The sequence below is a fragment of the Microvirga terrestris genome (assembly GCF_015694425.1).
Lineage (GTDB): Bacteria > Pseudomonadota > Alphaproteobacteria > Rhizobiales > Beijerinckiaceae > Microvirga > Microvirga terrestris.
Window position 1 is genome coordinate 1 of the sequence record NZ_JADQDN010000009.1, and the last position, 57671, is coordinate 57671.

Genomic DNA, 57671 nt, shown 5'->3' on the forward strand with positions numbered 1-57671 from the left:
AGCAGCCCGGTAGCTCGTCAGGCTCATAACCTGAAGGTCACAGGTTCAAATCCTGTCCCCGCAACCAAACCTCATCACCGCAAGACGACGAAGCCCCCGCACGTGATCAACTTCGTTCAAGTGCGTGAGAACAGTTATGCAGGCTCAGGCCACCTGCCCGACCGGGTCGAGGTCAGCATTGAGTGAGAACCGCTCCAGCTGGACCGCATAGGCAGCCTGATACTCAGATGATGAAGAAGTCCTTGTAGGTAAGAGACAGGTCCTTCTTCAACTGGGAGAATTCGACCGCAGCCTTTGAGCCTGATCCGTCAACATCATAGCTAAGAACCCCTGTTTTCTTATCATAAATCAGGTAGTCATTCCGATCTTTGGCCTCGTCGCTGACAGTGAAGAATTTTTTGCTCATCTGTTTAGGATCTGCGAGGGATCCGCTGCCAAGTTTCTTGAACACAGCGTTGTCAAGCCAAAGGCTGTCATATTTGACATTGAAGTCTGTAATCGTATCGAAGCTCATCTTGCGGTCGGTCCGCGAGTTGCCGAGTTTCGAGTCAAATATGAACGTGTCTCTGCCCGTGCCACCAGAAAGTCTGTCGACGCCAGATCCGCCGTTGATCGTGTCGTGGCCGGAATCGCCACGGATATTGTCACTGTTGATACCCCCATGAAGCCAATCGTCGCCTGAGCGGCCCCAAAGCAAGTCCTTCCCTGCCTCTCCATAAAGCGTATCGTTGCCAAAGGCGCCAATGATCCTGTCGTTTCCACCCCGGCCATACACGGTGTTATTGGTGAACTGCAGGTGTGTGTTAGCCCCCGTGCCGAGCCTGATGGTGTCATGGCCAGGCGTTCCATACAGAATGAAATCCTTCGACTCAGCAGGTGTGTTGGTAGATTGCACATCCGAAACCAGGACATAGTTGGTGAGGTCTGAAACGCTTGCTTCGCCAAAGTAAAAATAACGTCCACTTGTCGGAACGGGAGTTTTCAGCAGGAATGTCACCTGCCCACCCTCACCGAGGGAAAGCCAGCTGTCGTCAAGATTATTAAGCGGAGCTTTCTCAGGGTCATAGATGTTTGCGCCGGAGGTTCCCTGAAGGTTAGTATTCCATTTGGCAGGGTCGTTTGCTCCAAGCGGTGTCTGGAAGCCGGGCTGAAACACGATTCCTCTAGAGCTGAAGTCGAAGACGTTTTCGCTTGAATGGCCAGGCATATCCGCTCCATAAGCAACGCACGTGTCCAGGAGCTTTACAAAATCCAAGTCCATGCCGGAGTATGTGCCGGGACTACCGGAAATGACATTGTCATCATTAATTGTGATTGCAGTAATGGTGCTGAGACCGCTCTGGCTGAGATCAACTCGATATATGTCAGTATCTTTGACTCGCCCAATGAAAACAGGCTCAAGACGAACAACGGTCATTTGATCCCCTCACCTATAGAGCATAACGGACTAGCTGCATCCTCGCTCAGTGAATACTTAATAATAATAGAAATGAGAGAACTATAAGTAAGCAAAAAAGGATTATAGATATGATTGGATGCCTGCAGCCCAATTGAGGTATGTACTTTTCCTTGACGAAAGCACTATATGATTAGAAGGCCGGTAAAGAAGGTTCTGGACAAGTCCGTTGCTGAGGGCAGGTCGATGAAAAGCGGGCTCTTGCCTTGATCAGCTGCATGAGGGCACCGCCAGCGACCTCGATGCGTGCCACCCATTCCATGGAAGCTAGACGGGGAGCCGACCTATCCTTTGCGCTTGAGCGTTCATCGCAGTGCAGGCGCGGTAATCCCCTTTTGAAGGACGAGGTAACCAGATATCAGGTCGTGACCGGTCCCGGAAACTCGTGCCCTCACTACAGCAGCACGTCATGGCTGGTGAGTAAGGATGTCTCCAAGATACTTGAATTGGTTTAGACGAAGCTCAAGCTTGTCGAAACGGCACGACTGAAGGAGTCTTGCCGCCAGTGAGGGGGGCAAATGCTCGTCTCCGCAGTCTGTCGGGGAGGCATGGCGGCTGTTCCCAAAGCTCCCGTGATCTTCATTGGAATCTTGCACGGCTCCATAGAATCCAAGCAGAGTCGTAAGAGCCTCCTTGGAGGTACTGCAAATACATCAGAACATACCTGCGCGCCAGATATCGAGCAGACGTAGGAGGTATAGACACAGGATCGCGGTTCACTCACTCTTAGCTAAACCAACCTAAATACGGTGAGGCTACTATATGAGCCAGGTCGCCACGGTTCGCACGCTCTGGATTGGCCTCAAGTCTGAGAGGCCCCTGAAGCGTGTCAGTTCTTATGTCGGTTCCTCTTCCAAACGTATGCTTGATCTGACCCTCGCGTTAAGCCTGCTTATCATCTTTAGCCCTCTTATCCTGATCATAGCCTTAGCTATCAAGTCTACGAGCCCCGGTCCGATATTCTTTCGGCAGAAGAGGTATGGCGCCCGTCAGCTGCCGTTCATGATCCTGAAGTTTCGCTCTATGCATCATACCAAGTTGGTCGAACATGATGTGAAGCAGGCCACACAGGGCGATCCTCGTGTAACTCCCATTGGCCACTTCTTGCGCAAGACCAGCCTGGATGAGCTTCCGCAATTGTTCAACGTGGTCCTTGGTGAAATGTCGATCATCGGCCCTCGTCCTCATGCTGTATGTCATGATGACCATTACATACGTCGGATTCCACAATATGCGCGGCGTTTCTGCGTTAGGCCCGGCATTACGGGCCTTGCCCAGGTATGTGGCGCTCGTGGAGAGACAAGAACGGAGGGCGACATGCAGCGGCGTATCGACCTCGATATCCAGTATATCGAGAATGGATCTCTGCTGCTCGACATGAAGATTCTAGTCGCTACGGCGCATGAGGTTTGCTTCTCCGCTAATGCATATTGATAAGGCCAGAGAAGCGGCTACGGCTGCATGATCGGGTCTAAATCCTCCAGGAGTGGAAGGCATTTTGCATCACCCCAAGGTGGACTTCACTGTCTCAGATTGCATGAGACAGCCCTCGAACCGGAAGACGGATAGACCCGATGACAGAGGTCGAGAAACAAGACAGAATCAACTTTCTCAGGCTGCTGCTGATCATTGGTTTGGTGTTCTTGCACTATGGAACATTTCCAGGCTTCAGCACCTCGCCCTATATTGATACCCTCGGCCCGGGTGATGCTACGCATCCCGTAGCATCCTTTACCAACCGCTATTTCGTTTTCATTTTCTATAGCGCCGTACCTCTGCTCGGAGCTATATCCGGCTACCTATTCTTTAAGAACGCATCAGGTGATTTAGGATTCTTCCTGAAACGCATTCGCAGCAGGGCCTTCTCGATCCTTTTTCCGATGATCTCGTGGTGCGCAATCATCCTGACAATTTTCATGATGATCAGGATCGTCTCCCCAAGTTCTTCTCACCTAGCGATGATCGAGTATGATCTTGACAGGTTTGGTCCTAGTCAGCTCCTGAACAGTCTTGTCGGCGTTACACGACGGCCCATCAATTTCCAGTTCTGGTTTTTGCACGACCTATTTCTGACGGTGTTGATCTCACCTGTGCTCTATATCCTGCTGCGCAGGCTCCCTTTTGTCGGCCTTTTTGGGATCATGGCTATCTGGCTGACTGGCATCGACCTTCCATTATATTTCAGAACGGATGTGCTGTTCTTCTTTTACCTCGGCGGCTTAATCCGCATGCGCAGTTGGAATTTGGACTTCATCCGCCCACAGACGGCGCTGATCGCAATGACGTTCTATCTACTGCTCATCGGCTTTCGCGCGATTGCACCGCATTTCATCCTTGAAGATAGTCAGATCGGAGGTTTTTTGTATGGGCCAGGAACACGCGGATTGCGTCTTCTCGGGATCGTCGCCTTCTGGGGTTGTGCTCCATACCTAATGAACAACGCCCTCGGCCGCCGCATCACCGCTTTTGGTGCACTTGCCTTCTTCCTGCACTCGATTCACTGGCCACTCAATCAGTTTATCAAAGCTGGTCTCTCGGCTGCCATTCCTATCGATGGAGAGATCGGCCTTCTTACCAACTACTTTGCTACTGCAGTTCTCACTCTTGCCATGGCCTTCGGCATTGCATCGGCGATCAACTCGCTGTCCCCGACACTCTTCTCGCATCTGAGCGGCGGGCGTTCGTTCACTAAACTTGCGCAGAAGCCTATCTCTGATACCGCATCCATAGTAGATCCCAAACCAATCAACCCGCAACACACCTCTTAATACTGCAGTTTCAGCTTGCGCATTTGGGCTCATAGCCTCCTGATAAGGCTCAGGAGTTTACCACTAGGAATGTGGCAATCGAGCAGAAGCTAAAACTCTAGCTGTGTAGTTGCGCAAGGTCAGAGATCACCTCAAATTCCCTGTTTGCTCGTCAGAGTATCGCGCACTAGATTGCCGCTTGTGTGCCTGACTACTTCTGCTGTGTTGGGAAGGGCTAGGCAGAAATGCACGACATGATGTCCCAGCCAAAGCGGACTTTTGGGTAGCCAGGGCGTGAATAACTATTCCGGAACTGTGAGGCACTAGGTTCTATTTGTTGTTGTCCTTATTTTAGAAACCGAACCCGTCTGACGAAACGTCCTAGGATGGGTGCATGGTAGCCAGTCTCCGACCTGTAAGATCCCTGGCCCCAGCGCCGTATGTTCATCCCCGCCGCTGGGCTGAAGGTAAGGTGGACCTACCTGTCAATGTACAAACGCTCAGTACCGCGGTATGCGATGGCGAATCGGACCGTTCAACCCAGAGTCGTGCAAGGACATAGGTGATTGCAAAACAACTATATTTTCGAATGCCATAATGTAGACATATTTAGACTTACTTAAACGGCTCAGTTCAGTATAGCTCTGGACTATAGTCTTAATTAACTAAACAAATAATCTTATTGTTCTCATTTTTATTTGAGAAACAAAAAATATAGGGGCACTACAATGGCAACCAATATCATTTGGGTCGCAAAGACCGGTCGTTCAGGGGCATTAGGAACAGAATCCTCTCCCCTCGCTAGTATTCAAGAAGCTATCAATAAAGCGACGCCAGGAACGACTATTATGGTCAAGTCTGGCGTCTATACGGAAAACCTGAAGTTCAGCAAGGGCGGCACGGCGTCTGCACCAATTGTACTCGTGTCTGCTGATGGTCCCAGCAAAGCTGAGATCAAGCCGGCAAGCGGAACTGCCGATACTATCCGCGTCCAAGCGCCAGCGAATTACATCACTGTCGACGGCTTCAAGGTCTATGGCCCATCGTCGAAAGACTCGGTCCACATTACTTCGTCTGACAACATGACAAAGATTTCCACTGGCATTACGATCCAGAACATGGAGATCCTGGCTACTCGAGGCGATGGCATTAAGGTCAGCCAGGGCGATCATATCAAAATCCTCAACAACAAGGTCTCCGGATCGACTAGCGAACAGGGCATCGACCTTGTCGGCGCCACCCATTCTGTGATCTCGGGCAATGACGTATCGGGCATCGCCACGATGGCCGGCATCCAGGTCAAGGGTGGGTCATACGACATCGAAATCTCCTACAACACTGTCCACGACACTGGAAAATGGGGATTCCTGGTGGGCGGCGTTACCAGTCCATCGAGCTTGCTGCCGGGAACGACCGATTACGAGGTCAAGGATGTCCGGATGTTTGGCAACGAAGTAGATGGCTCTGCCGCGCAGGCGGTCCGAGTCATGGGCGGTACGAACGTCAAGATTTCTGGCAATTGGTTCCACAACGTGGCGTCCAGCAGGTTCATCGACGTGCTTGCAGCGGCCGATCAGCATGCTGCCTGGGCTAGCAAGAACGTGACGTTCGAGAACAACAGCTTCGACCGGGCCAGCTGGCTCACCGTCGAAAGCGGCAACCCCCAACCAACTCTGACGGGCAACATCACGAGCGGCCAGACGCCGGCGGGTTGGGTTGATTCCGGCGGAGCGGTTAATACTGCACCGACTCCAGCGCCGACGCCAACGGTGCCGGCTCCCACTGCTCCGAGCACACCGCTGCCGACGAAGTTGCCGTCAGCCTATGACGATAAGGCCTCAACCATGGTCAGCACAGCGGTAAAGATCGACGTCCTGGCAAATGACGATGCCATCGCCTGGGTTAACGCAAAGATCACTAACCCTCTCAATGGAACGCTGAAGTCTGGTGGGAATGATACGATTGTCTACACCCCGAAGACTGGATTCACGGGTGTTGATACGTTCAAGTACACTCTGACGGACGCCGATGGACATCAATCCACTGCGACTGTCACTGTCGAGGTGGGCGGAACGACGACCACCCAGAAGTTGATGGCCGACTACTTCCTGCTCTGATAAGACCAGCTGCGGCTGAAGATTACAAGGATAAGTGTCTCATAAATCCCTTGGTTTTTCAGCCGCAGCGCATCTGATAGGGTTCTCTCATCCGAAAGAGAGGATATCAGGTGCCGGCTTGACCTACAGCGGTGACATATACACTCTGCTCTTGCGATGGAGAGCTCCGTGAGGAGCGGAGGCGGCCCTAGCTACCGTTCTGTATCGCTGGCAGCCGAACCGCAGGCTTTTACCCGCGATCAGGCCAAACATGTCGTGCGCCAAGCGGCTTGGTTCTTTCAGCGGCAGAAGACGTTCATCATCATTACGGTTCTCGCGATTACGCTGACTACAGGCGCGATAAGCTTTCTCCTCGATCCTGTCTATACGGCCACTGCCGCTATAGTCGTGGAACGCAATCGCAACCCTCTGCTGCGCGATGAGAACGAGCGCCCAGTTTCGGCAATTGAACTTGCGAACGACTTGCGTGATATCATCCGATCCCGCCCTGTCATCGAAGCCGTGGTCGATAAGCTGCGGCCCCATGAGAGACCACGACGCCAGTCCACTGTGATGACGGTGGTATTCCAAGCTTTGGACGATCTCGGTCTCTTCAACCTGCCACCCCTGAGGGAAAGGTACATCAGGCGCTGGACCAAGTCTCTCGTGGTCGAGGCGGATGGAGACTACGTGACTTTTGCATTGACGGATGAGGACCCGGAGATTGCTTCTGCAGTGCTCTCCTCCATTGTCGACGCCCAGCAGCGTCGATACGTCGAGGTTCTGCGCGCCTCTCACGGTTCGCATCTACGCAGGGAGATGCTGAGCAGGATTCAAGCCGATATGGCAGCTCTGCGTGAAACTCTAGCTGGTCTGAGCGCTCCAACGGCCAATTCGAGCGGTTATGCAGTGGCTCTGTCTCAACTAAGCGCAATCCGTAGTATGATTTCGGCTTCTGACGATCAGTCGTCGTCTTTGCGCACCAGGCTTGGTCCGAACCACCCTGAGACAGTCGCGGCAGAGGAAACCAGTGATGCATTGAAGCAAAGGCTGTCGGCCCTCGCCCATGATGTGGATGCGCTAGGACGAACGGCAGTCCGATCAGAGGAGATGCAACTTCTCATCCGCTCCTACACCGAGGCTTTAGATGCAGTCCGCAAGGACCTTAAAAAGTCAGAACTGCACGAAAACTCGGACATACGCGCGGTCAATCTTCGAATTGCTGAACAAGCCCTACCTCCCATCGTTCCTGATGTGAGTCGTATACTGCAACTGGCAGTCGGCCTCGGTGCCGGTATCGTCTTTGCCATCGGAGCTGCCATGATCCGCGACAGGCTAAGTTCGTCCCTAATATCGATCAATCATGTTGAGACCATCTTGCGAAGCCCAGTGCGCGGCGATCTCGCCAATAGCCGTAGATTGGCTGAAAGCATCCGCTCAACCTATTGATCCGTCCAAGCTTTTCAACGGAGAAATCGATATGAGGTTGATGGTCAAGAGCGGTTCCGCTTCGAGAGCGCCGAAAAAGCGCTGGTTTGCGCTCTTGGCTGTCAGTATGGCCGTCGTGTTTGCCGGCCATGTCGCGTACAGCTCCGTATACTATATGAGCAATCTCGAACTGGGCTCCAAGGAATTCGCTGATGGCTTTGAGAAAGGTGATCTTTCTGCCTGGCGGGTGGGAGAGACGGAATTCTGTTGCGACCGTTCGGCCATGATCGTTTCCTCAGGAGCCAGGGAGGGTAATCGGGCCCTAAAGGTCGGCCTTTCTCCTGAGGATCCCCGCGTTGCTGGCAGCAAGCGTGCGGAGGTAAGGCTCAAGGCAGTCGAACTCGGGGAGGAGCGCTGGTACGCTTTCAGCCTCTTCATACCGGAGGATTGGCATTCGATCCCCGAAGTGGCGACGATTGCACAATGGCATGCCGTCGACGATAAGATTCTCGGCGAGGTTGGGCGCGCTCCTCCGTTGCGTCTTGTAGTCAAGGGCGACCAGTGGTCCATCGCAAGCCACTGGGACAGTCGGCGAATATCAGGCATCCCATTTCTGCATGCGGCGCCGGAAGGAGGAGATGTACTCTGGTCGGCACCGCTGACGCGCGGTACGTGGACGGATTGGGTCTTCCACGTCCAGTGGTCCTATAACGATGATGGTATTATTGAGATTTGGAAAGACGGTACTGCTATTGCCAGGAGGAAAGGCCCCAACGCTTACAATGATTGGTTAGGCCCCTTTTTCAAGCTTGGAATCTATGTTCCGCATTGGAACAAGCCGGGAGCTAGTTCGCCCATCGAGCGGCATGAAGTTCTCATTGATCGGGTAAGGCAGAGCACTCATCCGCTCGTGCCTGCCATACGCGGCATGGCGGCAAATACCCGGTCAGCGGATGAATAGAGGACAGCGTCCAAGATGCATCCTAACTCCACGGAACAGTATCTAGGCCATCTTCTAGTGAGCGCGCTTGGCGCGAGACATCGTCGTCAACTCGGCCGGACAACGCCGCGGAGAGGCGTTTCGGCCTTGTCGCCGCCGCTTTTCAAGTGGTTGGGGCGCACTACCGATGCCACGCCAACCATGAAATATGTCATGGCAGCAAAGTAGTTATAGGCCATGAAGTCTACGAAGAGTCCATTGACGAGAAGACTCACGAGCACTGCGAGAACGTAGATGGCAAGCGTGCGCGCAAACATGGACGCTGCGGGAGAACGATAGATCTTCCATAGAGTGCAAATGCAAGCTCGGATGGCCAGGACATAAAACAAGATGCCGACGATGCCGGTGAGCACGGCAATGTGCAGGAACTCGAGATGGGGAATGCCGATGCTTGCAGCCCATTCTGCGCCGATTTCGCCCATTCCTGATAGATAGTCAGTCTTATAGTCACTGAAGGCATAGCGGCCGAACCCAACTCCGATAATAGGATAGGCAATGATCATGTTGCCAGCCGTCGCGAAGAGCGCGATGCGGTTATAGATCGGCTCCATTTCCTCCATGCGGGCCATGAGAGCATCCGTATCCATGATGAGCGGGACTAGAATCGCGCCAAGGGAGATCCCCAGAATGGCCATGAGCCCAAAGAAAGGCCTAATCCTTCTATCTCCGAGAAAGATGACAATCAAACCTACGGCCACTCCAACCAAAGGAGAGCGGGTTAGGGCAAGAAGGCTTCCTCCAAGCATCGCTCCGAAGCAGCCTAGTAAAAACAAACGCAGTGTTGAGTTCTGGGCGATTGAGAACTGTGCAAGGGTTAAGATGGCCATTCCCCCCAGCACAGATCCATATTCGGCGGCATTGCCGAAGGTCCCGGTGGTGCGCCCCTCGTGAATGACCTCGAAGTATTTCGGCGTGAACCACTGGATACGCAGGAAGTACTGAAGGACGCCGATGGCGACGAGAAGAACGCCAGTCAAGGTCATCAGCCGTAAAAGGCGCAACACATCAAGCTCAGTCCAGTCGATTCTCCGTGCTATGAGGATGGACAACCATGGCATCAGATAGCACTGGAAGATGAGAGCCACGTCGCTGCGGACGATCTTCATCTCCTTCGAGGGTAGAGTCGTCAGAAATGACGCAAGAAGCACCCCAATAAAGCTGAGAACGACCCATTCCAGACGGTTAAGCGGACGGGATAGCGGCGAGCGGGTGAGGGCATGGAGGACCATAAGGCCAAGCAGGAGTAGGAAAAGGCCTCGCTCGACGGTGAAGAATGGCACCCCCGCTGCTAGGTTGTTGGGAAACACGAATAGGACCGGCTGGCCCAACAACCAGATCATGGCCAAGATCTTGGTCTCGATAAGCAAAAGACAACCGACCGCGATGAGACCGAGAATCGCGACGGTTATAACCCAGTCGGCTGACCCTATGGCCAAAGCTAGCGCGAGGGCGAAGAAGCCCCAAAACGTAGTCTCCGCAAGCCTGCTGAGCAGCCGTGGCGATGGAAGACGGAATCGAGCTAGGCTGGCAGCTCTCATTGCGGCTTGCGGCATGCGTAGAATTGATCCCACCGGTGGAAATTGGCTGTCAGACTTGGCTTCGTCTGACCACGTCCCAGACGAACCTCAGAGTTGAAGTAAAGCAACTCGAACCCCGTCTTCCGCAGCAGAGCCTTCATAGAAAATGGGTTCGTAGTGTGCCAGCGCATCTTCTGACTGCCTTGCATTACCTCGACCTCAAGAGGCGTACCACCATCGTGTTGTCCAAGCCCCATCCGGGCCAGAAGGCGGGGAACATAGAAATGGCGGGCATAGGTGCTATTGAAGCAAGACTTTGTCGTGAAAACGAAGACTCCGCCCGGACGCAGCACCCGGAAGACTTCTGACAAGACCTTGATCTGGCTCTGCTTGTCCAGAATCCCCTCGATGCCATTATAGGCAAAGAGGACTGCATCATATTGATCTGAAGCAACGGAGAGTTGCGTGGCATCACCCACGAAGAAATGGATTCCGGTCCCGAGTTCGGAATTCCTTTTCCGTGCCACCTCGATCATCTCAGGTACGATGTCGAAGGCATCGATCTCTTGGAAGCGACCTGCTAGTAGAAAACAAGTACGTCCCGTGCCGCAGCCTACGTCAAGGAGCCGTCCGCCCGAGGGCAAGAACTTGTCGAAGACGTACGCCTCGCCCGTACGAAGTTCCCAGGCCTTGCTGTATTGCTCGAGAACCTCACCACGGCCGTAGAAGAGCTGCTTCTCGATGACATTGCGGAAATTGGCGACCTCCGTTTCAGGCTGCTGGGATGCCGTCATGTTGCACCTCCCTCTGGGTTTCGAGCAGCTGTAGCCAGGATTCGATGTTCAGTGCATACCAAAGCACGTAGGCTTCCTGCCCTGAACCCCGTCCCGAGACGAAGTCGTCATAAGCGCGGCGCAACCAATCGATATCGATGTACTCGCCGATGCGGAAGCTTCTTTGCTTGAAGAACTTCTCAAGTGTCCTCGCGAAGTGCGCATTCTGCTGCCGCCAGAGAACAGGGTTAAGATTCTTTTTGAGATGCTCCTGAGTGACGACTGGCGGCAGAATGCCCTCCATGGCCCGACGTTGTAGCATGCGGGTTTGACCGCCACGGATTTTGTACTCGCGCGGAGCTGCGAAGAGATATTCGACGAGTTCGCGGTCGAGGAGAGGAAATCGTGTATCCACATTGAAGGTCGCGCCGAGAGCCTCATGGATCGGCACGGTCATGTTGATCATGATCGATTCGAAAACTTCCAAGCAATCTTGCCGGTAATAGTCATTGAAGACCTGAGGCGGTCCTGCGGCGATCCTCGCGGCAAGGTTTGTGCGTTGAGCCAAACCAGGCGTGATCCAAGCCGGGTAATCTCCCCTCCCCTGCCTCCTGCGCAACCACGCCCGAACGCCTCGCGACATGAGGGGCGAAGCGATATAGGCCGCAGCAAGCTTTTTCAGCGAGGTCTTCTTGCCTGTGCTCCGATCGTAAGGAAACAGGCTTGCCACCTCGCGGGAGAGTTCGATGAAGCGCCCCTTTTTCAAGAGGTCGGCCAAGAATTGGTAGCGTCCGAAGAAAAGCTCGTCGCCGCCGAGACCGCTCATGGTCACGTGTACGCCGTGACGTGCCGTTTCCTCCTTGCAGCGCCAGAGATAGAGAAGGCCCATATCAAATTGTGGCTGCCCTCCCGCCTGTAACATATGGGGTAGAAGCTCAAATACATTGTCCTTGTCGACATAGATGTGGTGATGGTTGGCTCCGACATCCTTTGCTACCGCGTCAATGAGTTCGGGCTCATCGGCTGCATTATCACGAAGCTCAAAGGAGAATGTTTCCATAGGGTCGTCAATGCCGCGCCGCTTCAGGTCGCGCCTCAACAATCCCGCAACGGTTGAAGAATCGAAGCCACCACTGAGTTCGCAGCCATAGGGGCCCTTCTCAGGCGCTCGGCGACGTACGGACTGGATCAGCATTTCGCGAACACGAGCCGCCATGTCAGCTTCAGTCTTCTCCTCATTCACCCGGTGAGGATCGATGCGCCAGTAGCGTATCTCGCGTGGAGCGCCTGACCCTTCCTGAACTATCAGATGCCCTGGCTTGAGCCGGCGGATCTCCTTATGGAATGAGAGACCTGCGTCGAGGAGAGATCGCTCCAGAGCGATGTAGGAAACGATGGATTCCTCACAGGGTGTCGACGGAACGCCAGCAGCCAGGATCTGGCGGGGCTCGGATGCGATCCAGAGGGCTCCATTCCAATGCGAGTAGCAGAGAGGCTTTACGCCGAAGGCGTCGCGCGCGCCCAGGAGACGGTTATTCAATGAATCATAAAGAGTGAAAGCGAAGTCGCCATCGAGTTCTCGTACGCAGTCGTCGCCCCAGGCGTCATACGCTGCGGCGATGGTGCCGCAATGGCTCCTGTCACGCACCGGGTGGCCCGCCTGCTCTACCTTACGTGCCACCTCCTCGCGATTGTAAAGGCGACCACTCAGCACGACGGCGAGACGGCCGCTATCGACGACGTAAGGCTGCGGCTCTTCGAGTGCAGCTGCATTGGCCTGATGGGCCATCGCAATGCGCCCGGTGATGTAGGTTGTGGGGTTCCTGCCTCGATGGGGAGCGGCGGCTGCCATTTTCAACAACGATGCCGCAGATGGTGTCGCGCCATCAACACGAAGGATTACGTCAATTGCGCCCATCATCGTCACTCCCGTTATTGTCATGCCTCTCAGCCCAACGGCGTGAGATTGTCGTCGCTAAGGCTTTACTTGCCCATAACATCCGTCCCCTGATCTGCGGGCTGAAGATGTACAAGCGTTGATAGTTTGTAGCACTCGTTGCCCATTTTCGTGCGTAGGCGGTCACGCCATGGATATCGAGTTCAGTGATCTGCCGTTCCACCGCGTCCCTTATGAGAGAATCCCATAAGGGAGCAGCATTCAGAACGGTGCGCATGTCGTCTCGCAAATAGACCACAAGCGAGAGCATCACATTCCGCCTAGAAAGACCGAAGAGAGCTCCGGCAGGACGTCCATCCAGACTCATCACATGGATGACAGCATCGTCTTCGGCAGCATAGGCGTGAGCGACCTCCGAGAAGAATCGTTTGAGCTGTACATCGAGCGGCATCCTGACTTCTGAATAAAACTCAGTCTTCGCTTTCCAAGTATCGCGCTCAATCTCGAACATAATATCGAGACCCTGGCCGATATCTCTCCCTCGATACATCGACATTTCGAAGCGGCCCGCACGCTCGCATGCTCTGATCTGCGCCTTATGCCGCTTACGGAAATGAGATCCACGTCGACCCAAATACTCGTTCATTCCGCCTGTCAGGTCAGCGGAATACATTTCACGTACGCGCCCGTGGGGCAAAGTCATCAACCCTCTAGAGGCTGCGGCAGCTTGCAGAAGATCGCGCTGTCCGGATCCTTCCGGCAACCCGTCCAACGCCATGACATCCCAAGTGTGACTTCTATCCCGCCAGTAGTCGATAATTTCCCCACATACTTGCGCGGCATCATCTGCAACAAGCATGTGCGCGCGTGAGTTATGCGAGGGGATGTTGAGAGGGAATGTCACGCGCCTTATGGGAACTATGCGCTTCCATGCAGGGATTGAAAGGTTATTGCTGTCATCGGCAATCTGCAACTTACCATCTCTACTCGGCCAAGCTTCCCAGCCTTGCGAGTAGATCATCGGAGCAATGCCTACCGGCTGCCCTCTGTGGTGAATAATTAAGCCATGCAGTTCTTTGTGCGCTCCGAAGACGTTCCACCATGCCTTGACCCATCGATGATCCATCAGGACATGATGATATTGGCAACGATCCTGTACCAAGTTCCAATCTGAACAAACTCGTTCAAACGCTGATAGCGTGTCGAAGCGGCTAGTGTGGAATGAGTTTTTCTCGACTCGACCCGATGCCTGCAAATCAAGCATCATCTCTGCCGATGTACCTGAAATCATCACGGTGACGCCTCTGCTGAACCGGGGCTAATGCTAGAATGCCTAGTTAGGATGTGCCGCCTTACTGCTACCAAGCCTTCGTCGACGAAGTGCAAGATCCGGGAGTAAGGCCTCGTGTTGAAGATCATAGGGGCAACGTAGTCGTGATGATCCTTTGCCCATTTTAGATAGTGTCGGGTGTAACCGTTGATGTCGAGCCGTTTGAGGCCGGAAGAAATACTGCGCTGAACAAGCTCCTGTAGGACAGGCGCAATGCCGACTGGAGCTCCGAGTTGTTCATTGCGGTAAGTCAAGATGCATGACGAAGTACCACCACGCTCCAGAGTGAACCAGCCTGCCGCATCAGTGTCACCAAAGCGCATGATGATAATCTGCGCATTATCGTGCTGAGAAAACCGTCTAGCGACTTCCTTGAAGAAGCTTTTGGCGGTATCGTTGAGCGAGAGATGCAAACGCCTCTCTTTTTGATCCATAACCTTCCAGCTTAGAGCTTCAAGTGATAGAAGCCGTTGCATTCCAGCTTCGATGTCACGCCCCCTAAACGAGTCAAGGGTCATCTTTCCGAGATGGGAGAACGTCCGCTCAACCTTGTTGCATTCCTGCCGCATATGCCTGCGGAAATGAGCCGAGCGGGTCTGGAGGTATTCGTCGTAGGTCTCAGGTAGATCGATATATAGCATTCTCCGAGTCGTTTCACGAGCTCCTGGAAGTAAACCCACTCTCTTTGCGGCGTCGATAAGAAGACTTTGCTCTTGCTCCCATCCTCTCATGCCCGGAAAGATTGCAACGTCCCATTCGGCAGAGATAGAAGATATATAATCTGCTAGCACTGCGTAGGAGTAAGACCCCCCACCGGGAAATAGAGTTTGCCCACGGATATTGCCTGCAACTAAATTCACGGGAAATGTCAAACGACGCAGCGGTGCAATTCTGTTCCAGCTCAAGCCTGGCAAAAATTTGTAGTCATCAGGTCCCATGATGTATGGATCACGCAGCGGATAGACTTCCATACCACGCATGATGCAGAGCGGTACGATCCCCATGGGCGTCCGGCCAGACGATACTAAGAGCGTGTGCTGTGTCTTTCCTGCCCCAAAATGGCGCCACCAGGACGTCATCCATCGGTGGTCCATCATAACATGCTGGTGAGCGCATGAGTTCTGCAGATCATTCCAGAGCGGCCCTGCAGCCTCGAGCGCCTCCAGGCTGTCTATACGCTTGACCGAGATGCCTTGGGTCATCGCCCGCTCCAGCGTTTGACAACATCGATCAACCGCTCAATGTCTTCCTCTCGGAGCGACTGATGGACTGGAAAACCGATCGCCTTCTCCTTCCAATGATGTTCGCGAGGGAAACGCTCCCAAGGCACAGCGGCATGGAAGTAAGGCCAGATGTGCTTTACCCCCACTGCCTCTGCGGCCAGCGCGCGCCTCAGGCGGGCAGCCTCCTCGACAACGACCGGGAAGTAGAGAGGGCATGCCCCGTCTGGCAAATGCGGCACCAGAGGAACAATTCCCGGGATTTCAGCCAGGGCTTCTTGAAGTCTTATATAGTTGTGTCGACGGCGTTCCCGCACATGCGCATGGTCCGTGGCCCGGAAGATGCGTAGTGACCGGCTCGACATTCCCGCACCAATAAGCTCATTTGGAAACTTGATCAGATGCCACTCATCACCGCCCTTTTCACGTAGCTGAATGGAACCAGCTCCACGCCGAAGCTGCTGCCGCATTCCTTCGGTCTTGCGTAGAATAGCGGAAGGATGACTTCGAAGCGTCCTCGAAAGGAGGTGACGTGTCGCCTTCCTGATGAGTTCCGGCGGCGGCGGCTTGGGGGCACCTTTCTCCGTGCCTTTGCGCATATGCAAGGCTCCGCCGTCTGGTAAGGCGACTGTCTTCCAAAAGCTGTAGATTGCGGCATCGCCTGCAAGACCGACTTGCTCTCCCGCTCGTGTCGTATAGAGCGCATGTGCACAATCCTCAATCAATGGAATGCCTTTGCGTCGTGTCATCTCAAGCGCAGGTTCGAGGTCAACGGGTAAGCCGAAATAATGCGTCACCATCGCCGCCGAGGACCCGTCGATTGCCTTGCGAAACGAAGTCGGATCCGGAGCCAAATCTTCGCCGACCGCGAAGAATGAAAGCTCAAGCCCTGCAATGAGGAAGGGCTCCAATTCGGAGCCGCAGCAGAATGCTGGCACAGCAACCCGGTCTCCAGACTTCAGGTCCAGCGACCTAATTGCTTGCCAGAGAGCAATCCGTGCGGAGGTCCACAAAGTCATCCCGGGAGAGGAAAACGGATGAGGCAATGGCCGCTGTGAATAGGAGAGCAGCGATCCAAAGGTCGGCCACGGCATTGAGGCAACAGGTCGATTGGCGGCAACCTCCAAGACTTCCTCCATTATCATCCACGAATCGATGGACTAGCCAGCATTCTTGGCTCGCGGTACGTCGCTAGCTCCCTGCTTCATCCAATCAGCACGTCCGAGCAGAAGGCTCAGCGCGAGAGTAAGGACGGAGAGAATAGCGATCTTCAGTAGGATCCCCTGAGTAGGCAGGAAGCGTCCGTCCAAAATCGTGCCGACCAGCACAGCGATAGTCGATATTATGGCCGCAAAGCTCAACCGAACCCATGGAAACAAACGGACTAATCCGGAATGACGATCGGCCCAGATCATAGTTAGGCCGGTACGGAAAAGCGCAAGAATAAAGCTCGCCGCAGCCACGCCCACGATACCAGCTGTATACATCGCTCCCCAGAATAGTGGGACAGCGACTACCAGGCTGATAAGTGCAATGACCATCAGGGGTGAAGTCTTCTTGGCATGATGCAGTCCGATCTCAGCGAAGTTGCGCAGGGCAATGGCCACCTGCGCGGCTGCGAGCCAGGGCAGCACGGCAGCAGCTGGCGCGTAAGCGTCGTCAGCGATGATCTGGACCGCCAATCCACTGAACAGACATATGGCAGTGCTGATGAGCAATAGCACGAGTGTAAACTGGAAGAAGATATTGGGCAGTTCGCGTTGGTCGCCGTCAGCCTGAAGCGCTTCCAGTTGCCGCACGCCCCAGATCTGTAGAAAGGGTGATGTCACAAAGAGGTTGATAAGGCTCGCAAGCCTAACACCAAGTCCGTAATAGCCGAGTGCCGCCGTCCCTTGCACAGGGCTAATGATGTACCTATCGAGAGATGCTATGACCGTGTCGAGCAGGATGGTCGGAACAAGAGGAGCACCGAACTTCGCCATCTCCACGAGCAACGGACGCGATACGCTGATCGAGGCTGTCCTGACCATATGAGTCAAAATGACTCCAACCACGATGGCACTGGCGCTGAAGGTCGAGATCACAATGCCGAATACGCCTAGGTCAAGCCAGACTACGATCCACAGGTTTAGGGCGATGAACAGAAAAGCCTTCAGCGCCGATATCGCTAGGTAGATGGCGGACTTCTTCAGAACCACGATGTAGTTGAGCTGCAGGTTGAACAGCGTTGAGGGGATGAGAGCCCAGATTGACCAGGTAAACAGCCAAGCTTCATTTGTGGAGCCGAAGAGAAGATCTGTTGCGAGGAGAGCAATAGGGTACGCGATAGCTGCGATGATCACTGACATCACTGCGAACATGGTCATGGCAGTCCACACCACGGCGTCCTTGCCGGCTTGGGTCTCCTGCTCGACATGCATCCGGATCAGTGCGCGGCCGAGACCCATTCCCAGCACCACAGAGATGAGATCCGTCACCAAGATTGTGCTGGCGTAGAGGCCAAACTCGACCGGCGCGAGGATATGGGTGTAAACAGGAAGGAGAACAAGGCCGGATGATCGGCTGATGAGGTTGGCGAGCCCATAGAGGCGACCGTGGCGGATGACGTTCTTGGTTTCGCTGCCGGCCATCACGCTGCCTCCTCGCGCTTCAAGACACGCTTTGCAAACGGTTTGGCCTTCACTACGGCTAATCTTAGCAGTTCCCCCCAGAGGCTTCTGGCAAAGAGCCAGATTTCGTCATGTTCGATTGTCTCTGACGTCCAATCGGTAAGGATATTCGGCTTTTGCAAACTGCCGCGGGAAGCATCAAAAGTGTCTATGCCGGAAGCGGACGCCGTCTGAATCGCCTCGGCTAACAGAAGTCTGCCGACACTGAGGTCATCGAGTTCAATCGGATGTGCGAAGTTATAATCGAGAAAGGTGCGGCCTACTCTGAACCCATAGCGGTAGCTCACCACACGATCGTTAATGGTATACAGAAGAACTTCAAGGCGCCTTGACGCTGCAAAGGCCAGAGACACTTCTCTGAAAAAATCGTAACGCTTCGAGGATGAAAAGATGCCGACGCCAGCCTTGCCCTTCCAGCTGACATCTTCGATAGTAGCTATGGTGCGCAGCAAATCCGGAACATGAGACGGTAGCGGCGTGAGGCGTTCAAATCCCGCTTGGCCAGTAGCAATCACCTTCTTGCGTGATCGTGATAGGCGCGTCCGCAAGGTTTTGGACAAAGATGCCTCTAATTTGCGAGGATCCGATACATTGAGGACAGGTGCCCGGCCGCAAAGCTTGACGTAAGGAGCACGCCACTCGGACTCTGCTCCCGTTGGTGTGCGGAAGCCAGCATGAGCTGGAAGTTCGCTCAGGATCGCGACGTCAGCGTCCGATCGCTTAGAATCGACGAGGGTATCGATAAGTGCTGCCCTAACATCAGTTCGGCCTTGCAGGACCGGAAGTCCAATGCGGTCGCTCAAGGGATAGCCAAGAGGACGCAGGGTGCGCACGGGCAGACCCGCAATACTCTCGCGTCCCACAGTCATAGGGAAACAGGCTACCAATATGCCTCTCTCGAATACCGTGACAGTCCGAACCTCACGACCAGCAGGCACTAGAAACTTCGCTGCGGCGCGAATCCACGACCATTCGTTGAAGAGGGTCGTCCCCGAGCAGTCGGACAAGAGCCGAGCATAGTCATCCTCAAGGCGATCAAGGGCCTCGACGCCCTGATGCCACGAAACCTGCAAGGTCATGTCGTTGCCTCGCTCAATTGTGGCATATTCTCCTCAGGCTTTCTGTCGAGGCGCTTCTTGAATTCATACGCACGTGCCAGCATGCGTGGCCCAACGGCCTGCCTAAAAGCATAATAACTTCGTACCGTCTCAAGCTGCGTAGCCCAACCTGTCTTGTAGTCGCCATGAGACGTGATGAAATCCAGATCTACAGTATGCACCGCCGGATTTTCCATTGCATTCTGAATGATGGCTGAGAAAGCAAAGCGGCCCGCACCAGCCTGGGCTCCAGCCTCTGCGAAGGCTGTCTTCAAGGCATAGAGGACACCGTGTTCGATGATCCCAAAGATGAAGGCAACGGGCATCTCTCCATCAAAGGCGCAGGAAGCATGAAGTGTGCCCTGAGCTGCAGCTTCGTGAAGTACCCCCTGCCAGAATTTCCACTCCGGCTCTATGGAGATGATCGACGTTCCTTCTCGGAAAGCCCAGCTGTTATGCGCCACGGCCGCGATCGCGGCGACGAAATCGCCGGCGGAAGCGAAATCTTGAGGGTAGTTACGGATGCTAAGCAGTTGATCCTGGTGTCCTCTCTTTCTTTGCTTCCTGAACTTGCGCGAGCGCTCCTTCAGATAGTCGTCCCATCTCATCGTGGTAGCTACGCGAGGAAGCGTATAGCTAACCCGCTCCGCTGCATCCATAACGATTGAACTGGATTTAATGCTGCGCAGAAGTGGGTCATTGTCGTGGACTCTCTCCGGATCGAGCCACCACCATCTCAGCCGGTTTAGATCCTTGAGCATTGCTACAGCGGCCTCGTCCTGACGACGCGCTAGAATGACCTGTGTGCGCTTTGACATGGGGTTTCCAGCCAAGCTCAGGTATGGAGCGGAGAATAGCTGGAAGCTCCTTCTCTCCCGGATCCAAGCAGCGCAGCCAAGAACGCCGTCACTGTCATACATCAGGCGAAAAGCCATTTCCCGATCCTGTCCCACTGTTTTCAGCCAATGCTTCAGCCAGAAATGTCGGGCATGGATGCTCGCGTACGGAGTTTGAGCGACCGCAGAGTCCCAATCCTGGGCGCAGGCTTCGAACTCTTTGAGCGAAGTAATGCTTCGTACCGTAATCGGACCGCTCATAGTGCAGTTCCCAGGGTGCGCCGAAGCCGCGCGAAAAGTCCGTGGCCCGTTAGTTGGGGAGCAATGAGCAGGATTCGCTCAGTCGGCAATCCGTCCATATAGCGCTCATAATTCTTCTTATACTGCGGAACGAAGAACCATTCCGCCCACCCGACCATATGACCCAGGAGAGAACCGATATCGCGTATGAGGAGAACCTGTATTCCAGTCGTGATATAGTTGAGCTTCTTCAACCCTCCGTCGACCTTGATGATTTTCCGGATTCCTGCTGCCCAGGCATAAGTTGCGAACAGCACTAGTCCTGCGAGGGCGAAATACGAGGAAACAAAACCGAGTACCATCAAAAGAGATAGCGTCGTGTAGATGCCTACCAGTTGGATCACATGCTTCGAGAGGAAATGCATCTGACCATTGCCACGACCATATAGGTAGAGCTGACGGAAGAGTTCACGCGGAGAGCGACGCACATGGTGCCAAAGTCTCGCGTCGATGGCGATCATGCCTTTACCGCCTATGGCATAGACCTTCCGGCTGAACATCTTGTCCTGTCCCTTGGCGAGCCACTCGGGCTGTTCGCCAGCGGCGAGCCAGATCCGACGGGTAAAGGCCGTGCAGAGACCGCCGGGAAAAACAATTGGAGGAAGGATCTTTTGAATCTCCTCCCTGCTCATTCTATTCAGGGTATAGTCTTCGAAATAGTGGATCGCCGCGACACAGTGCTCAAAATCTGTCGTCGCGCGCATTCGAAAAAGTCCACCGACGATATCCATCGTCTCGTCTTCCTCGAAAGGCTGGACGATCTTCTCTATATAATCGGGTTCGATCGTGTTGCCAAAGTCGCAAAGCACGATGACATCGCAATCTGTCGCGCGGACCGCTGCATTGCGCCCCCCACCGCACCAGATGGTGGGATTCTGCACCACGCGGATTGGAACGCCACGATCACCGTAAGTAAAGATGGATGAAATGCAGCCATCCGTCGACATTGCATCCGCAATGATGATTTCGTCTGGTAGGCGGGTGGAAGCGAAGACGGAATCCATCGTCTCCTTGACTGATCGCTCCTCATTGCGGATCGGCATGACGAGAGCGACACGCTTGCGGGTGAGGCTGTTCATAAAGAGCACCTTAGCTTCTTTCTATGGACCAGAGTGTATGAAGATCATTCTTTGGAAGATTCTCGAGCCAACCGACGACGGGAGCCCTAAGGATTCGCTCGACCTCGTCTGCTGACGTAGGACGGCTATCGAAGAACTCGCGTACAAAGGCGACGGAAACTGCGAGAACGGCACTCAGGAGCGCTGCGCCTATGATCAGGAAGAGTCTTGGCATCCACGGTTGTGGGGGCACTCTTGCCTGTTCGACAACTCGAACATTGACCACATCGGAGTCGGCGTGCCCGTTGATTGTCGCTTCACCATACTTGTTGATAAAGTCGAGATAGGTCTTTCGCTCGCTTTCCAAAATCATTTCCAGATCCGCGAGAGTTGACTCATTCTCTTCAAGCTTCTTGAGCTTGTCTTCGGTATCACTAATCCTGCTCTCGACGGCAGAGATTACGTCCTTTGTAACCGTGACCTCAGGATGCTGCTGATCATAGCGGCGCAGAAGGCGACTGAGATCGTTAGAAGCTGTTAGAAGCTGGCTGCGGAGCGTTCCAAGCTCGCGCGTATACTCTTCACGGGATGCGGAAACTGCAAAGAGCGATGCATTTGTCTTGAAAGCTAGTACGTCCTCACGCCTTTTTTTGTAGCTAGCCTCGGCAGCGTTCATACTGTCGCGATAGAACTCGGCCAGACCTAAAGTCGAGTAGATTTTTAGGTGTGCCTTAACGTATTGAGTTGAGATCTCATTCACGATCTCTGCTGCCAGTTTAGGATCGTCAAGAGTGATCGAGATCGTAAGAATGTTGGAGTTCACAACGGGCTTAACCGTAGCCAACTTCATCAAAGACAGAATCCAAGAATCTCTCTCGTCAACATCAGGCAGAAGGCCGAGTGCAACCAGAGCTCGGTTTGCACCTCTTCGAACCGTGGATATGAGAGACTGCTTCTGCGGACGCTCCGGCAATCGAAGGCTATCAACGACGGCAGCCAACACGGTCCGTGAACTGGCAATGCTGCGCGCCGTGTTCATGACCTCCGCCATTTCAAGACCGGGCAGGATGTCCGCCCGCATGATAGGCGAACGGTTTCGCTCAACGAGCAGGTTCGCCTCCGCCTCGTAAGAGGGCGGAATTAGGTACAGCAGAGCTGTAGCCAGAAGGAAGAGAGAGACGAACATGCCTAGGATCGTCTTTTTCCGACGAAACATGAACGTCCACATGGTGGATGACGTGGGCACGCTCGGACGATTGAATGTTGAGTCGATGGTGGTCCAATGTTTGTTCATGATCTCCCCTTGCTAAGGAAGGCCGGAACCGCAAAGGACCGCCTGTTGAGGATCGCACCGGCAACCGGCATCTGGAGGATGTCGAGCTCCTTGCGCGCGCCTTGGAGCGTCTCTGCAGGTGTACTTGACATATCCACGACTACGTAGGTCTGGTCGAGGCATGTACTCCAAAAAGGTGAAAGCTGCGTCTGCAGTGAGCCCAAATCGATGAGTACGACTTGGTAGCGTTGCATGATAGCGAGTTTTAATTCGGACCAACGCTTGTCCCATATGGAGGCTGCTATCTGGTCCGCGTCTATGGAGAGCAGATCGAGATTGGGAGATGAACAAGGAACAAGCCATTCCCTAAAGCTCGCGAGTTGGAGTTGCGCAAGGTCATCTGCGCTGAGAATGTGACGCTCTACCCCGATGAGATCGGAGATCGGGCGCCCTGCACTGGCATCGATCAAAAGTACCCTGGATGCCTCGGCTAGAATGCGGGCTAACCCAATGGCGATCGTGGATACTCCCTCATGCGGGAGCGTCGATATTAACCCCACGACTACCCCGCTCTTGCCATTGATATTGGCTGCTTGGATATCCCGGCAGATGCGACGCAATGACTGCGGTATTGTTCCAGATTGCAGCATCCTACCTCCTACCCGGGGATGAACTATTGCCGGCGACGTTTGACTCCTGTGGCAGAAATGCGGTCTCAGCCAGACTGGAAGAACCTGTGGCCAGGACGTCGTTCTTAGTCGAGGCCTCCATCACACGCTCCACGATTAGAACATCGCTAGGGCTAATCTGCATGTTTTCTGATGCCAGGATTGGTTCGGGTTTATTCTTGCGCACAATGCTGAGCCGACGGCGAACCTCACCCTGACCGGTAAGGCTCCCGGGTGTAGATATACCGCGCATGTTGAGCAGTTCGACGGCACTGATGAGCTGCCGATTGATCACGACGAGTTCCGTCTCCGTATCCACGAGTTGCTCGGCAATCTTGACCCGGGCCGCCTCAGACGTCTGTCGAATGAGCAAGTCGATACCTGCGAGACTCTGACTGGCTTGGGAAATCATGGATATGCCGCTATTGATGCGCATCTCAGTGTCCGCGGAGATGCGCTCCAGTTCGAGCACACGGGTGCTAGCGGTCAGTCCGCGCTCCTTCAGGTCTCGGATGTTTCGGAGCTCGGAGTCGATGATGACCTTGAGACGCTTTGTCGCCTCAAGCTGCTCTTCGAGTGCGGCCCGCCCCTTGACCACCTCCTCGGCCTGCCTGCGTAAAAGCCGAACCCGCTGCTCCTCCTCAAATACCCGAGAGCGTTTCAGATGCATCTCTGAAGCTTTGATTTGCTCCAGGCGGTCTTTGCCGATCATTGCTTCGAGTTCCGCAGGGGTGTCGAACGAGGCCTTTCCGTCTCTTTCCGCTAAGAGGCGTGCGCGCTTTATGGATTGGGAGGCGTATTTCTCACGATAGACAGCGAGGTCAAGTTTCTGCTTCTCCACTTCCTGCGCCGTGCTGTCTCCTTCGGTGGTGCCCAATGGTGGTGGATATCCGCCTGCAAGCGCAATGAGTTGGAGTACGGTTAGACCGGGTGTATACAGCTGACGACCAGGATTGCGGACGTCTCCCATGATATAAACCGGGCTGTATTGTACAACCTCAACAGTGATACTGGGATTTGCATGGTGGAGATCCGACAGCGCTTGCTTGGACACATCGCGCAACTGAGTTGGGGTAAGACCCGCAGTCTTGATTTCGCCAACTCCTGGAACCGACACGAACCCGTTCGCACCTACCTTGTATGAACCTGATATGTCGGGCTCCTTGAACACTGTTATCTTGACCTCGTCTCCAATCTGGAGAACGTATGATTGCTCCTCAGCCTGAGCCACTCGCCCCATTGTCGCGGATAGGGCCAAAAGGATGAGAAGGCTGCGCTTCGCGAATATGACGATACTAGCCATGATCATCCTCAAGTAAGTTCGTTGGGCCGAGTTCGGTGGGCATCTTGCTCTGACGGCTCCACGTGTATCGGCGTGTCTCGTTCTTGTGGCTCGCGACCTGAGCGTAGCAGGCTAAAAGCTGAGGAACTTGACGATCCCAGGAGAGTGTGTCAGCAACTCGTTCCCGCGCCGCACTTCCCATCTGCTCCATCTTCTCCTTGTCCGCGAGAAGAGTGATGATCTTTTCAGCAAAATCGATCGGGTCGTCTGGGGCCGCTCCCACCGATGCTTCGCCGGCTGTGAAGCGGCCCTCAGCAAGGTCGACCTGAACAATGGGCTTTCCCAAAGCCATGTACTCAACAATTTTGTTCATGGAAGAGAGATCGTTGAACGGGGTCGCGAGATCTGGATTCACGCAGATATCGCAACTCGAGAGGATCCGGATGAGATCGTGGTCTGATACCCGACCTGTGAACTCTACCCAAGGATCGACTCGACGGGTCATCGCCTCCGACTGCAAGGCTTGGAGCTCGGAGCCGTCACCGATAAGAACAAAGCGGATGTCCCGTCGACCGAGTTTATGTACTATATAAGCTATGCTTGCGAGCAGGTTCGACAGGCCTTCCTGTGGACCCATAACTCCCACGTAACCAACGAGATGGGACCCGCCGGCCCGAAGCGATGGATCCAGACCCGCGGGCTGCCACAGTTTCAGATCGGGTGCGCTTCGTACCACGTGAACACGGTCCGGATGCATGCCTCCCCGTCGGATCGCAACGGATTTGTATGACTCGTTGGTAGCGATGGAGGCGTCTGCTAAACGAAACGTTGCGCGTTCGAGGAAGCGTAAAGCGCGCTGGATGGCGGCTTGCTTGCGTCCTAGCCCAAACTTTGAAACTGCAAGCTCGGGACAGAGATCGTGGTGGTCGAAGATGAACTTCACCCCAAGCAACTTGAATGGTGCGGCGACCAGAAATATGAGGTCGGGGGGATTGCAGGCATGTATGATCCTGAAACCACGCGTCAGGTAGATGCGTGCGGCGAGAAAAAGCTGCCAGAAGAAGGCGATGCCATATTCAAACGGATATCCGATGGCGCTCCGCGCCTCGGGCAGTGAATGCCTGTAGATCTCGATCTCGTCGATTGTCTCGCGGGAAGCCGTGTACTTACCGCGTTTTGGGCAAATGATTGCGACATTCCATCCTGCCGCCGTGAGGGCCTTCGCTTCCTGCCAAACGCGCCTGTCGAAAGGAACCGGGAGATTCTCCACGATCATCAAGACCCCGCGGTCCTTCTTAGCACGCCGCAGGACTGACGAGTACACTTCGATAACTCGATCAGCGACCTTTCCAATCTCCAGCTCGGCTACAGCCTCACGCCGGCTGCCGTCCCGATTGTCAGCGAGCACCGCCGAAATCGCGGCTGCGATAGATTCTGGATCAGTGCCGCAGATGGCTGTGCCAGGAACGCCATCAAGCCTGTCCCGCACATCACCAGTGTCGGAAGCGACGATCTTCATATTGCAGGCCATAGCCTCTTTGACAGCATTTGGTGATCCCTCCCAGAATGAAGGGAGAACCAGCAGATCAGCGGCGTTCATGTAAAGAGGAATCCTGTGCTGTGATTCGCCCGCAATGGTCAGGATCTCAATGGTTCTGTCAGGCGAGTTCACATGCAATCGACGTACGGCCTCCTTCAGAGAGGCGAAGTTTTTGCGAGGTCGGTTAGAAGCATAGGGAAAGAGAATGTATGTGCGTTCAGGGTCGAGCTCCAACTCCTCGCGACACGCCTGTTTGTCGAGGGGGCGGAACATATCCATGTCGACCCCGTTGGAGATGACCTTGGCGATCGGGCGCGGAAGCAAGGTGTTCATCGCCTTGGACTTCACGATCGACGCATCGACGAAATAAGACAGATGCCTATGGATCCAGGCTAGGGGACGACTAGTCAACCGAGCTCGCCCCTTCGCATCGGAATGACCGTAGAGATCATCCCCACAGAACGAAACGACGACCGGAACGGAGAACTGAAAGCGCGCAACCAGGCCGCTCAATCCATAGTGGGCGTGGATGAGGTCATATCTGCACTCACGCAGCATCCTGCGCATTCTGCCGATTGCCTTCACGTACTCGAGCTTGCTGCTATAGCCGTTGATGACCAAGACATCGATGTCCACGCCAGCCTTGCGTAGGCTCTCTACCTGCGACTGTACGAAAGATCCCCATCCGGGGCGCTTTTCACTCGGGTACATGTTCGTTATGGCAAGGACACGCATGGTGGACTTACCTCTGCAGAAGGCGCGAGAAACGCGCCTCTTCGAGTTTGAAAACGAAACCCTCGAACCCTAGCATCTCGTTCACGCCCTGCCGTGGCAGATCGAGATATGACGATGACTTAGTCAAAATGCCACGGCGAGACGTTCCGGCAGAGACATAGCCGAGCTCGCCTGCCACGTTGATCGCTGCTTCATCGACGTTGTTCGAAACATGTCCGTTAGGGTATGCTAAATGATCAACGGCGTTATCCAGCGCGGCCTCGAGATCGGCTTTGGAGCGTGACAGCTCATCGTACACCACCCGCCTTTCGAGACCTGCGAGCACGCGGTGCGTCGCTGTATGGGCGCCAATCGTCATCCCAGCTTGATGAAGTTCCCGTAGGTCGTCGACCGTCATCATGAAGTCGCTTGGCAGCTCCATGGGAGGCATGGCCGGGAAGAGGCGCTCAAGCTCTGAGAAATAGTTCTGGCGTACACTGCATCTGGCGTTGTCCACGAGGGTCGCCAGCGCGGCAAAGCAGGCGTCACGAGAGGCTCCTGTCGTTGTTGTCCCGGTCAGCGCTTGGCATGCCTTGGACAAATGGGCATCGGATGCGGTTGCTACCGCGCGATACAGCCAGCCGACCCAGAAGCCACCCTTGCCGAGAACTGAGTCCGATGTGACAAAGAAGGTTGCAGTAAGGCCATACCGGGCGAGGATAGGCAGCGCTTCAGTTGCGTTGTCGAGATAGCCATCGTCGAAAGTGATCGCGACACTCCCTTTCGGAAGCTCCCTTCGCGCAAAACGTGTCAGTAATTCACCAAGTGGAAAAACGATGTAGTTTCGAGCCAGAAAGCTCATTTGCCGCTCGAAGAGTTCTGGACTGACCGCGATCGTCGGAGAGCAGTAGTTTGCGGAAGCACTCACGGAGTGATAGCGAAGGATTGTGGCGCATTCCTCGGGAGCAGGCATTCTTCTGGCAAGAGCAACAACGCCGGACCGGACGAGAACTTTCTTGACCGCATGCGAGAACGTGCTTTTCGACGGGGCCTTTCTACGTTCGTCAGGCTGCGGGGACACGTCTCTTGCAAGGAGTTGCGTCAAGGGAGAGCGTTCATCAATCACCAGTTCGTCAGCCTCGCGACATTGCTGCATCGAGCTTACTCTCATGACTCAAACGCCTGACGTGATTTGTGTGAAAGCCGTTCCAGCGGATGTAGTATGCATTCGGCCGGAGCTGACCGGTGTAGCCTGGTACCCGCGCGTCTGTGCAGAATGCTTTTTCTGGAGATCCCGCCAGATCCTGCCGGTAGTTGCACGAGAAAGCCCTAGGGTCGCAGCGACCTTGCGAACGGACCACTGACCTCCACCGGGAGGTATGTCTCCCATGACCTCACTTATTTGGATTGCAATTGTCTCATGCTCGAGGCGGCGCGGCTTACCAGATCGTGGCCAATCCGTCAGTCCTTCAATACCTGCTTCCTGATAGCGACGGCGCCATTTACTTACGGTATGAACGGATACCTGGAATTCCGCAGCAACTTCATTATCCGTCAGCCCTGCAGCTGAGCGCAGAACGATGCCGGCCCGCCGAACTTTCAGTTCCTCAGGGCCGCCGCTTCCGAGTGCTGCGACGAGCAGACTTTTTTCGCTTTCTTCCAACGTGAGCTTTATAGCACGCATCAGCTTCTCCGTGTCCTCGGCGCAGTCCATCGCCTGGCAAAAGAAAGGTGTGTTGTTTGTAGGTTTAGCCTTGCGATGCTCACGAGACTGCCCGAAGCAACTACTCGTATTTATTATTTAGATATACACAGTGTTGGCTGCATAAATGCTTTCGTCTCGTAAGTACGTTTACTCGACGACGTACAAATGCTACGTTTTATTCCTGTCCATCACAATACGGCTTATGTATTGGCGTGAGTATTTTTGGGAGTACTCATAAAGCTATGAGGGCCATATAGGAGGCAACGTGCCGCTGCGTGTCTTGCATGTCATCCATAACCTCAAGCGCGAAGGCGCTCAGACCATGGTCGTTAATCTCGCCACAGCGCTGGACCCAGAGTTTACCCAAGCGGTGATTTTTCCTTGGCGCGAGAGCGGTCCTTACGAGCACCGACTTAAACAGGCCAAGGTTCCTGTCATCCAGCCTGTATCAGGCACCGCCCCGCCCCTTAGAACGGTAGTTGCATTGCGGCGTGTAGTCAGGGAGGAGTCGATTGATGTGGTCCACGCCCATATGTCCGACAGTGCCATACTTGTAGCTCTTGCCCTTGCCGGTACAGATGTTCCCTTTGTGGTGACGCATCACAGCAACCGGCTCCTGCCGAAAGAGGGATGGGCAAAGCATTTTCTGCGGCGCATTTCATCGGCGTGGGCCTTACGACGTGCAGCCTTCAACATCGGCGTTACCCCCAATGTTGCGGATCAGCTGAAGGAGGAGTTCTCGCTTCCGCCGGACAAAGTGATCCACATCACAAACGGGGTAAGAATCCCGCCGCAGGCGGCAGTGGATGCGGCCCATACAGCCAGGCTTGAGAACGAAGAGCGCAAGAAGCCTTGGCCCCGCATCACCACTCTCGGACGGCTCGCTCCCGTAAAGCGGCAGGACATCGCAATCGATGCCATCCATTACCTACGCGATATCCTTCCCGAACTGAGTCTTCGCATCTTGGGTGAGGGGCCGCTCAAGCCGGAACTTGCCGACCAGATAGAACGGCGAGATCTCAGCTCTTTTGTGAACCTTCCGGGCCCTACTGACGATGTGGCGGATGCGCTCCGCAACACGGACATATACGTCTCCACATCGGCTTATGAGGGTCTGCCCGTCGCTGTTCTTGAAGCAATGAGTTGGAGTTTGCCTGTCATCGCGACGGAGGTGCCAGGGCATCGCGATGTCATCCACAATGGCGTCGACGGTTGCCTTGTTCCCTTCAATAATCCACAAGCCCTAGCACAAGAGATTTTGCGTTTGTGTACAGCCGCTACTGAAAGAGCGGGGCTCGGCCGCGCTGCTCGGGAAAGAGCCGTCAACGATTTTTCAGACACCAAGATGGCCGCTGAGTATTGCGAAACCTATCGCGCAGGCTTGAAGCTCAGCACACGCGGCAAGCTCATTGCCCTCACTCCCATTGGAAGGACACATCGTCGATGAGAAGCTCAATCGGACTGGGAGTGCTATTCGCCGTAATCCCGATTTGAAACCGGTCATACATGATGTCTCGCAAAACTATGCCCCATTTCTCGAAAGATTGAGAACTGGGCAGAGTAGGGCCGCGTCCCGTGTATATTCTCTTGTTATCAATCAGAATTTCTGAACTTCCGTTCTCATCGGCGCTGAGTCTCAGCCGCCACTCCAGATTGAACCAACGCCCACGGGGTAGAACCACGGACTCTTGTAGATCATTGCGCATGTCCGGTTGGCCAATTTTGCGGCGCTCCACGGATGGGCTGCCATCGCGATCCCGAAGTTTCAACCGGACACCAGGACTCTGGTTGGGATAGATCGAATCTCGAGGCCAGCACTCGCGGCACTCGATATCGATAAGAAAGAGATCCTTGAGATCAACATTCGGCGGTAAGAAGAACAAAGCCGCTATCCGCAGCTCCTGCCCAGAGCGAAGCTCGAATCCTTCTCTCTCGATATCGGACTTTGAGACTTTCTTTGTGGAGGGAACTGCAAAAAATCGAAGCGCACTTCCGCCAGAAGGAGCCGCCTCCGGAACGATCTCCGCCTTGTTCTGTGGAAATGTGTTCTGGTAGTGCGTCCACCGGGATTTGTCCTCTCTGAGGAGGTCGGTGAGCTTGGAAACTTCGAAGTCTTCCGAGAATTTGTAATGTTCTCTAGCTTCGAGCATGGGCACAGCTACCATCGTTAAAAGAATGGCTGCAAAACCTAGACTGCACCATCTCCATGCTGGACCCTGTCGCACTTCTGTCACGATCGGTCTCCTGATCAATTCCCCTGGCTTCGAGGGGCATTTGTGCGGACATCGAGACAGCCACATAGCCGGCCCAGCAATAGCGGTCCGCTAACGAAATAGATGTGAAAACACTGCGCGGATAAAGCCTCTCAAATGGAGTAGTTCTCAGTAGTAGTCTCGCTTTGCTTCAATGGGAGCGGTCTGCTAACTGGTGAGCAAGCCTTTTGACCCGAGCCGGTCTGACATCTGCGAACGTCAATTGGAACCAGGCCGGGTCTTCGGATTGTCAGAGCCTTGAGAGCCAACTCCCACGGACCCGATGGCTGACTGCCCAGCCACCATCAGTCGGACGGACAAATAGAGGTCTACGGCCAGATACAACCAGAGATATGCAACCTGTTCAACCCATACCAGGGCGCTGGAACGAATTCAGGACCGCCGGCTATACTCCCCTGTATTCGTCCGATGTTCTAGCACTGAGCATGTCAGCCACGTCCCCCTTGCGTCAATTCCGAATGTTGTAAAGGCGTCCTTGGTGTTGTAGAGCCACCGGTGCGTCTTTAGGCACGTGCTCCCAGACGGGCGGAAATCCTGCGTGCAGGGTTTAGGATCGGTCTAGGAGATGTCTTGCAGGTCAGCGAGCGACGGTGCCTGGCGCTCAATGTGTCCCTGACCCCGAGCAAGAAGCTACCTGCCGCGACTTCGCAAGGTGTGACGCAGGGCGGGCGCCTCTCGTATATTGGTTCTGTTTGAAAAGTGGATTGAGCGGATGAATGCTCCCGCGCCAAAAGTCTCGTTCGTGTCTCTGGGGTGCCCGAAGGCCCTGGTCGATTCCGAGCGCATCATCACCCAGCTTCGCGCCCAAGGTTACCAGCTGACTAAGGAGCATGATGGAGCCGACGTGGTCATCGTCAACACCTGCGGCTTCCTCGACAGTGCTAAGGCCGAGTCCCTGGAAGCCATTGGCGAGGCCATGGCCGAGAACGGCAAGGTCATCGTGACCGGCTGTATGGGTGCTGAGCCAGAACAGATCCGGGATCAGTTCCCTAACGTCCTGGCGATCACCGGCCCGCAGGCCTACGAATCCGTGGTCTCGGCCGTGCATCAGGCTGTGCCGCCTGCGCATGATCCCTTCGTCGACCTCGTGCCGCCCCAGGGCGTCAAGCTGACGCCGCGCCACTACGCCTATCTGAAAATCTCCGAGGGCTGCAACAACCGCTGCTCCTTCTGCATCATCCCCAAGCTGCGAGGCGACCTCGTCAGCCGCCCGATTAGTGACGTTCTGCGCGAGGCCGAGAAGCTTGCCAAGGCCGGCGTCAAGGAACTCCTGGTGATCTCACAGGATACCAGCGCCTACGGCCTCGACATCAAATACCAGCCGAGCTTGTGGAAGGACCGTGAGGTCCGTACCCGTTTTTTTGACCTCGCCAGGGAGCTGGGCGAACTCGGCATGTGGGTGCGCATGCACTATGTCTATCCCTACCCGCACGTGGACGAGGTCATTCCGTTGATGGCCGAGGGGAAGATCCTTCCATATCTCGACATTCCCTTCCAGCACGCCTCACCCAAGGTGCTGAAGTCCATGCGCCGCCCCGGCAACCAGGAGAAGACCCTGGAGCGCATCCACAAGTGGCGCGAGATCTGCCCGGATCTCGCTATTCGTTCGACCTTCATCGTAGGCTTCCCCGGTGAGACCGATGAGGACATGGACCTCCTGGTCCAATGGCTGAAGGACGCCAAGATCGACCGCGCCGGCTGTTTCCAGTATGAGCCGGTCCAGGGCGCGCCTGCCAACGACATCATCGGGGCAGTTCCGGCGGAGGTGAAGGAGGAGCGCTGGCATCGTTTCATGCAGACTCAGCAGAAGGTCAGCGCCAGGATTCTTAAGAGCAAGGTCGGCAAGACCCTGCCAGTCATCATTGACGAGGCCGGCGCCACGGTTGCCACTGGCCGCACCAAGTATGATGCGCCCGAGATTGATGGTGTCGTCTATGTGGCCTCGAAGACGCCGCTGAAGCCGGGTGAGATCGTCAATGTGGCAATCGAAAGCTCGGACGAGTACGACCTGCACGGGGCGGTCGTCTGAGGCCCCTGCCCTTCATGTCCTATTAGTATGAGCGCTGCTGAGGATCCGAATGCCGGCAGCGCCCATGATGTCGTCTTGAGCCCTGGCAAGGGATCCATCCGTGCCGATTGCCCGCGAGGCGTCCTCGATTACATAAGTCTCGAACCCGGCAGAAGCCGCATCGGGAGCTGTCCAGGCGACGCAGAAATCGAGTGCCAGCCTTGCGCAGAAAACCCTGCGGAACCCGCCCTCCCTAAAATAGCCCTCCAGGCCCGTGGGGGGTTGCCGGTCCGCTTCCTTGAAGCCGGAATAGCTGTCGATCCCGGCATTATCGCCTTTGCGAATGATGGAGCTGGGCATGGGGAATGTCGAGGTCTCGCGCGATCTCGGCGCCGGGCGTGCCCTTTACTCAGTGATCAGGCCAGAAACTGGGGGCCATAGTGAAGATCGATCATCTCGGAGGGCTGCCTGTCAGGATGCCTTGAAGCGAAGGACGCATGGCCTTTTGGGTGCCAGTCCTGTGTCAGAACCACATGGCGGAAGGCTCTTGCAAGGCGGTTGATCGGTGCGATGGCGGCATCGCCATCGGGCACCGCGAGTGCGCCGCTCGGAAGAAAATCGGCCTGTAAGTCCACAACAATGAGCACATCGCCCTCGACTGGCTTGATCGCCATCTGATCCTCCTGGCCCATGTCTTTGCGTGAATATAGAGGCAGTGACAAAAAGGGCAGCCGGTCTCCCGACTGCCCCGTTATGGCGAGATAAGCGCAGGATTATTGTGGGATCTTGTCCTCAATGCCCTTCACGTAGAAGTTCATGCCGAGCACCTGCTCGTCGGAGAGAGCACCCTGCCCCTTGCACTCGATCTCCTTGCCGTCCTGGCCGATGACCGGGCACTTGAAAGGATTGAGCTGGCCGGACTTGATGGCGGCTTCGGTGTCCTGCGCAAGCTTCTTCACGTCATCGGGCATGTTCTTGTAAGGCGACATGACGACCATATGAGCGTTGATGCCACCCCAGGTGTCTTCCGACTTCCAGGTGCCGTCGAGAACGGCCTTCGTGCGGGCAACGTAGTAATCGGACCAGTTATCGACGATGGCGGTGAGCTGAGCCTTGGGAGCGAAGCGCTCCATGTCGGAAGCCTGGCCGAAGCCGAACTTGCCGCGGGCCTCGGCGGCCTGGATCGGAGCTGGGCTGTCCGTGTGCTGAGCCAGCATGTCGACGCCTTGGTCGAGGAGCGCCTTCGCGGCGTCGCCTTCCTTCGCCGGGTCATACCAGGTGTTGGCGAACACGATCTTGATCTTAACGCTCGGGTTCACTGACTGGGCGCCGAGGTAGAAGGCGTTGATACCAGCGATCACTTCCGGGATCGGGAAGGCGCCCACATAGCCGATAGTGCCCGACTTGGTCATCTTGCCGGCGATCTGGCCGATGATGTAGCGGCCCTCGTGGAACTTCGCCGCGTAGGTGGCGAGGTTTGGAGCGCGCTTGAAGCCAGTGGCGTGCTCGAACTTGATGTTCGGGTACTTCTTGGCGACCTTGAGGGTCGGCTCCATGAAGCCGAAGGAGGTCGTGAAGATCAGATCGTGGCCCGTACGGGCCAGCTGCTCGATGGCGCGCTCGGAATCGGCCTCCGGCACGCTTTCAACGAACGTGGTCGTGACCTTGCCAGGAAAGGCCTTTTCGATCGCCTGACGGCCCTGATCGTGCTGATAGCTCCAACCGTGATCTCCGACCGGGCCTACATAGATGAAGCCGACCTTGACTTTGTCCTTCGGCTGCGCAACCGCGCCGCTGGCCGAGAGGGCCAGGACGGTTGCGCCCACTAGGGCGCCAAAGATTTTTGCTGAAAACATGCTCGTTCCCTCGAGGTTAGATTTCCAATATTCCGTCGCAGGTCTGAAGCGTTCTGGCAAGAATTCCCCTGCCTACACTTTGGTCAGATTAACATCCCTTTGCTCACCGGTCAGGCACGAAGGGCACGCCTAAGGATCCGGGCGCTCCGATGGCCCGGCCATGCCGAATAGAGAGGAGCAGCAGGGCCAGGATCGTCGCCAGATAGGGCACCGCCGATAGCACCTGCGACGGCACCCCGAACTGGGCCGCCTGGGCATGGAGCTGCAGCACCGTCGCAGCGCCGAAGATATAGGCGCCAACCAGAACCCAACCGGGACGCCAGGCGGCGAAAACCACGAGCGCAAGGGCGATCCAGCCCCGTCCCGCAGTCATTCCCGGCGACCAGAAGCGGGTATAGACGAGGGCCAGATAGGCGCCTGCCAGGCCCGCACAGGCGCCGCCGAACAGGATGGCCCAGAAGCGCACCCGCCATACCGGCAACCCGAGCGCATTGGCCGAGGTATGGTTCTCACCGATGGACCGCAGTGTGAGGCCCGACCTAGTGCGCATGAGGTAGAGGCCCACCAGGATCGTCAGCACGATTGAGGCATAGACGAAAAGGTCCTGTTCGAAGAACAGGCGGCCGATGACAGGGATATCGCTCAATCCTGGAATATCGATTGGCGCCACAGGGTCGCGCCTTGCGCCGACGAACGGAGCGCCAATGAGGCCTGACAGGCCAAGCCCCAGGATGGTGAGCGCAAGGCCCGAACCGGTCTGGTTTGCGGCAAAGCCCAGAACAAGCAGCGCAAAGAGCGCTGCCATGAGGGCGCCGGCCAGCATACCGGCAACCACGCCAATGAGCGTGGAATCGAAGGTCACGGCCGCGGCGAAGCTGCAGGCAGCTCCCATCACCATCATGCCCTCGACACCGAGGTTCAGGACGCCGGAGCGCTCCGTCACGAGCTCGCCGAGAGCCGCGATCAGAAGCGGCGTGGAGGCGGTGACGATGGTGAGGAGAATGGCTTCGAAAGTGGTCATCTGCCACCTCCCCGTGTCACGAAGCGAATGCGATAGCTAACCATGGCATCGGCCGCGAGCACGCATAGCAGCAGGATGCCCTGGAACGCCTGGGTGAGATCGAGCGGCAGCTTGAGCATGATCTGCGCGCTCTCTCCACCGATGAAGGTGAGAGCGACAACAAGTGACGCAACCAGGATTCCGATGGGGTTGAGGCGCCCCAGGAACGCGACCGTAATCGCTGTAAAGCCATAGCCTGGAGAGATCGAGGGCTGAAGCTGACCGATCTGCCCCGATACTTCCGAGATGCCGGCTAATCCGGCCAGCCCACCGGAAATCGCGAAGACCGCAAGAGTTGTCGCCTTGGAGTTGAATCCGGCGAAGCGGGCCGCACGAGGGGCATCGCCCGTCAGCTTCAGGCGGTAACCGAACAAGGTTCGTCCCAACACGATGACTGTGACCAGGACGGCAATGCCTGCAAACACGGCCCCGTAATGCACACGGCCACCCTCCAGGATAGGATGGAGCGTCGCCGAGGGATCGAAGGTTACCGATTGCGGGAAGTTGAAACCCTTCGGATCGCGCCAGGGCCCGCGGACGAGATAATCGAGGATCAGCTGCGCCACATAGACCAGCATGAGGCTGGTGAGGATTTCGTTGACGCCGAAGCGGGTCTTCAGGAAGGCTGGAATCAGGCCCCAGAGTGCGCCGCCAATGATGCCGAGGAGCACCATGAGCGGCAGCAGCCAGGCGCCTGCATCGGTGCCATGTGTCCGGAGCGCGAGCCAGCCCCCAAGCACCGCCCCGATCACATACTGCCCCTCGGCGCCAATGTTCCAGAGATTGGCGCGAAAGCAATAAGACAGACCGATGGCGATGAGCGCCATGGGTGTCGCCTTCACAAGAAGTTCCTGGAGGGACCAGGGATCACTCAGGGGCTGGAGGACATAAACATCGAACGCCGCGATGGGAGAACGGCCCATGAGCCAGATCACGAAGCCCGCGATCAGGAAGGCCGTGATGAAGGCTGCAACCGACGCGAAGATGCGCATCACCGTGGGCGAGTTGGTGCGTGGCGTCAGCTCAAACCGCATGGGCGCCTCCCTGAGCCTGAGCAACGCCGAGCATTTCAAGACCCACGGCTTCCTTGGTCCATTCGCCGATAGGTCTTAGCGGGCTCAAAGTGCCCTGGTGGATCACAGCCATTCGGTCCGCTACTTCAAACAATTCATCAAGATCCTGGCTGATGACCACTACAGCGCTGCCCTCCCGCGCCAGATCGACCAGAGCTTGGCGGATGAGGCGGGCTGCGCCCGCATCGACTCCCCAGGTCGGCTGATCGACGATGATGAGCTTAGGGCGCCGGATGATCTCGCGACCGATGACGAATTTCTGGAGGTTGCCACCCGAGAGCTTGCGCGCCTGTGGGTCTCCTTCGGGCGTGCGTACGTCGAAGCCTTGGACGATGGACCTTGCAACCCGCCTGGCGGCATTCATCAAGATGAAGCCGGACCGGCTCACCTCGGTGGCAGCGTGAGAGATCAAGGTGTTCTCGCTCAGACTATGGGTCGGAGCAGCCGCATGACCCAGCCGCTCCTCCGGCACGAAAGCAGCCCCAAGGCGTCTACGTGCATCGATCCCCATGGCGCCTGAGAGCTTGCCGTTGATGGCAATGGACTCAGGGTGATCTGCAAGGCGCTCACCTGACAGCGCGGCAAAGAGTTCGCTCTGGCCGTTACCCGCAACTCCGGCAATGCCGACGACCTCGCCGGCCCGCGCCACGAGGTTGATATCGCGCAAGGCCTGTCCGTGCAGGCCAGCGGGTGTCATCGACAGGTTCGACACCCTGAGTGTCTCCCCTTGCGGATGATGCGGCGCGTCGGTGCGGATATCGCCCACAGCGTTGCCGACCATTAGGGCCGCGATCTCGCGGGCGCTGCTTGCCCGCGGATCGATGGTCGCCACCACCCGCCCTGCCCGCAGGATGGTGGCGCGGCGGCAGAGGCGGCGCACCTCCTCCAGCTTGTGGGATATGTAGAGGATCGAGCAGCCCTCTTCCGAGAGTCTGTCGAGCGTCGTGAAGAGGTGCTCGGCCTCCTGCGGCGTGAGCACCGAGGTCGGTTCGTCGAGAATGAGCAGGCGTGGATTCTGGAGCAGGCATCGGACGATCTCGATGCGCTGTCGCTCGCCGGCAGACAGGGTCCAGACGGCCCGGTCCGCATCGAGCGCCAAGCCATAGGTTCGGCTGATCTCGCCAAGCTTGTCTCTAACGGTGGAGAGGCTCCAATCGTCGGAGAGCGCCACGGCGATGTTCTCCGCCACGCTGAGCTCGTCGAACAGCGAGAAATGCTGGAATACCATGCCGAGGCCAAGAGACCGCGCCTCCACCGGCGAGGCGATGGTGATGGGTTGGCCCTCCCAGCGGATTTCACCCGCGCTCGGCTCGATCACGCCATACAGGATCTTTACCAGAGTCGACTTGCCGGCCCCGTTCTCGCCCAGGAGCGCGTGGATCTCACCCGGCTCTATCGACAGATCGATCTCGTCATTTGCCAGAAGATCGCCGTAACGTTTGCTGATCCCTTTAAGTTCGACGAGGGGCGGCCCCGAGGGTGGTACGTCTGCCTTCACACAAGCGTCTCTGACTTAAAGGTTGAAGCCGGGTCGGAATCTGCACATGAATAACGCCCAGTACGGAACGTAGAAGTCGCCGCACCGGTTCGTCATTCTTTGTAGCCGATCATAGGGATGCGGCGCACTGGTCGGCAATGGCGAATCCATGGTTTATTGTGAGTCCGCTCCCCGTCCACAAAAATGGTGAAGAGGCAGGCCTTTGACCGAGAGCACCTATAACATCGCCGTTGTCGGCGCCGGGGCTGTTGGCTTGAGTGCGGCTCTGGCCTTTGCCCGTGACGGCTTCAGGACCGTTCTGGTCGGGGGGCTCGATGCGCGCCGGGATGGCCGCACGGTCGCCCTCCTCAACGGCTCGGTCCGCTTTTTGGAGGCCCTCGGCGCTTGGCCCATAATCGTCAGGGAGTCGGCGCCGCTCGAGACCATGCGGATCGTCGACGACACCGGCAGCCTGTTCCGCCCACCGCCGGCGTCCTTCCGGGCCGGTGAGATCGGCCTGGATGCCTTCGGCTGGAACGTGGAGAACGCCACTCTGGTCGAGAAGCTGGCTGAGGCAGCGCGTGCTTGCGAGAACCTGACCCAGGTACAGGACTTTGCAACCGGCTTCGAAGTGGACGGGACCGGAGCCACCCTCACCCTGGCCGATGGTGGGACCATCAAGGCGAGCCTTGTCGTTGCCGCGGATGGGCGCAATTCCAAACTGCGCCAGATCGCTGGTATCGGGAACGAGACATGGTCCTACCCGCAATCTGCCGTGACCGTCATCCTCGCTCATGACCGGGATCATCGGGAGACCTCGACCGAGTTTCACACCCGCCACGGGCCCTTCACCTTGGTTCCCCTGCCCGGCAGGCGCTCGAGCCTCGTCTGGGTAACGAGCAAGGCAGAGGCCGAACGCCTGTCGCAGCTTGACGATTCAGCCCTCGCGCTCGCCATCGAACGGCAGGCCCAGTCTCATCTCGGGGCGATGCGCATCGACGGCCCACGCGGTCTCGTGCCGATGACCGGCCTCTCGGTGAACCGCTACTGGTCGGCGCGCCTCGCCCTGGTGGGCGAAGCCGCCCATGTGTTCCCGCCCATCGGGGCGCAGGGTCTCAATCTCGGCTTCCGCGATGCGGCCTCGTTGAGGGACGCGGTTCTGGACGGGCAAAAGGCGGGCTGGGATCTAGGATCGGAGGAAACCTTAAGCCGCTACCAGCGCGGCCGCGATCTCGACGTCCGCCTGCGCACCGCTGCCGTGGACGGGCTGAACCGCACCCTCCTCACCGGCATGATGCCGACGGACTTCCTCCGGGGCGCCGGTCTGCTGGCGCTCAGCAATATCGGCCCCCTACGCCGGATCGTCATGCGCGAGGGCGTGCTGCCGCAAGTAGGCACACCGCGCCTGATGCAGGGCGCCTCGCCGGCTTAAGGAAAGAGGTCGTACGGCACGGCACCCGTCTTGGTGGTGATGTAGAGAATGCCGGTCAGTGTCAGCATCGAGACCAGCGTTCCGATGAGCACGCAGGCCGAGGCTCGCTCCACGCCTACATTGTACTGGGTCGAGATGACGAAGATGTTCAGGGCCGGCGGCAGCGCCGCCATGATGATCGCCGCATAGGTCCAGGCTGGGCCGAAATCCCCCAGGGCCGAGAGCACCACCCAGACAAGCAGCGGGTGGAGGATCAGTTTGATGAAGACCAAGACCGGCACCTCCCCCGGCATCTGCCGCAGCGGCCTCGAGGCTACCGTGACACCGAGGATGAACAGGGCGCAGGGCGCGGCGGCTCCAGAGAGCCAGGTGACGATCTGATCGGCAGCCTGCGGCAGCTTGAGATGCAGGTAGCTTGCCGCAACGCCGATGGCTGTTGCGACATTGAACGGGTGGGTCACGACCCGCCAGACGATCCTGCGGATCGTGGCCGACAGGCTCAGCTTCTCCACGCCGGCCAGGGACATGAGCAGCGGCACGACCGAGAAAAGGAACAGGTTGTCGAAGACGAAGATCAGCACCACCGGAGCGCTGGCGGAGGCGCCGATCGCCGCCAGGATGAGCGGCGGTCCCATATAGCCGATATTGGAATAGGATCCGGCAACGCCCTGCATCACCGATTGCGGCAGCTCCCTCGTGTAGCGCCAGCCGGTCGCGAAGGAGAGCGCAAAGGCGCAGAAGGTCGAGAAGGTCGTGGCCAGAATGAAGGGCCAATTCGCCAGCTCATCCAGGGGCTTGTCGGCGATGAGCCTATAGAACAGGCAAGGCAGTGCAACGTAAATGAGGAAGAATTGCATCCAGGCGAGCCCGGCCTCCGGCTGCTTGACCACCTTGCCGCAGAGGAAGCCAAGTCCGATGAGGCCGAAGAAGGGGGCGAGCAGGTTGAACAGCCCGATCAGGTCGGACATGGGCGGCTCCAGGCAGAGGGTCTAGGCGGATGCGGGCGTGATGGTCTCTTTGGCAAGGTTCCAACCTTGCGGCAATCCCACCTACCGGAAGGGCCCTAGTCCTAAAATGCAGGGCTGGGCAAGACATCTTCCGATCTCTCGATCGTGAGGTGGGCAGGTTTGGAGATTCCTGCCCGGATGTTTATATGAGGGTTCAGGAGTTAAGACCATGAAAGCGAGTTTAGCCAAATTCGCGATCGGCCAAGTGGTTCGGCACCGGGTATTCGACTTCAGGGGCATCATTTTCGATGTCGACCCCGAATTCGACAACACGGAAGAATGGTGGCTTTCCATCCCCGAGGATGTGAGGCCCCACAAAGACCAGCCGTTTTATCACCTCTTCGCCGAGAATGCGGAAACCGAATATATCGCCTATGTCTCCGAGCAGAACCTTCTGCCCGACGAGTCAGGCGAGCCGTTGCGCAACCCGATGATCGGCGAGATGTTCACCCGCCAGAAGAACGGCACCTACAGGGCCCATCCAATTCTGGCAAATTGAGATTAAGTGCAGAAAAAGAAAACGCCGGGCTCATGGCCCGGCGTTTCTGTTTGGTGAAGCCCTTTAGCCTTAAGGCTTGGGAGCAGCCTGCGCGGCCGGAGCGGCTGCGCCTGGAGCGGCAGGGGCAGGAGCGCCCGGTGCACCGGCGGCGCCGTTCAGCATGCGCTGGCGCATCTCCTCGCTCTTTTTCTGCAGTTCTTCCTGCAGCTTCTTCTGCTGCTCCTCGAGCACCTTCGGGTCGATCGGCGGGCCGTCGAACGACTTGCCGAAGCCGGCGGCTGGGACGGCGAACGTAATCTCGCGGCCCATCTGGTTCTGGACGCTGACGTTAAGGTTGGCGCCCTTCTTAAGGGAGGCGATGAAGTCGTCCTTCACCTGGGCCTCGGCGAAGCAGCCGTTGGGCAGGCACATGACGTAACGGCCGGCGACCGCCTGGCCTTGATCGACCGTGAAGCGCAGGCCAGGCTGCAGGAGCAGGCCGAGCGGCATCACGAAGCGCACGACCTTCTGCGGCTGCTGGCCCTTTACGTCATAGACGGCAAGCGCGAGAACCGGCTGGCCCTGATCCGACACGAAGTCGCGGGTAGTGTAGCAGATCTCGGTCTTGGTGTTCTGGTCAGTGCCGCAGACCTTGGTCCACTCCGGCTGGGAAGGCTCGGCCTTCACCTGCACGACCGTGGGACCGGCATTCTGCTGCTGTTGAGCGCCCTGAACCGCAGCCCCCGGGACGGTAGGACGTGCCGGCTGAGTGGCAGGAGCAGCCGGAGGTGCGGCGGGACGTGCCGGCTGTGCTGCCGGAGCAGCCGGGCGCTGGGCCGGAGCTGTCTGAGCCGGAGCAGGTTGAGCTGGAGCGGTCTGAGCCAGAACAGGTGCGCTCACCAGCACGGCCAGAGCTGTTGCCAGGCCACGGGTCCCCCCCAGGCTCGCGAAGCGGGTCGCGAAAGACATATCGTTAGATCCTCTTTAGTCGAAAGGTCGGCTCTCGAAGTGGCCGTTTATCCGGCGCATTCTTAACCTGTGATGACGTGGTCAAATCCTTGCCCAATGTGGCGAAGACAAGACGCGTGGCGCTCCTTTAACCTTTCACGTGGTAGGTTTCCAGTCACCCCGGGCAAAATTCTGTACAACATTGCTCAGGTGAAAATTGGCATCGGGAGAGCCATGGGCCGCTGGCTAGTAACGAATCTGCTGTTTTCGGCTGCTTTTGCCCTCATGACCTTCGGTGCTGTCGCGGAGGGAACACCGCCACTGCGGCATGGCATCGCGATGCATGGCGAGCCTGCGCTCGCACCCGGCTTCGAGCACCTGCCCTACGCCAACCCTCAAGCTCCGAAAGGCGGACGAATCACGCTCGCCCTGCAGGGCACCTTCGACAGCCTCAATCCATTGATCGTCCTGGGCGTCGCGCCGGACGTAGTGCCGCGCTACGTGCTCCAGCCCCTCATGATGCGCTCCGCCGACGAGCCCTTCACGATCTACGGCCTTCTCGCCCGGGCCATTGAGATGCCCGAGGACCGGAGCTCCATCACCTTCCACCTCGATCCCCGCGCCCGTTTTTCAGACGGGCATTCGCTCACGGCCGAGGACGTGCGCTTCTCCTTCGAGATGCTGAAGAGATACGGCAAGCCGTTCCATCGGTCGAGCTTCGGGCATGTAAGGGCTGTAGAGATCCTCGATCCGCATCGCATCAGGTTCGACCTCTCAGGCTCGAACGACCGTGAACTGCCGCTCCTGATCGGGATGATGACGGTGTTTCCGGCTCACGCCACCAATCCGGAGACTTTCGACAAGACCAGTCTGACCCCGCCTGTCGGCTCGGGGCCTTATGTTATCAGCGAGGTAAAGCCCGGGGAACGGGTGGTGCTGACCCGGCGCAAGGATTATTGGGGCGAAGACCTGCCCATCACCCGCGGCCTGTATAATTTCGACGAGATCCGCTACGATTTCTATCGCGACGCCAACACGTTGTTCGAGGCTTTTAAGGCGGGACTTTACGATTTCAGAATCGAGGGCGATCCGGGTCAATGGACCACCGGCTACGGCATTCCCGCCGTCAGGAGCGGGCAGGTCGTTCGAGAAACAATGGCGACCCGGCTACCCAAGGGAATGAACGGCTTCGTCTTCAACACTCGCAAGCCGCTCTTCAGCGACGTGAGGGTGCGCGAGGCCGTGAGCTACCTGTTCGACTTCGACTGGGTGAACCGCAATCTCTTCTTCGGGCAACTCACCCGCTCCAACAGTTACTTCTCCGGTTCGGATCTTGCCTCCACCGGGAGGCCTGCAGATGCACGCGAGCGTATGTTGCTGGCAGAATCTCAGTCGCCTCTAAGGGACGACATCCTCGAAGGCCGCTGGGAGCCGCCGACGAGCGACGGTTCAGGTCGGGATCGGGATATGGCCCGCAAGGCGCTCACCCTTCTGGCGGATGCCGGTTGGGTGCTCGAAGGCGATATCCTGCGGAAGAAGGCGACAGGCGAGTTCTTCACCTTCGAGTTGCTGGTCAATTCCCGCTCGCAGGAACGACTTGGCCTCAACTTCTCGCAGTCCTTAAGTCGAATCGGCATTCAGGCGCGGGTTCGCCTCGTTGACGACGTGCAGTATTGGCGGCGTCTGGCCCGATTCGACTTCGACATGGTCCAGTGGCTCTGGCCCGCATCGCTCTCGCCCGGAAACGAGCAGCGCAACCGTTGGGGCTCCGCCGCGGCGCAAAGGAGCGGATCCCATAACCACGCCGGGGTAGCCTCCCCGGCGATCGATCGCCTTATCGACGCACTGCTGGAAGCCAAGCGCCGGGAGGATTTTGTCTCGGCCGTCCGGGCCCTCGACCGCACCCTACTGTCGGGCTTCTATGTGGTTCCGCTGTTTTATCTGAAGGACCAATGGCTTGCCTACAGCAGCGACCTCAACAAGCCCGAGACCGTGCCGCTTATGGGGACCAACATCGATACTTGGTGGCGGAAGCCACACTGATCCACAGCGCTGGCCTAGGGCGCCTATTGTTGAGCTTCCATTCATGTAGACAATGAAACTAATGCCCTGCTTCGACGTTAGGTGAGTGCCTCCTGTCCCACTGTCGCGTCCAAATGCAGGGTATCGTCATGAACGCAATGCCGAAGGTCCTCGTTGTCGATAGCGGCGAGCGCGCCCCAGATGGCGCTCTATCCGTCGAACTGGCCGGCATGGGGTATGCGAGCGTGACCACGCCCTTCGAAGCTGCCGATGACGTTCTGGCGCTGATTCCGAGCCCGGCGGCCGTGGTGCTGCAGATGCCCCGCCATGCCGACTGGGCGGAGCGCAGGCGCTTCCTCGACCTGGCCCGCCGCCTGCGCAAGAACCTGGGCGAGAGCGGAACTCCAGTCATCATCACGGGCGGAGTCAGCGGAGCGGCCACGATGCTCCAGAACCAGCTCAGCGTCCGGGCCGTTGCCGCACCGGATCTCTAGCCTTTCAGAAGCCGGAAGGCCCCCTCTTCTGTTTTTGCCTCATCCTCGCTCGTCCTGAATAAGGCAGCTGTTCGCGGCCTTGCGCTGCCAAGCCCGTGGTAAACCGCAACCGTGCTGCCTGGCCCTCCCCCTGTATGGCCGCCGATCTTGAGACCTTCTGTCGTCGTACCAATCATGGTCCCGAGCCCATAACCGGGACTTTGCCAGGGTCGACCAGGTATGGGTCCTGGAAGCTCAAACGGAGCCAACATTTCTTGCAAGAGGTTGGGCCTCAACAAGCTGCCTGAAATCAGGTGGTCGAGCAGGAGCGCGGCGTCCAACACTCTTCCTACCAACAACCCATGATAAACCCAGCCTGGATGGTAGCCCTCTGCTGCCCCCATGGTGATGTGATCAAGATCCGAGCGCTCGCGTGCGATGTTTGCGGTCCCGATCCTGAGCGGCGCCAGGACAAGGCGCTGCAAGGCCGTGTTTAGGTCGCAGCCGGCCGTGGTCTCGATCAACCGGCCCACAACCAAATAGCCGACATTGGAGTAGTCCCACCCCTCGCCTGCCGGATAACGGAGTCGCTCTGCATTGAGCCGGTTGAGGATTTCCGGCACTGGCCAAGGATCGTCGCCGCGGCCGATAGCCTCATGGTAGGCGCGAAGGCCGCCGTAGTTTGTCAGTCCGGAGCGATGTTGGAGCAGATGCCTGAGTGTGTAAGGTTTGTCATTTACCGGCTCATCCAGACCGATGAGCCCATCCCGCACGAGCACAAGGGCTGCGGCGGCGAGAACCGTCTTCGTGAAGCTCCACCACGGTACGAGGCGGTCGGCGTCGCGGCCGTCGACCAAAGTGCCGTTCTCAACCAGAGCCCAGGCTTTGACCATCAGGCCGCCTTCTTCTCCGCGATCCGGGCAAGGCTGCGCAGGATCGTGGTGGCCGCCTTGATACGCTCGTCCGGCGTCTCGATGTCCCTGATGAACACGATCTTCATGTCAGGCCGCACCTTCGCGAACGAGGCCTGCTCCGTGACATAGGAGATGAGGCCGGTCGGGTTGGCGAAGGAATTGTCGCGGAACGAGATGATGATTCCCTTCGGGCCGCCATCCACCTTCTCCACGTTAGCGCGGCGGCAGAGAACCTTGATGGCCATGATCTTGAGAAGTTGATCGACCTCGGACGGTACTGCTCCGAACCGGTCGACCAGCTCCGCCCGGAAGGCATCGATCTCCTGGTCGGTCTCGAAGGTCGAGAGGCGGCGATAGAGGCCGAGGCGCAATTGCAGGTCGGAGATGTAGCTTTCCGGAATCATCACCGGCGCACCGACCGCGATGGTGGGCGACCACTGGTCCTCTGTCGGCTCCTCAATGCCGGCCTTGAGCTGCGCCACCGCCTCCTCCAGCATCTGCTGGTAGAGCTCGTAACCCACTTCCTTGATATGGCCCGACTGCTCCTCGCCGAGCAGGTTGCCCGCGCCGCGAATGTCCAGGTCGTGGGAGGCAAGCTGGAAGCCCGCGCCCAGCGTATCCAGAGTTTGCAGGACCTTGAGCCGACGCTCCGCCTGCACGGTCAGGGATTTGTTGGCCGGCACCGTGAACAGGGCATAGGCACGGGTCTTGGAGCGCCCGACACGACCACGCAGCTGGTAGAGCTGCGACAGGCCGAACATGTCCGCCCGATGGACAATCAACGTGTTGGCGGTGGGGATATCGAGCCCAGATTCCACAATGGTGGTGGAGAGCAGGATGTCGTACTTGCCCTCGTAGAATGCTGTCATGACATCCTCGAGCTGGCCCGCCGCCATCTGGCCGTGCGCCACCGCCACCTTCGCCTCCGGCACCTCCTTATCGAGAAATGACTTCACCTCGCCAAGATCGTCGAGGCGCGGCACTACGTAGAAGGCCTGTCCGCCCCGGTAGCGTTCACGAAGCAGCGCCTCACGGACAAGAAGCGGATCGAAGGGCGTAATGAAGGTGCGCACCGCCAAGCGGTCCACTGGCGGTGTGGTGATCAGCGACAGCTCGCGCACCCCCGTGAGTGCCAGCTGCAGGGTGCGTGGAATGGGTGTTGCCGAGAGGGTCAGCACATGGACCTCGGCGCGGAGTTCCTTCAGGCGCTCCTTGTGGGTCACGCCGAAATGTTGCTCCTCGTCGATGATGATGAGGCCGATATCCTTGAACTTGATCGCCTTGCCGAGGAGGGCATGGGTGCCGATGACGATGTCAACGGACCCGTCGGTCAGCCCCTCCTTGGTCTTCTTCATCTCGGCTGCTGGCACAAAGCGGGAGGCCTGGGCCACGTTGAGCGGCAGGCCGCGGAAGCGGTCGCAGAAAGTACGGTAGTGCTGGCGCGCCAGAAGGGTTGTGGGCACGACGACGGCCACCTGCTTGCCGCTCATGGCGGCCACGAAGGCAGCACGCAAGGCAACTTCCGTCTTGCCGAAGCCGACGTCGCCGCAGACGAGGCGATCCATGGGGCGACCGGAGCCCATGTCGTCGAGAACCGCCTCGATGGCATTTAGCTGGTCTTCGGTCTCGTCGTAGGGGAAACGGGCAGCGAACTCGTCGTAGAGGCCTTCAGGAGGCGTCAGGCGGGGGGCATCCTTGAGGATGCGGGCGGCGGCGATCTTCATGAGGGCGCCCGCCATCTCGCGGATGCGCTGCTTCATCCGGGCCTTGCGAGCCTGCCAAGCCCCGCCGCCGAGCCGGTCGAGTTGGACCTCCGTCTCCTCCGACCCGTAGCGGGTCAGGAGCTCGATGTTCTCGACTGGCAGGAACAGGCGGTCGCCGCCGGCATAATGCAGCTCGAGGCAATCATGCGGGGCGCCCGCCGCTTCGATGGTCTTGAGGCCTTCGAAGCGCCCAATGCCGTGATCCACATGGACCACGAGATCGCCGGGCGTCAGCGCTGCAACCTCGGTGAGGAAGTCCTGCGGTCGCTTCGACTTGCGCTTCTGGCGTACAAGCCGGTCGCCGAGGATGTCCTGCTCGCTGATGACCGCAAGATCGGCCGTCTCGAAGCCCGATTCCAGCGGCCAGATGCCGACCGGGATTTCGTTGCGCGGGTACGCCTGAGCATCCGAGAAACGGGCTATTGGCTTGGTCTGGCGCAGGTCGTGATCCTGCAGCACATGGCAAAGGCGTTCCCGAGAGCCTTCGGACCAGGCGCCCAGCATCACGCGCTTCTTGGCGGCCTGGAGGTCGCGAATATGGCCGATGACCGCCTCGAATACGTTGGCGTTTTCGTCCGCCCGCTCGGCGATGAAATTGCGCCCCTGGCGGACTTCGCAATCGATGACGAGACGGCCCGGCGCTTCCGGGATGGCAAAGGGTGTCAACCGGGCAAGCGGGAGGGAAGCGGTTCGATTCGACCACTCCTCCGGCTCGAAGTAAAGCGCATCTGGCGGCAAAGGGCGGTACGGCGCAACGCCCGCTTGGTTCTGGCCCATGCCGTCTCGCCGTGCGTCGTAATAATCCTTGACCTGGGAGAGTCGCTCGGCGGCCGCATCGTCCGCCAAGGCATCGAACACTACCGGAATGCCAGGAAGGTAGTCGAAGAGCGTGTCGAGATGATCGTGGAACAGCGGCATCCAATGCTCGAGGCCAGGATAGCGCCGTCCTTCGCTGATGGCTTCATACAGCCGGTCGTCGCGAGTGGGTGCCCCGAAAGCCGCCACATAGGCCTGCCGGAAGCGCTTGATGGTCTCGGTGGTCAGCTGCACCTCGCTCATGGGGACAAGGTCGAGGGAGCGCAGAGTGCCGACTGTGCGCTGGGTCTCCGGATCGAAGGCGCGGATCGATTCCAGGGCGTCGCCGAAGAAGTCGAGGCGAACCGGGTTAGGCAGTCCTGCCGGGAAGAGGTCGATGATGCCGCCGCGAACGGCGTATTCGCCCGTGTCGCGCACGGTCCCGGTGCGGAGAAAGCCATTGGCCTCCAGCCAATTGACCAGCTGGGTCGTGTCCACCACGTTGCCGGGCGCGGCCGAGAAGGTCTCAGCTGCGATGCGGCCCCTTGGCGGCACGCGCTGGACGAGGGCGTTCACCGTCGTCGAGAGGATGCGCGGCTTGTCCTCCGAGGTCTTGGAGCGGGCGAGCCGTGCGAGCGTCGTCATGCGCTGCGCTGTAATGGCCGAATTAGGAGATACACGATCATAGGGCTGACAATCCCAGGCCGGGAAGGTCAGAATCTCGATTTCGGGAGCGATGAAGCCGAGACTGCTGGCGAAATTCTGCTGCCGCTGCCCATCGCGGGCCACGTGGACCAGAACGGCCGGACCCTCGACCTGCCCAGAGAGGCCGCGCGCGAGATCGGCGACGGCCAGCGCATCGAAGCCGTCAGGAACGCCCGACAAGGTGAGGCTTTGCCCCATTTTAAGGGCATCAAGGGCGCGGGTCAGGACAGGCTTCATGGTCAAATGTCAGGTCAGAGATCAGAGGGAACGCGGGCGCTTCCACCCAGTTCGGTCAGAAAAGCGTCGGCAGAGCGTCAGCTGTGAATCGGCGAGGTGTGCGTGTGGAACGCCTTGAGACGCCGGAACAGGGGTGTGTCGTAATTCGAGGGCGTCTCGATCTCACCGGTGATCCAGCCGAGCAGATCGCGGTCTGTGACCTCGATCAACCGCTCGAACTCGGCAAGGTCCTCCTCGGAGAGCTCCCCAATCTCCGCATCGGCAAACCGGCCCATGATCAGGTCCATCTCCCGCATGCCCCGGTGCCAGGAGCGATACAGGATTTGCCGGCGGCGGGTGTCGAGGCCGGCGCTGCTGCGTGTCGTTCCGCTCATGGCATTGCTCCGATCGGTGAAAGATAACGTCGCCTCCGGACGGCTTGGCCGCTATATAACCATCTCCCCTCCAGTTGCTACCCATTTGAATGTCACTGCGTCCATCCATTCTCGATCCGCTCTTCGCCCCGGCGAACACCCTGCCGGGCGTCGGCCCGAAGATCGCTCCCCTGCTCGACCGCCTTCTCGGAGAGGCGGGCAAGCCCACGCGCGTCGCGGACCTTCTCTTCCACCTACCGAGCAGCGGCATTTCGCGGGAGATGAAAGGCTCCGTGGCGGATGCGCCTGTGGGCGAGCCGGTCACCCTCTCGGTCAGCGTCGTTTTACATCGCCCGCCTCCGCCCGGCCGGCGCGCGCCCTACCGGATCCTGGTGGAGGACGAGACAGGCGATGTAACGCTGATCTTCTTCAATGGTCAGAAGGCCCGCCTGGAGAAGATCCTGCCCGTAGGCGAGCGCCGCTATGTTTCCGGCAAGATCGAACTATGGGATGGCCGGCGCCAGATGATCCATCCGGATCGGATCCTCGATGATCGCGGCATCGAGAACCTGCCGGCGGTCGAGGCCGTTTACGGCCTCACCGAAGGTCTCTCCTCACGTATGGTCGGGCGCTACATTGGGGCTGCCCTCGATAAGGTCCCCCATCTGCCCGAGTGGCAGGACGCTGCCTGGATGGACCGCAATGCCCTTCCCGATTTCCGGCAGGCGCTGTTTGCCCTCCATAGGCCCGACAATGCCGCCCAGCTGTCCGAGGATGCGCTCGCCAAATCGCCCCCCCGCCGGCGCCTCGCCTATGATGAGTTGCTGGCTTCCCAATTGGCCTTGGCACTCGTGCGAAGCCGCATGCGGAGGCTGCCGGGGCGGGTGAATGCGGGCGACGGTCGTTTGGTCGAACGCCTGAGATCCGCCCTGCCCTTCGGTCTCACGGGATCGCAGGAGAGAGCCGTCGAGGACATTCGGCACGATCTGGTGTCCGACAAGAAGATGCTCCGTCTGCTCCAGGGCGACGTCGGTTCTGGTAAGACTGTGGTCGGCCTGCTCACCATGGCAAGCGCCATCGAAGCGGGCCGTCAGGCCGCTATGATGGCGCCCACCGAGATCCTCGCCCGTCAGCACTACGAGCGTCTTGCCCCCATGGCGGAACAGGCTGGGCTCACCATCGCTCTCCTGACCGGACGCGAGAAGGGTGTCGCGCGTCGGACCATCCTTGCCGGGCTCGCCGATGGCAGCATCCAGATTGCGGTGGGCACCCATGCCCTGTTCCAGGAAGGCGTCGCGTTCCAGGATCTCGGCGTCGCGGTTGTGGACGAGCAGCACCGCTTTGGCGTGCACCAGCGCTTGGCGTTGGGCTCCAAGGGCGAGGCTGTCGATATCCTCGTCATGACCGCCACCCCGATCCCCCGCACCCTAGCCCTCACCTATTTCGGCGATATGGACGTGTCGGTACTGAGTGAGAAGCCGGCTGGCCGAAAGCCTATTGCCACGAAGCTCATCGCAATCGAGCGGCTCGACGAGGTGATCGGCGGTATCGGGCGGGCCATCACCAATGGTGACCAAGTTTATTGGGTTTGCCCACTCGTGGGAGAATCCGAGTCGATCGATCTCGCGGCCGCCGAAGAGCGGTTCGAGATGCTGAAAGGCTTCTTCGGCGATCAGGTCGGCCTTGTTCACGGCAAGATGGCCGGCAAGGACAAGGATGCCGCTATGGAGCGGTTCTCGGGCGGCCAGACCAAGATCCTGGTTTCCACTACGGTCATTGAGGTCGGCGTCGACGTGCCGAATGCCACCATCATGGTGATCGAGCATGCGGAGCGCTTCGGTCTCGCTCAACTCCACCAGTTGCGCGGGCGCATTGGGCGCGGCTCGAAATCCTCCACCTGCCTTCTGGTCTATAAGGGCCCTCTGGGACAGGTCGCCCAGGCGCGGCTCGAGATGATGCGCCAGACGGAGGATGGCTTCCGCATCGCCGAGGAGGATCTGCGCCTGCGCGGTGAGGGCGAGGTGCTCGGCACGCGCCAGTCAGGTACGCCCGGGTTCAAGCTGGCGCGTCTGGAAGTCGATGGCGATCTCCTCGGAGCAGCCCGCGATGATGCCCGCCTGATCGTGGATCGGGATCCGGATCTCATCAGCGAGCGAGGGCAAGCCTTGCGGGTGCTGCTCTACCTGTTCGAGCGCGATTCCGCGATTCGGCTTTTAAGGGCGGGTTAAAACCCTGTTCGATTGTCATTCCGGGGCGACTCATGGAGCCGATCCCGGAAGACTTAAACACACGACCGATCGAGTTACATGCTACGATAGCCGCTTCGTTCTAGCCTGCACCGTCGGCGGTTATGGATTCCGGGCTCCGCTAGGCGCCCCGGAATGACAGCAGAGGCTCGTCTCACTCCACTGTGACGGACTTCGCAAGATTACGCGGCTGGTCCACATCCTTCCCCATGAAGACGGCCGTGTGATAGGCCAGCAGCTGGATCGGAACCGCGTTGATGATAGGCGCGACGATGGGGTGCACCGACGGCATCACAATGGTGGCCATGGTGTCGAGGCCCGTTTCCAGAGCTCCCCGCTCGTCCGTGATCAGGACGATGCGTCCGCCACGGGCCGCGACTTCCTGCATGTTGGAGACGGTCTTCTCGAAGATGCTGTCATGGGGTGCGATTACGATGACGGGCATCGTCTCGTCGATGAGCGCGATCGGTCCGTGCTTCAGCTCACCAGCCGCATAACCTTCCGCGTGGATATAGGAGATTTCCTTGAGCTTCAGAGCGCCTTCCATGGCCAGCGGATACGAGGTGCCGCGCCCGAGATAGAGCACGTCCTTGGCTTTCGAGAGCTCGCGGGAGAGAACCTCGATCTGATGCTCCCGCTTCATCGCCTCGGTCATCTGGCCCGGCACTGCGATGAGGGCGTTCACCAATTCCTTCTCGTCCTCGGCGGTGAGCGTCCCCCGTGCTCGGCCCGCAGCGATGGCGAGCGACAGAAGCACTGTGAGTTGGCAGGTGAAAGCCTTGGTCGAGGCTACACCGACCTCAACACCCGCAAGGGTTTGCGCAACTACATTGCTCTCTCGGGCCATGGTGGAGGTCGGCACATTCACTACAGAGACTGTATGCTGTTTCTCGGCAGTGGCGTAGCGCAGCGATGCGAGGGTATCCGCCGTTTCGCCTGACTGCGAGACGAAAAGAGCCAGACCACCGGGCTCCAGAGGAGCCTCCCGATAGCGGAACTCGGACGCGACATCGATCTCGACCGGAATGCGCGCCAAGCGCTCGAACCAATATTTTGAGATCAAACCCGCCAGATAGGCTGTGCCGCAGGCGGAGATCGAGATACGGTTCAGGTCCTTGAAGTCAAAGGGCAAGTCAAAAGGCAGCTCAACCCGCTCGCCTGCAAAGTTAACGTAGTGGGCAAGCGTCCGCCCCACGACTTCCGCCTGCTCGTGGATCTCCTTGGCCATGAAATGGCGGTAGTTGCCCTTGTCGGCCATGAAGGACCCGACGGGTATCTTGTGTCGGATCCGCTGCACGGATTTACCGCTTTCATCGCGGATGTCGGCACCCTTGTGGGTCAAGATGGCCCAATCGCCGTCGTCGAGATAAGCGACTTCATCGGTAAACGGCGCCAGAGCCAAGGCATCGGAGCCGAGATACATCTCGCCCTGGCCGTAACCGATGGCCAGAGGTGCGCCGTGACGCGCTCCGATCAGCAGATCGTCTTCTCCAGAGAACAGGAATCCAAGCGCGAAGGCGCCACGCAGGCGCGGCAGGGTGATCGCCACTGCTTCGATGGGACCACGCCCCTGGCGGATTTCATAGGTGACGAGCTGGGCCACCACTTCGGTGTCGGTCTCGGTCTCGAACCGGATGCCCTTGGCTTCCAATCCGGTCTTCAGCTCGCGGAAGTTCTCAATAATGCCATTATGGACGACCGCCAGCTTGTCTGTGGCATGCGGATGAGCATTGGTTTCGTTGGGTTTGCCATGGGTTGCCCAGCGTGTGTGGCCGATACCGATGACGCCGGAGAGCGGCGATTGGGAGAGCTTGGTCTCGAGGTTGCGTAGCTTCCCCTCAGCGCGCCGGCGGTCTAGGCGCCCCTCTTCCAGGGTCGCCACACCGGCAGAATCGTAACCTCGGTATTCAAGCCGCTTGAGCGCCTCCACGATCTGTGGCGCCACGGGCGCTTTCCCAATGATTCCAACAATCCCGCACATGATGAACAACTTCCTTTTGCAACGCGACCAACGCCACGCTTGAGGGTTCTCTTACAAAGGGAGGCCTCAAGGGCAGAATCAACTTACGTAACCTATTGTGACAAACGGCCTTATTTCTTCTTGGCTGCTTGAGCCTTTTCCCGGAATTCGATCGCCCAGCCTTCCTTTACGGTCTGACGTCCTCGTCCGAGACCTAAGGCATTATCAGGGATGTCGTCCGTAATGACTGAGCCGGAGCCCACGAATGCACCCTTGCCGATGGTAATAGGAGCCACAAGCGATGAATTCGAGCCGATGAAGGCGCCTTCTCCAATCTCAGTTCGGTATTTACCAAACCCGTCGTAGTTGCAGGTGATGGTGCCGGCGCCGATATTGGCCTCGGCCCCCACAGTGGCATCGCCGAGATAGGTCAGGTGGCTGACCTTGGCGCCTGCCCCGAGATCCGTGTTCTTGATTTCGACGAAGTTTCCGACCTTGGCCTTGGGGCCGATCAACGCTCCGGGGCGCAGACGGGCAAAGGGGCCAACTCCGGCTCCGGAAGCAATCCGCGCGCCCTCAAGATGGCTGAAGCTATGGATGACAGCCCCCTCCTCCACCAAGACTCCCGGACCGAAAACCACATGCGGCTCGACCAGCACATCCTGCCCCAGCCGGGTGTCATGGCTGAAGAACACCGTCTCGGGCGCAACCAGCGTGACGCCGGCCGCCATGGCGGCTTGGCGCAGGCGGTCTTGGATCATGCGCTCGGCGGCTGCGAGCTGTGCCCGATCATTGACCCCATGTACCTCCTCCTCCAGCACGACAGCAATCGCTGTCCTGTGGCCGAGACCGTGGGCAATCTCGACGATGTCGGTGAGGTAGTACTCGCCCTTGGCGTTCTTGTTCTCCACTCGGTCGAGGAGGGACAAGGCCAGATCGCCTCTGATTGCCATCAGCCCGCCATTGCACAGGGTGATCGCCCGCTCGGCCTCGCTCGCATCCCGATGCTCGCGAATGGCCAGGAGTTCGGTGCCCGAAGTGATGAAGCGGCCATAGCCGGTCGGGTCTTTAGCTTCGAACCCCATGGCAACCACGCCTGCACCTTCAGAAAGGGGCGCCCTCAGCTTGGTGAAGGTCTCGGGCAGGATCAGAGGTGTGTCGCCGAAAGCGATGATCACATCGTCGGCGGGTTGCGCCAGCGCCTCGCGGGCGCTCAGAACCGCATGAGCGGTCCCGAGCCGGTCCTTTTGTACGAAGATCCTCGCTTGGGCCGAGATCTCCTGAACCTCCTTGGCTACGTCCTCGCGATCCGGGCCGATCACCACAGCGGTGCTGGTGGCGCCCGCCTGAGCCAGGGTCGCCATCACATGACCCAGCATGGAGCGGCTGGCGACCTGATGCAGAACCTTGGGTTTTGCGGATTTCATCCGGGTGCCCTCACCTGCCGCAAGCACAATGGCCAGGCAGCTCCGAGACGAGACTTGGGCGGTGTGAGACAGGGTCATACAGTTTCAATCCGGTGAGGCACTGCCGTGCAGCTAAATCAGAAGGGGTAATTCGGCAATCGTTTCATAAGCAATCAGGCAGTTTGCCCAATGGCCGCGTTTACTTCGTGCTCACGATTGACGATATGTATAGAGCATTCCACTTGTCTGGCTGAAGAGCCTTCGTACACACGCAAGAGTATTACTGTGCCGGTTCCGCTAAGGGGCACGTCCCCCTTCCATCTTCGCCGGCGCGACATGCTGGCTTATTTCGGTGTCTCGGTCGCCGGGCTGGCATTCGCGCCGTCCCTCAGGGCGCAGACGCCTCAGGAAACGATCTCAGCCAGGATGGGAGAGAATCAGCGGTTCGACCCGTCAATTGTGGTCGACATTGCACGCCAACTCTCCAAGAAGCCGTTCGTACCTCCCCCGAACGACCTGCCGGACGTCTTTGCCAATCTGAACCCGGAGCAGTATGCCGCGATCCGCTATACGCAATCGCCGATCTGGGGCTCCGACGCCCGAGGGATTGCGGTCGAGCCTCTCCATCGCGGCTTCGTATTCCGAGACGCGGTTGAGCTTTTCATCGTCGAGGATGGAGCGGTCCGCCGTATTGGCTACCAGCCGTCCCAATTCGAATTCGGGCGAGTCAGTCTGCCGAACAACCTCGGGGACATTCGCTATTCGGGATTCAGGCTCATCGCCCAGGTCGGCAATGGCAAGCCATTCGACTTTGCCGTCGTGCAGGGCGGCACCTTCTTCCGAGCGCTTGCCCGGGGGCAGAACTACGGAGCCATAGCAAGGGCGCTGACCTTGCGTCCGGCCGAGGCCCGTGGCGAAGAATTCCCGGCCTTTCGTGCTTTCTGGCTCGAGCGTCCGGCTGTGGGAAGCAACAGCATCACGATTCACGGGGTTCTCGATTCCGAATCGACCACCGGTGCAGTCCGCATGACTTTCCGGCCCGGTGACATGACCATCGTCGATGTCGAGACGACCCTGTTCCCGCGAGTCAATCTGGAACACGTTGGCTTGGGCGGCCTTGCCTCGACCTATCTTTACGGGGCGAACGACCTTCTCAACTCTGACGACATTCGACCTGCCGTTCACGATTCTTCAGGCCTTCAGATGCTGAACGGCTCCGGGGAATGGCTCTGGCGGCCGCTTCACAATCCGGAAACGCTCCAGATTTCAGCATTTGTCGACAGCTCCCCCCGCGGCTTCGGTCTGCTGCAGCGGGAGCGGTCCTATGAGGCTTTCCAGGATGACGACCAACGCTTCGAGCGTCGGCCGAGCGTCTGGATCGAGCCTCTCGGCGACTGGGGGCAAGGCAGCGTACAGCTGCTGGAAATCCCGACCGACGCCGAGATCAACGACAACATCCTCACCTATTGGCGCCCGAGAGCGCCCATGGCAGCCGGTTCCGAGGTCCCCCTCGCCTATAGGCAATACTGGGGTTGGAATTCCCCGGAGCGGCCGCCGCTTGCGACCGTGACGCAGACCCGCTCAGGCCGGGGCAGCGGAGCCCGACGGCGGCGGTTCACAGTAGACTTTTCAGGCGACGCGCTTGGTGAAAATCCGCCGGCGGACCTAAAATCTGTCTTAACCGTTGGCCCTGGAACGTTCCAAAACCTCAAACTTTTGCCATATCCTGATAGAAAGACAGTGCGTGTCGCATTCGAGCTTGACCCAGGCAACGAAAACGCGTGTGAGATGCGCCTGATCCTTGAAGCAGGCGGGAAACCGATTAGCGAGACATGGCTGTATCGTTGGACACCGTAAGTCACGACTCGAACCCGAACGTAGCTGCTCTTGAGCGGTCCGGCGCCGCTATGCCTCCCGAAAAGCACCTCGATATGCCGACCCAGTCGCTGCGGCACTGGTCGGCCTCGGAGGAGCGCAAACCGATTCTGCCGCATCCAAAGCTCGCAACATGGCTGGCGCGCCTCTTCGTGTTCGGTGGCGGCCTCCTGCTCACGGCCTACGGCACCTGGGAAATGTATCAGGTCGTGTCGGTCAGCCGCACCACGGCACTTCAGTGGGTGCTCGTCGGCCTGTTCACGGTCAATTTTTCATGGATCGCCGTGGCGTTCACCAGCGCCCTCTTGGGCTTCCTGGCCTTGCTCCGCCGCCCGGGACATCGGGGGCCGTTGCCTTCGACGCTCCAGCACAAGACCGCCATCGTCATGCCGGTTTACAACGAGCAGACGGATCGCACCTTCGCGGCGCTGGAAGCAATCTATGAATCGGTTCACGCGACCGGCCTTGGAGACAGCTTCGACTATTTCATTCTCTCCGACACCACTAACCCGGATGCCTGGGTTGCGGAAGAACGCGCTTTCCTCGCCCTGAGGGAGCGTCTGGGACCAGGCGCCCGGTTCTACTATCGTCACCGACAGAAGAACCACCACCGCAAGGCCGGCAACATCGCCGATTTCGTCTCGCGCTGGGGCGGCCACTACGAGCATATGCTGGTGCTCGATGCCGACAGCCTCATGACCGGC

General features: G+C 58.0%; 44 protein-coding genes and 1 pseudogene (1 of these 45 running past the window's edge). 15 read left to right on the forward strand and 30 right to left on the reverse strand.

The genetic code is table 11. The features are described 5' to 3' along the window. On the forward strand, positions 1-186 hold a 186-nt coding region (locus I2H36_RS19835; protein ID WP_210331099.1), incomplete at its 5' end, for a hypothetical protein. Positions 187-223: 37 nt separating this feature from the next. On the opposite strand, the gene I2H36_RS15905 is transcribed toward I2H36_RS19835, so the two are convergent. After that, a complete protein-coding gene (locus I2H36_RS15905) occupies positions 224-1417 on the reverse strand; it encodes a calcium-binding protein (protein ID WP_196264889.1) in 1194 nt (397 codons plus the stop codon). Between the two features lie 801 nt (positions 1418-2218). Between I2H36_RS15905 and I2H36_RS15910 the strand changes: the two genes are divergently transcribed. The 5 genes from I2H36_RS15910 to I2H36_RS15930 all read left to right on the forward strand — a co-directional run bounded on the left by I2H36_RS15910 (position 2219) and on the right by I2H36_RS15930 (position 8688). Beyond that, positions 2219-2890: an exopolysaccharide biosynthesis polyprenyl glycosylphosphotransferase gene (locus tag I2H36_RS15910; protein ID WP_196264890.1), complete on the forward strand. Its 672-nt coding sequence runs from the start codon at positions 2219-2221 to the stop codon at positions 2888-2890. Positions 2891-3030: 140 nt separating this feature from the next. Beyond that, positions 3031-4224, forward strand: coding sequence for an acyltransferase family protein (locus I2H36_RS15915; RefSeq protein WP_196264891.1), 1194 nt, complete (start codon positions 3031-3033; stop codon positions 4222-4224). 707 nt (positions 4225-4931) lie between these two features. Then, on the forward strand, positions 4932-6320 hold the full coding sequence (locus I2H36_RS15920) for a right-handed parallel beta-helix repeat-containing protein (RefSeq protein WP_196264892.1): 1389 nt from the start codon (positions 4932-4934) through the stop codon (positions 6318-6320). Positions 6321-6488: 168 nt separating this feature from the next. Beyond that, positions 6489-7748: a Wzz/FepE/Etk N-terminal domain-containing protein gene (locus tag I2H36_RS15925; protein ID WP_196264893.1), complete on the forward strand. Its 1260-nt coding sequence runs from the start codon at positions 6489-6491 to the stop codon at positions 7746-7748. Positions 7749-7779: 31 nt separating this feature from the next. Continuing rightward, the gene (locus I2H36_RS15930; RefSeq protein WP_196264894.1) at positions 7780-8688 is read left to right on the forward strand and encodes a polysaccharide lyase family 20 protein; all 909 of its coding nucleotides are present in this window, start codon (positions 7780-7782) and stop codon (positions 8686-8688) included. 86 nt (positions 8689-8774) lie between these two features. On the opposite strand, the gene I2H36_RS15935 is transcribed toward I2H36_RS15930, so the two are convergent. From I2H36_RS15935 to I2H36_RS20525, 16 genes are read right to left on the reverse strand one after another with little or no spacing between them, the layout of a single operon-like run. After that, positions 8775-10280 carry an O-antigen ligase family protein gene (locus I2H36_RS15935; protein ID WP_196264895.1) on the reverse strand — a complete coding sequence of 502 codons (1506 nt, stop codon included), beginning with the start codon at positions 10278-10280 and terminating at the stop codon, positions 8775-8777. Continuing rightward, positions 10262-11038, reverse strand: a complete 777-nt coding sequence (locus I2H36_RS15940) for a class I SAM-dependent methyltransferase (RefSeq protein WP_196264896.1) — start codon at positions 11036-11038, stop codon at positions 10262-10264. The genes I2H36_RS15935 and I2H36_RS15940 overlap by 19 nt, the downstream gene beginning before the upstream one ends. Continuing rightward, positions 11016-12938 carry an asparagine synthetase B family protein gene (locus I2H36_RS15945; protein WP_246718863.1) on the reverse strand — a complete coding sequence of 641 codons (1923 nt, stop codon included), beginning with the start codon at positions 12936-12938 and terminating at the stop codon, positions 11016-11018. Before I2H36_RS15945 ends, I2H36_RS15940 begins: the two co-directional genes overlap by 23 nt. Continuing rightward, a complete protein-coding gene (locus I2H36_RS15950; protein ID WP_196264898.1) occupies positions 12922-14205 on the reverse strand; it encodes a GNAT family N-acetyltransferase in 1284 nt (427 codons plus the stop codon). Before I2H36_RS15950 ends, I2H36_RS15945 begins: the two co-directional genes overlap by 17 nt. Beyond that, positions 14205-15446, reverse strand: coding sequence for a GNAT family N-acetyltransferase (locus tag I2H36_RS15955; RefSeq protein ID WP_196264899.1), 1242 nt, complete (start codon positions 15444-15446; stop codon positions 14205-14207). The genes I2H36_RS15950 and I2H36_RS15955 overlap by 1 nt, the downstream gene beginning before the upstream one ends. Beyond that, positions 15443-16609, reverse strand: a complete 1167-nt coding sequence (locus I2H36_RS15960) for a DegT/DnrJ/EryC1/StrS family aminotransferase (protein WP_196264900.1) — start codon at positions 16607-16609, stop codon at positions 15443-15445. Before I2H36_RS15960 ends, I2H36_RS15955 begins: the two co-directional genes overlap by 4 nt. Positions 16610-16624: 15 nt before the next feature. Beyond that, positions 16625-18094, reverse strand: a complete 1470-nt coding sequence (locus tag I2H36_RS15965; RefSeq protein WP_196264901.1) for a lipopolysaccharide biosynthesis protein — start codon at positions 18092-18094, stop codon at positions 16625-16627. Further along, positions 18094-19212: a GNAT family N-acetyltransferase gene (locus I2H36_RS15970; protein ID WP_196264902.1), complete on the reverse strand. Its 1119-nt coding sequence runs from the start codon at positions 19210-19212 to the stop codon at positions 18094-18096. Before I2H36_RS15970 ends, I2H36_RS15965 begins: the two co-directional genes overlap by 1 nt. Continuing rightward, on the reverse strand, positions 19209-20327 hold the full coding sequence (locus I2H36_RS15975; RefSeq protein WP_196264903.1) for a GNAT family N-acetyltransferase: 1119 nt from the start codon (positions 20325-20327) through the stop codon (positions 19209-19211). Before I2H36_RS15975 ends, I2H36_RS15970 begins: the two co-directional genes overlap by 4 nt. After that, positions 20324-21445, reverse strand: coding sequence for a glycosyltransferase (locus tag I2H36_RS15980; protein WP_196264904.1), 1122 nt, complete (start codon positions 21443-21445; stop codon positions 20324-20326). The genes I2H36_RS15975 and I2H36_RS15980 overlap by 4 nt, the downstream gene beginning before the upstream one ends. 10 nt (positions 21446-21455) lie before the next feature. Further along, entirely contained in the window at positions 21456-22718 is a 1263-nt protein-coding gene (locus I2H36_RS15985; RefSeq protein WP_196264905.1) for a GumC family protein, read from the reverse strand. Next, the gene (locus tag I2H36_RS15990) at positions 22715-23347 is read right to left on the reverse strand and encodes a tyrosine-protein kinase family protein (protein ID WP_196264906.1); all 633 of its coding nucleotides are present in this window, start codon (positions 23345-23347) and stop codon (positions 22715-22717) included. The genes I2H36_RS15985 and I2H36_RS15990 overlap by 4 nt, the downstream gene beginning before the upstream one ends. Position 23348: 1 nt before the next feature. Next, a complete protein-coding gene (locus I2H36_RS15995) occupies positions 23349-24668 on the reverse strand; it encodes a polysaccharide biosynthesis/export family protein (RefSeq protein WP_196264907.1) in 1320 nt (439 codons plus the stop codon). Next, on the reverse strand, positions 24661-26922 hold the full coding sequence (locus I2H36_RS16000) for a glycosyltransferase (RefSeq protein ID WP_196264908.1): 2262 nt from the start codon (positions 26920-26922) through the stop codon (positions 24661-24663). Before I2H36_RS16000 ends, I2H36_RS15995 begins: the two co-directional genes overlap by 8 nt. A gap of 7 nt (positions 26923-26929) precedes the next feature. Then, positions 26930-28057 carry a polysaccharide deacetylase family protein gene (locus I2H36_RS16005; RefSeq protein ID WP_196264909.1) on the reverse strand — a complete coding sequence of 376 codons (1128 nt, stop codon included), beginning with the start codon at positions 28055-28057 and terminating at the stop codon, positions 26930-26932. 18 nt (positions 28058-28075) lie between these two features. Beyond that, complete coding sequence (locus tag I2H36_RS20525) at positions 28076-28615, reverse strand: helix-turn-helix domain-containing protein (RefSeq protein ID WP_425523316.1); 540 nt, start codon at positions 28613-28615, stop codon at positions 28076-28078. Positions 28616-28871: 256 nt separating this feature from the next. On the opposite strand from I2H36_RS20525, the gene I2H36_RS16015 reads away from it, so the two are divergent. Further along, positions 28872-30053: a glycosyltransferase gene (locus tag I2H36_RS16015; RefSeq protein WP_196264911.1), complete on the forward strand. Its 1182-nt coding sequence runs from the start codon at positions 28872-28874 to the stop codon at positions 30051-30053. Here I2H36_RS16015 and I2H36_RS16020 read toward each other — a convergent pair. Beyond that, entirely contained in the window at positions 30022-30840 is an 819-nt protein-coding gene (locus tag I2H36_RS16020) for a hypothetical protein (protein ID WP_196264912.1), read from the reverse strand. The genes I2H36_RS16015 and I2H36_RS16020 overlap by 32 nt on opposite strands. Positions 30841-31591: 751 nt before the next feature. On the opposite strand from I2H36_RS16020, the gene rimO reads away from it, so the two are divergent. Continuing rightward, a complete protein-coding gene (gene rimO / locus I2H36_RS16025) occupies positions 31592-32908 on the forward strand; it encodes a 30S ribosomal protein S12 methylthiotransferase RimO (protein WP_196264913.1) in 1317 nt (438 codons plus the stop codon). 12 nt (positions 32909-32920) lie between these two features. Here the strand turns inward: rimO and I2H36_RS20530 are convergent. The 5 genes and pseudogenes from I2H36_RS20530 to I2H36_RS16050 form a co-directional block, all read right to left on the reverse strand. Beyond that, a pseudogene (locus I2H36_RS20530) lies at positions 32921-33561 on the reverse strand (nicotinamidase). 99 nt (positions 33562-33660) lie between these two features. Continuing rightward, the gene (locus I2H36_RS16035; RefSeq protein WP_196264914.1) at positions 33661-34743 is read right to left on the reverse strand and encodes a BMP family ABC transporter substrate-binding protein; all 1083 of its coding nucleotides are present in this window, start codon (positions 34741-34743) and stop codon (positions 33661-33663) included. A gap of 103 nt (positions 34744-34846) precedes the next feature. Then, complete coding sequence (locus I2H36_RS16040) at positions 34847-35764, reverse strand: ABC transporter permease (RefSeq protein ID WP_196264915.1); 918 nt, start codon at positions 35762-35764, stop codon at positions 34847-34849. Then, on the reverse strand, positions 35761-36837 hold the full coding sequence (locus I2H36_RS16045) for an ABC transporter permease (protein ID WP_196264916.1): 1077 nt from the start codon (positions 36835-36837) through the stop codon (positions 35761-35763). The genes I2H36_RS16040 and I2H36_RS16045 overlap by 4 nt, the downstream gene beginning before the upstream one ends. Further along, positions 36827-38374 (reverse strand): ATP-binding cassette domain-containing protein, encoded by a 1548-nt coding sequence (locus I2H36_RS16050; RefSeq protein WP_196264917.1) that lies wholly within the window; start codon positions 38372-38374, stop codon positions 36827-36829. The genes I2H36_RS16045 and I2H36_RS16050 overlap by 11 nt, the downstream gene beginning before the upstream one ends. A gap of 202 nt (positions 38375-38576) precedes the next feature. Here I2H36_RS16050 and I2H36_RS16055 point away from each other — a divergent pair, with 202 nt between their 5' ends. Beyond that, positions 38577-39785, forward strand: a complete 1209-nt coding sequence (locus I2H36_RS16055; protein WP_196264918.1) for a UbiH/UbiF family hydroxylase — start codon at positions 38577-38579, stop codon at positions 39783-39785. Here the strand turns inward: I2H36_RS16055 and I2H36_RS16060 are convergent. After that, a complete protein-coding gene (locus tag I2H36_RS16060; RefSeq protein WP_196264919.1) occupies positions 39782-40753 on the reverse strand; it encodes an AEC family transporter in 972 nt (323 codons plus the stop codon). The two genes, I2H36_RS16055 and I2H36_RS16060, sit on opposite strands and share 4 nt — an antisense overlap. A 208-nt stretch (positions 40754-40961) precedes the next feature. On the opposite strand from I2H36_RS16060, the gene hspQ reads away from it, so the two are divergent. After that, the gene (hspQ, locus tag I2H36_RS16065; RefSeq protein WP_196264920.1) at positions 40962-41291 is read left to right on the forward strand and encodes a heat shock protein HspQ; all 330 of its coding nucleotides are present in this window, start codon (positions 40962-40964) and stop codon (positions 41289-41291) included. Positions 41292-41360: 69 nt separating this feature from the next. Here hspQ and I2H36_RS16070 read toward each other — a convergent pair whose 3' ends face one another. Next, a complete protein-coding gene (locus I2H36_RS16070; RefSeq protein WP_196264921.1) occupies positions 41361-42239 on the reverse strand; it encodes an invasion associated locus B family protein in 879 nt (292 codons plus the stop codon). 213 nt (positions 42240-42452) lie between these two features. Here I2H36_RS16070 and I2H36_RS16075 point away from each other — a divergent pair, with 213 nt between their 5' ends. Together I2H36_RS16075 and I2H36_RS16080 are read left to right on the forward strand one after the other, a co-directional pair. Then, positions 42453-44261 (forward strand): extracellular solute-binding protein, encoded by a 1809-nt coding sequence (locus tag I2H36_RS16075; protein WP_196264922.1) that lies wholly within the window; start codon positions 42453-42455, stop codon positions 44259-44261. Between the two features lie 128 nt (positions 44262-44389). Next, complete coding sequence (locus I2H36_RS16080; protein WP_196264923.1) at positions 44390-44734, forward strand: hypothetical protein; 345 nt, start codon at positions 44390-44392, stop codon at positions 44732-44734. Here I2H36_RS16080 and I2H36_RS16085 read toward each other — a convergent pair. The 3 genes from I2H36_RS16085 to I2H36_RS16095 all read right to left on the reverse strand — a co-directional run bounded on the left by I2H36_RS16085 (position 44731) and on the right by I2H36_RS16095 (position 49501). Continuing rightward, on the reverse strand, positions 44731-45606 hold the full coding sequence (locus tag I2H36_RS16085) for a serine hydrolase domain-containing protein (protein WP_196264924.1): 876 nt from the start codon (positions 45604-45606) through the stop codon (positions 44731-44733). The two genes, I2H36_RS16080 and I2H36_RS16085, sit on opposite strands and share 4 nt — an antisense overlap. After that, positions 45606-49127, reverse strand: a complete 3522-nt coding sequence (gene mfd, locus I2H36_RS16090; RefSeq protein WP_196264925.1) for a transcription-repair coupling factor — start codon at positions 49125-49127, stop codon at positions 45606-45608. Before mfd ends, I2H36_RS16085 begins: the two co-directional genes overlap by 1 nt. A 77-nt stretch (positions 49128-49204) precedes the next feature. Then, positions 49205-49501, reverse strand: coding sequence for an FAD assembly factor SdhE (locus I2H36_RS16095; protein WP_196264926.1), 297 nt, complete (start codon positions 49499-49501; stop codon positions 49205-49207). Between the two features lie 89 nt (positions 49502-49590). Between I2H36_RS16095 and recG the strand changes: the two genes are divergently transcribed. Beyond that, positions 49591-51708 carry an ATP-dependent DNA helicase RecG gene (gene recG / locus I2H36_RS16100; protein WP_196264927.1) on the forward strand — a complete coding sequence of 706 codons (2118 nt, stop codon included), beginning with the start codon at positions 49591-49593 and terminating at the stop codon, positions 51706-51708. Between the two features lie 172 nt (positions 51709-51880). Here the strand turns inward: recG and glmS are convergent, their stop codons facing one another. Beyond that, entirely contained in the window at positions 51881-53707 is a 1827-nt protein-coding gene (gene glmS / locus I2H36_RS16105) for a glutamine--fructose-6-phosphate transaminase (isomerizing) (RefSeq protein ID WP_196264928.1), read from the reverse strand. A 110-nt stretch (positions 53708-53817) separates the two neighbouring features. After that, the gene (glmU, locus tag I2H36_RS16110; protein ID WP_196264929.1) at positions 53818-55191 is read right to left on the reverse strand and encodes a bifunctional UDP-N-acetylglucosamine diphosphorylase/glucosamine-1-phosphate N-acetyltransferase GlmU; all 1374 of its coding nucleotides are present in this window, start codon (positions 55189-55191) and stop codon (positions 53818-53820) included. Positions 55192-55428: 237 nt separating this feature from the next. On the opposite strand from glmU, the gene I2H36_RS16115 reads away from it, so the two are divergent. Beyond that, positions 55429-56949 (forward strand): OpgD/OpgG family glucan biosynthesis protein, encoded by a 1521-nt coding sequence (locus tag I2H36_RS16115; protein WP_246718860.1) that lies wholly within the window; start codon positions 55429-55431, stop codon positions 56947-56949. Beyond that, on the forward strand, positions 56925-57671 hold the 5' end (the start) of the coding sequence (gene mdoH, locus I2H36_RS16120; protein ID WP_196264930.1) for a glucans biosynthesis glucosyltransferase MdoH. Its footprint extends 1449 nt past the window's final position; the window shows 747 of its 2196 coding nt (coding positions 1-747); the start codon lies at positions 56925-56927; its stop codon lies off the right edge, out of view. The genes I2H36_RS16115 and mdoH overlap by 25 nt, the downstream gene beginning before the upstream one ends.

What these genes read in the sequence shown, in the direction of transcription:
- I2H36_RS15910 (WP_196264890.1), top strand. Translation starts at nt 2,219, where the DNA reads ATGAGCCAGGTCGCCACGGTTCGCACGCTCTGGATTGGCCTCAAGTCT.
- rimO (WP_196264913.1), top strand. Translation starts at nt 31,592, where the DNA reads ATGAATGCTCCCGCGCCAAAAGTCTCGTTCGTGTCTCTGGGGTGCCCG.
- I2H36_RS16045 (WP_196264916.1), bottom strand. Translation starts at nt 36,837, where the DNA reads ATGCGGTTTGAGCTGACGCCACGCACCAACTCGCCCACGGTGATGCGC.
- I2H36_RS20525 (WP_425523316.1), bottom strand. Translation starts at nt 28,615, where the DNA reads ATGGACTGCGCCGAGGACACGGAGAAGCTGATGCGTGCTATAAAGCTC.
- I2H36_RS16005 (WP_196264909.1), bottom strand. Translation starts at nt 28,057, where the DNA reads ATGCAGCAATGTCGCGAGGCTGACGAACTGGTGATTGATGAACGCTCT.
- I2H36_RS16095 (WP_196264926.1), bottom strand. Translation starts at nt 49,501, where the DNA reads ATGAGCGGAACGACACGCAGCAGCGCCGGCCTCGACACCCGCCGCCGG.
- I2H36_RS15955 (WP_196264899.1), bottom strand. Translation starts at nt 15,446, where the DNA reads ATGACCCAAGGCATCTCGGTCAAGCGTATAGACAGCCTGGAGGCGCTC.
- I2H36_RS15975 (WP_196264903.1), bottom strand. Translation starts at nt 20,327, where the DNA reads ATGAGCGGTCCGATTACGGTACGAAGCATTACTTCGCTCAAAGAGTTC.
- I2H36_RS15990 (WP_196264906.1), bottom strand. Translation starts at nt 23,347, where the DNA reads ATGCTGCAATCTGGAACAATACCGCAGTCATTGCGTCGCATCTGCCGG.
- I2H36_RS15970 (WP_196264902.1), bottom strand. Translation starts at nt 19,212, where the DNA reads ATGACCTTGCAGGTTTCGTGGCATCAGGGCGTCGAGGCCCTTGATCGC.
- I2H36_RS15930 (WP_196264894.1), top strand. Translation starts at nt 7,780, where the DNA reads ATGAGGTTGATGGTCAAGAGCGGTTCCGCTTCGAGAGCGCCGAAAAAG.
- I2H36_RS15935 (WP_196264895.1), bottom strand. Translation starts at nt 10,280, where the DNA reads ATGCCGCAAGCCGCAATGAGAGCTGCCAGCCTAGCTCGATTCCGTCTT.
- I2H36_RS16000 (WP_196264908.1), bottom strand. Translation starts at nt 26,922, where the DNA reads ATGCGTGTCCTTGCCATAACGAACATGTACCCGAGTGAAAAGCGCCCC.
- I2H36_RS15980 (WP_196264904.1), bottom strand. Translation starts at nt 21,445, where the DNA reads ATGAACAGCCTCACCCGCAAGCGTGTCGCTCTCGTCATGCCGATCCGC.
- I2H36_RS15985 (WP_196264905.1), bottom strand. Translation starts at nt 22,718, where the DNA reads ATGAACAAACATTGGACCACCATCGACTCAACATTCAATCGTCCGAGC.
- I2H36_RS16075 (WP_196264922.1), top strand. Translation starts at nt 42,453, where the DNA reads ATGGGCCGCTGGCTAGTAACGAATCTGCTGTTTTCGGCTGCTTTTGCC.
- I2H36_RS15960 (WP_196264900.1), bottom strand. Translation starts at nt 16,609, where the DNA reads ATGATAATGGAGGAAGTCTTGGAGGTTGCCGCCAATCGACCTGTTGCC.
- I2H36_RS15915 (WP_196264891.1), top strand. Translation starts at nt 3,031, where the DNA reads ATGACAGAGGTCGAGAAACAAGACAGAATCAACTTTCTCAGGCTGCTG.
- glmS (WP_196264928.1), bottom strand. Translation starts at nt 53,707, where the DNA reads ATGTGCGGGATTGTTGGAATCATTGGGAAAGCGCCCGTGGCGCCACAG.
- hspQ (WP_196264920.1), top strand. Translation starts at nt 40,962, where the DNA reads ATGAAAGCGAGTTTAGCCAAATTCGCGATCGGCCAAGTGGTTCGGCAC.
- mfd (WP_196264925.1), bottom strand. Translation starts at nt 49,127, where the DNA reads ATGAAGCCTGTCCTGACCCGCGCCCTTGATGCCCTTAAAATGGGGCAA.
- I2H36_RS15940 (WP_196264896.1), bottom strand. Translation starts at nt 11,038, where the DNA reads ATGACGGCATCCCAGCAGCCTGAAACGGAGGTCGCCAATTTCCGCAAT.
- I2H36_RS15945 (WP_246718863.1), bottom strand. Translation starts at nt 12,938, where the DNA reads ATGATGGGCGCAATTGACGTAATCCTTCGTGTTGATGGCGCGACACCA.
- I2H36_RS16115 (WP_246718860.1), top strand. Translation starts at nt 55,429, where the DNA reads ATGCTGGCTTATTTCGGTGTCTCGGTCGCCGGGCTGGCATTCGCGCCG.
- I2H36_RS16080 (WP_196264923.1), top strand. Translation starts at nt 44,390, where the DNA reads ATGAACGCAATGCCGAAGGTCCTCGTTGTCGATAGCGGCGAGCGCGCC.
- I2H36_RS16085 (WP_196264924.1), bottom strand. Translation starts at nt 45,606, where the DNA reads ATGGTCAAAGCCTGGGCTCTGGTTGAGAACGGCACTTTGGTCGACGGC.
- I2H36_RS15965 (WP_196264901.1), bottom strand. Translation starts at nt 18,094, where the DNA reads ATGGCCGGCAGCGAAACCAAGAACGTCATCCGCCACGGTCGCCTCTAT.
- I2H36_RS16040 (WP_196264915.1), bottom strand. Translation starts at nt 35,764, where the DNA reads ATGACCACTTTCGAAGCCATTCTCCTCACCATCGTCACCGCCTCCACG.
- I2H36_RS16060 (WP_196264919.1), bottom strand. Translation starts at nt 40,753, where the DNA reads ATGTCCGACCTGATCGGGCTGTTCAACCTGCTCGCCCCCTTCTTCGGC.
- glmU (WP_196264929.1), bottom strand. Translation starts at nt 55,191, where the DNA reads ATGACCCTGTCTCACACCGCCCAAGTCTCGTCTCGGAGCTGCCTGGCC.
- I2H36_RS15920 (WP_196264892.1), top strand. Translation starts at nt 4,932, where the DNA reads ATGGCAACCAATATCATTTGGGTCGCAAAGACCGGTCGTTCAGGGGCA.
- I2H36_RS16035 (WP_196264914.1), bottom strand. Translation starts at nt 34,743, where the DNA reads ATGTTTTCAGCAAAAATCTTTGGCGCCCTAGTGGGCGCAACCGTCCTG.
- I2H36_RS15950 (WP_196264898.1), bottom strand. Translation starts at nt 14,205, where the DNA reads ATGATTTCAGGTACATCGGCAGAGATGATGCTTGATTTGCAGGCATCG.
- I2H36_RS15905 (WP_196264889.1), bottom strand. Translation starts at nt 1,417, where the DNA reads ATGACCGTTGTTCGTCTTGAGCCTGTTTTCATTGGGCGAGTCAAAGAT.
- I2H36_RS16070 (WP_196264921.1), bottom strand. Translation starts at nt 42,239, where the DNA reads ATGTCTTTCGCGACCCGCTTCGCGAGCCTGGGGGGGACCCGTGGCCTG.
- recG (WP_196264927.1), top strand. Translation starts at nt 49,591, where the DNA reads ATGTCACTGCGTCCATCCATTCTCGATCCGCTCTTCGCCCCGGCGAAC.
- I2H36_RS15995 (WP_196264907.1), bottom strand. Translation starts at nt 24,668, where the DNA reads ATGGCTAGTATCGTCATATTCGCGAAGCGCAGCCTTCTCATCCTTTTG.